30 protein-coding genes are annotated in these 41,174 nt (G+C 74.2%); 18 read left to right on the top strand and 12 right to left on the bottom strand.

The window, feature by feature from the left end:
- Positions 1–152: 152 nt before the first annotated feature.
- Together ABT034_RS32410 and ABT034_RS32405 are read right to left on the bottom strand one after the other, a co-directional pair.
- Positions 153–1,790: a hypothetical protein gene (locus ABT034_RS32410; RefSeq protein WP_351220661.1), complete on the bottom strand. Its 1,638-nt coding sequence runs from the start codon at positions 1,788–1,790 to the stop codon at positions 153–155.
- A gap of 37 nt (positions 1,791–1,827) precedes the next feature.
- A complete protein-coding gene (locus ABT034_RS32405; protein WP_015032212.1) occupies positions 1,828–2,022 on the bottom strand; it encodes a hypothetical protein in 195 nt (64 codons plus the stop codon).
- 309 nt (positions 2,023–2,331) lie between these two features.
- On the opposite strand from ABT034_RS32405, the gene ABT034_RS32400 reads away from it, so the two are divergent.
- From ABT034_RS32400 to ABT034_RS32375, 6 genes are all read left to right on the top strand, one after another.
- Positions 2,332–2,724, top strand: a complete 393-nt coding sequence (locus ABT034_RS32400) for an ankyrin repeat domain-containing protein (RefSeq protein ID WP_351220660.1) — start codon at positions 2,332–2,334, stop codon at positions 2,722–2,724.
- Between the two features lie 255 nt (positions 2,725–2,979).
- The gene (locus ABT034_RS32395; protein ID WP_351220659.1) at positions 2,980–4,395 is read left to right on the top strand and encodes a HEAT repeat domain-containing protein; all 1,416 of its coding nucleotides are present in this window, start codon (positions 2,980–2,982) and stop codon (positions 4,393–4,395) included.
- Positions 4,396–4,615: 220 nt separating this feature from the next.
- Positions 4,616–5,737, top strand: a complete 1,122-nt coding sequence (locus ABT034_RS32390; protein ID WP_351220658.1) for a glycosyltransferase family 4 protein — start codon at positions 4,616–4,618, stop codon at positions 5,735–5,737.
- Positions 5,734–6,942: a glycosyltransferase gene (locus ABT034_RS32385; protein WP_351220657.1), complete on the top strand. Its 1,209-nt coding sequence runs from the start codon at positions 5,734–5,736 to the stop codon at positions 6,940–6,942. The genes ABT034_RS32390 and ABT034_RS32385 overlap by 4 nt, the downstream gene beginning before the upstream one ends.
- Positions 6,943–7,109: 167 nt before the next feature.
- Positions 7,110–7,928 carry an SGNH/GDSL hydrolase family protein gene (locus ABT034_RS32380; protein ID WP_351220663.1) on the top strand — a complete coding sequence of 273 codons (819 nt, stop codon included), beginning with the start codon at positions 7,110–7,112 and terminating at the stop codon, positions 7,926–7,928.
- Complete coding sequence (locus ABT034_RS32375) at positions 7,925–11,668, top strand: hydantoinase B/oxoprolinase family protein (RefSeq protein WP_351220656.1); 3,744 nt, start codon at positions 7,925–7,927, stop codon at positions 11,666–11,668. Before ABT034_RS32380 ends, ABT034_RS32375 begins: the two co-directional genes overlap by 4 nt.
- Here the strand turns inward: ABT034_RS32375 and ABT034_RS32370 are convergent.
- From ABT034_RS32370 to ABT034_RS32360, 3 genes are read right to left on the bottom strand one after another with little or no spacing between them, the layout of a single operon-like run.
- Complete coding sequence (locus ABT034_RS32370; protein ID WP_351220655.1) at positions 11,652–12,515, bottom strand: 5-oxoprolinase subunit C family protein; 864 nt, start codon at positions 12,513–12,515, stop codon at positions 11,652–11,654. The two genes, ABT034_RS32375 and ABT034_RS32370, sit on opposite strands and share 17 nt — an antisense overlap.
- Positions 12,512–13,147 carry a 5-oxoprolinase subunit B family protein gene (locus ABT034_RS32365; protein ID WP_351220654.1) on the bottom strand — a complete coding sequence of 212 codons (636 nt, stop codon included), beginning with the start codon at positions 13,145–13,147 and terminating at the stop codon, positions 12,512–12,514. The genes ABT034_RS32370 and ABT034_RS32365 overlap by 4 nt, the downstream gene beginning before the upstream one ends.
- Positions 13,144–13,914: a LamB/YcsF family protein gene (locus tag ABT034_RS32360; RefSeq protein WP_351220653.1), complete on the bottom strand. Its 771-nt coding sequence runs from the start codon at positions 13,912–13,914 to the stop codon at positions 13,144–13,146. The genes ABT034_RS32365 and ABT034_RS32360 overlap by 4 nt, the downstream gene beginning before the upstream one ends.
- Positions 13,915–14,048: 134 nt before the next feature.
- Between ABT034_RS32360 and ABT034_RS32355 the strand changes: the two genes are divergently transcribed.
- From ABT034_RS32355 to ABT034_RS32340, 4 genes are all read left to right on the top strand, one after another.
- On the top strand, positions 14,049–14,807 hold the full coding sequence (locus tag ABT034_RS32355; RefSeq protein ID WP_351220652.1) for a GntR family transcriptional regulator: 759 nt from the start codon (positions 14,049–14,051) through the stop codon (positions 14,805–14,807).
- 158 nt (positions 14,808–14,965) lie between these two features.
- Positions 14,966–16,510 (top strand): hypothetical protein, encoded by a 1,545-nt coding sequence (locus ABT034_RS32350; RefSeq protein WP_351220651.1) that lies wholly within the window; start codon positions 14,966–14,968, stop codon positions 16,508–16,510.
- A gap of 691 nt (positions 16,511–17,201) precedes the next feature.
- Positions 17,202–18,113: a hypothetical protein gene (locus ABT034_RS32345; RefSeq protein WP_351220650.1), complete on the top strand. Its 912-nt coding sequence runs from the start codon at positions 17,202–17,204 to the stop codon at positions 18,111–18,113.
- Positions 18,114–18,187: 74 nt separating this feature from the next.
- Positions 18,188–22,906, top strand: a complete 4,719-nt coding sequence (locus ABT034_RS32340) for a hypothetical protein (protein WP_351220649.1) — start codon at positions 18,188–18,190, stop codon at positions 22,904–22,906.
- 63 nt (positions 22,907–22,969) lie between these two features.
- Here the strand turns inward: ABT034_RS32340 and ABT034_RS32335 are convergent, their stop codons facing one another.
- Positions 22,970–23,266: a hypothetical protein gene (locus tag ABT034_RS32335; protein ID WP_351220648.1), complete on the bottom strand. Its 297-nt coding sequence runs from the start codon at positions 23,264–23,266 to the stop codon at positions 22,970–22,972.
- 537 nt (positions 23,267–23,803) lie between these two features.
- Between ABT034_RS32335 and ABT034_RS32330 the strand changes: the two genes are divergently transcribed.
- The 4 genes from ABT034_RS32330 to ABT034_RS32315 are packed head-to-tail and all read left to right on the top strand — an operon-like array spanning position 23,804 to position 28,430.
- Positions 23,804–26,962: a sensor histidine kinase gene (locus ABT034_RS32330; RefSeq protein WP_351220662.1), complete on the top strand. Its 3,159-nt coding sequence runs from the start codon at positions 23,804–23,806 to the stop codon at positions 26,960–26,962.
- A complete protein-coding gene (locus ABT034_RS32325; RefSeq protein ID WP_351220647.1) occupies positions 26,959–27,414 on the top strand; it encodes a roadblock/LC7 domain-containing protein in 456 nt (151 codons plus the stop codon). The genes ABT034_RS32330 and ABT034_RS32325 overlap by 4 nt, the downstream gene beginning before the upstream one ends.
- Positions 27,415–27,424: 10 nt before the next feature.
- Positions 27,425–27,844, top strand: a complete 420-nt coding sequence (locus tag ABT034_RS32320; protein WP_351220646.1) for a DUF742 domain-containing protein — start codon at positions 27,425–27,427, stop codon at positions 27,842–27,844.
- A complete protein-coding gene (locus tag ABT034_RS32315) occupies positions 27,825–28,430 on the top strand; it encodes a GTP-binding protein (RefSeq protein WP_351220645.1) in 606 nt (201 codons plus the stop codon). Before ABT034_RS32320 ends, ABT034_RS32315 begins: the two co-directional genes overlap by 20 nt.
- 65 nt (positions 28,431–28,495) lie before the next feature.
- Here the strand turns inward: ABT034_RS32315 and ABT034_RS32310 are convergent, their stop codons facing one another.
- Positions 28,496–29,317: a M15 family metallopeptidase gene (locus ABT034_RS32310; protein ID WP_351220644.1), complete on the bottom strand. Its 822-nt coding sequence runs from the start codon at positions 29,315–29,317 to the stop codon at positions 28,496–28,498.
- Here ABT034_RS32310 and ABT034_RS32305 point away from each other — a divergent pair.
- Positions 29,316–29,876, top strand: a complete 561-nt coding sequence (locus tag ABT034_RS32305) for an NUDIX domain-containing protein (protein ID WP_351220643.1) — start codon at positions 29,316–29,318, stop codon at positions 29,874–29,876. The two genes, ABT034_RS32310 and ABT034_RS32305, sit on opposite strands and share 2 nt — an antisense overlap.
- Before the next feature lie 126 nt (positions 29,877–30,002).
- Here the strand turns inward: ABT034_RS32305 and ABT034_RS32300 are convergent, their stop codons facing one another.
- Positions 30,003–32,468, bottom strand: coding sequence for a glycoside hydrolase family 31 protein (locus ABT034_RS32300; protein ID WP_351220642.1), 2,466 nt, complete (start codon positions 32,466–32,468; stop codon positions 30,003–30,005).
- Positions 32,469–32,683: 215 nt separating this feature from the next.
- On the opposite strand from ABT034_RS32300, the gene ABT034_RS32295 reads away from it, so the two are divergent.
- A complete protein-coding gene (locus ABT034_RS32295) occupies positions 32,684–34,654 on the top strand; it encodes an acetoacetate--CoA ligase (protein ID WP_351220641.1) in 1,971 nt (656 codons plus the stop codon).
- 109 nt (positions 34,655–34,763) lie between these two features.
- On the opposite strand, the gene ABT034_RS32290 is transcribed toward ABT034_RS32295, so the two are convergent.
- The gene (locus ABT034_RS32290; RefSeq protein ID WP_351220640.1) at positions 34,764–36,083 is read right to left on the bottom strand and encodes a GntR family transcriptional regulator; all 1,320 of its coding nucleotides are present in this window, start codon (positions 36,081–36,083) and stop codon (positions 34,764–34,766) included.
- Positions 36,084–36,128: 45 nt separating this feature from the next.
- On the opposite strand from ABT034_RS32290, the gene ABT034_RS32285 reads away from it, so the two are divergent.
- Together ABT034_RS32285 and ABT034_RS32280 are read left to right on the top strand one after the other, a co-directional pair.
- Positions 36,129–37,427, top strand: a complete 1,299-nt coding sequence (locus tag ABT034_RS32285) for an MFS transporter (protein ID WP_351220639.1) — start codon at positions 36,129–36,131, stop codon at positions 37,425–37,427.
- 23 nt (positions 37,428–37,450) lie between these two features.
- A complete protein-coding gene (locus ABT034_RS32280) occupies positions 37,451–38,356 on the top strand; it encodes a DUF8829 domain-containing protein (protein WP_351220638.1) in 906 nt (301 codons plus the stop codon).
- 74 nt (positions 38,357–38,430) lie between these two features.
- On the opposite strand, the gene ptsP is transcribed toward ABT034_RS32280, so the two are convergent.
- The 3 genes from ptsP to ABT034_RS32265 form a co-directional block, all read right to left on the bottom strand.
- Entirely contained in the window at positions 38,431–40,101 is a 1,671-nt protein-coding gene (gene ptsP / locus ABT034_RS32275) for a phosphoenolpyruvate--protein phosphotransferase (RefSeq protein WP_351220637.1), read from the bottom strand.
- A gap of 80 nt (positions 40,102–40,181) precedes the next feature.
- Entirely contained in the window at positions 40,182–40,631 is a 450-nt protein-coding gene (locus ABT034_RS32270; protein ID WP_351220636.1) for a PTS sugar transporter subunit IIA, read from the bottom strand.
- A gap of 282 nt (positions 40,632–40,913) precedes the next feature.
- A partial coding sequence (locus ABT034_RS32265; RefSeq protein WP_351220635.1) for a hypothetical protein occupies positions 40,914–41,174 on the bottom strand: 261 nt, incomplete at its 5' end.

Below are 41,174 nucleotides of genomic sequence, written 5' to 3'. Positions count from 1 at the left end.
TTGCGGGGGCGTCGGCGCCCCCCGCCCGGCGCGCCCCCGCCGGGGGGGGGCGGGCCCCCCCCCCCCGCCCGCCCCCGGCCTCTCCGCGTGCGCGTTGCTCGGCTTCGTACCGGCCTCTACGCGTGCGCGTGCGTGACGCTCGGCTAATCCGTTCAGCCCTCGGCCGCCACGGGCGCGTGCAGGGGAACCGGGCCCGGATCCGGTTCGGCGGCGCGGGGTGCCGGGGCCGGTTCGGGGGCCGAGCCGATGACGGTCCCGACCGCCGCGGCCGTCGCGACCGCCGCCGGGCGGCGCTCGGGGAGGAGGTCGAGGACCGCCTTCCGGTGCGTCTCGCTCGTCGCGTCGTCGTACGGGTCGGGCGTCGCCGGCACCTGGAGGCGCAGGACCGGGCCGTTGCCCAGGCGCGCGTAGCCGCGGCCCGCCGGGACCTGGGGCGTCGGGGTGGTGTGCGGCCCGGCGCCGAGCACCGCGGCGATCTGCTCCGGCTCGGCGGGCCCGAGCACGATCCGGGCGCGGGTGTGGGTCCGTACCGCCTCGCTCAGCGTCTCCGCGCTGTCGAACTGCTCGGCGACCACCACCGTGACCTGGGCGGCCCGCCCGTGCCGCAGCGGTACCTGGAGCAGCTCCTGCGGGTCGGTGCGGCCGTCGGCGGCGGCGAGGTGGCCGAGGATGCTCGGCCGGTCGAGCAGGATCCACAGCGGCCGACGGGTGTCCTCGGGGGCCGGGTGGCCCGCCTGCCGGGCCCGGTTGGCGGCGATCAGACGCCGTTCCGTCTCGTGCGCCGCCCACTCGAGGCCGGCCAGGGAGCCGGAGAGCCCGCACTCGACGGCGAGGACTCCGTCACGGCCGGTCAGGCAGGCGTACTCGCCGGTGCCACCGCCCTCGATGATCATCACGTCGCCGTGGGGGAGGGCCTGGAGGGCGATGGAGCGCAGCAGGGAGGTGGTGCCGCTGCCCGGCTGACCGACGACGAGCAGATGCGGCTCGGTGGAGCGGGGTCCGGTGCGCCAGACCACGGCCGGCGCGTCCTCCGTACCGTCCCCTGCGACCACGGGGACGGTCCGCTGGACGGCGTCCGCGTCGGTGAAGCCCAGGACGGTCTCGCCCGGAACGGTGACGAAGCGCTGGGCGGCGATGGTGGTGGGCAGGGCGGGCAGCACGCTCATGACGAGCCGGTTGCCCTCCTCGTCCCAGTCGAAGCGGTACTCGCGGCCGCGTCCCGACTTGGCGTGCAGAAGGTGCTCGATACGCGCGCGTGCGTCGGGCTCGCCGTCGGTGAAGTAGGGGGGGTACGCGATTTTCAGCCGGGTCGGCCGCCCGTCCCCGTCGAACGCGTACTCGGCGAAGGCGCCGCTCCAGTCGCCACCGTGGGTGAAGAGCGGGGCGGGGTCCTCGGGGACCGAGAAGTAGGGCACGAGGGCCTCGTACAGGCCCTTGAGCCGGGCGATCTCCGCGTCGTCGGGCCCGGTCCTGACGACCCGGCGCTCGCGTCCCTTCCACGCGGCCGCGCCCATGAGCGTGACGAGCGCGAGGAGCGGCCCGTACGGCATGAGGACGACGACCAGGACGCAGGCCGCGACCAGGAACAGCGTGGGACCACGCCGCTCCTTGGGGGTCGCGGCCCACTTGGCGCGCGCGGTCGCGGCCAGCTTCCGCAGACCACGGGAGACCGTGATCAGCGGATGGAGCACGTCGGTGGCGCTGTCGGCGGCCGTGCGCGCGATCTCTCGACTGCGAGCGATCTGCGCGCTGCCGCTGCTCAGAATGCGGGGGAGTGGTCGCCGGGCCACGAAGAACTCCTGAGGTGGTGGAAGGGACGGAAGGGCGTCAGAACTTGATCCCGCCCAGGAGACCGGCGAGGCTCTGCCCGCCCGCCGTGATGCTCGGGGCGATGGCGGTGCCCGCGAGGTAGAAACCGAACAGAGCGCTGACGAGGGCGTGCGAGGCCTTCATCCCGTCCTTCTTGAAGAACAGGAAGCAGATGATGCCGAGCAGGACCACGCCTGAGATGGACAGGATCATTTGGTGTTCTCCTGGTTGAGGGGACAGTCACCATGAGTCCTTCCAAGTTCACAGCAAGTATCTATGTGACTAAAGGTTCATTCAGGTGAAAAACGGGTGATTTCACTTGACCGGCGGACATCGAACGGGCTGACGAGTGGCGAAATGTCGGGCGTGCGTTAGAGAGACGCCCGGGGGGCGGGCTGCCGTGATCTTTGCCTCGGTCGGGCGAGGTCATGTCACCGAACGGGCAGTACCCTGTCGATTCACTCGTACGGCCGCGCTTGCCGTGCGCAGGCCCACCACGCAGGAGAGAGGCGGTCCCACCCGATGAGCGAGACTCCGGACCCCGAGGTCATCGAGCTGGCGTCCAAGGTCTTCGACCTCGCCCGCACCGGGGACGCCGACACGCTGGCCGCCTACGTCGACGCGGGCGTCCCCGCGAACCTCACCAACGACAAGGGCGACTCGCTGGTCATGCTCGCCGCCTATCACGGCCACGCCGCCGCCGTTTCCGCGCTCCTCGCGCGCGGTGCCGACGCCGACCGCGCCAACGACCGCGGCCAGACCCCGCTCGCCGGCGCCGTCTTCAAGGGCGAGGAAGCCGTGATCCGCGCACTCCTCGACGGGGGCGCAGATCCGGAAGCCGGGACTCCGTCCGCCGTCGACACGGCCCGGATGTTCGGCAAGACCGAACTCGTCGAACTCTTCGGAACCCGGTGAACGGGCGCTGAACCCCAGGTGAGAGCGGCGTCGTAAATGTGGTCGCGGTGGCGAAATGGGTGGGTCATCATGACGTCGGGCCCGGCAAAACGGGCCACCGACGAGAGGCAGAGGAAGATGGTCACTGGCAAGCGCAGGACGACGGGCGGCCCGACATGTTGCCGCACGGCCTAGGCGTACAGCGATGTACCGCCTGACCCGGGTCATCCCGGTTTCCCCCGGTCGTGTCGACAGCTTGATGTGAGGCGTCTCCCCATGTTCGATCCAGTCATAGCGCCGAGCGGCACCCTGCTCGGCCTGCTGCAGCGGGGCCGCGGCGACGGCACCCTGCACGCGCTCGCCGCCCCACGCGCCGAGGCCCTCTCGGCGCTCAACCACTGCGTTCTCGAAGACCCCCGCCACGACTGGCAGGTCGAGAACCGCTCCCTCTACTACGCCCGTCTCTACCTGGACCTCCACGGCGGTCTCGACGAGATCGAGGCGCACCTCCTCTGCGCCGAGGACCACCTCGACACCGAGGACTCCAGGACCGGGCTCGCGCTCTCCGTCCTCGGGCACCTCGCGTCGTACGGCCGCCAGGACGCCCTGCTCCTGCTCCGCCGTTACGCGGCGACCGGCACGAACTGGGCCTGGGCCCTCGACGAGCTGGCGCTCCGCGACGACGACGCCGGCCTGCGCGCGCTCGCCGTCCCCGTCCTGGCCCGCTTCCCGGCCGACGCGGAGGGCGACGCCGAGCTGGCCCGCGTCGTGCGGGACGCCTTCGAGCCCCGCCCGTGGCGCCTGTGGGCGGAGGACCAGCGCGACGCCGTCGGCGCCCGGGTCAGGGCCGCCCAGGAACAGGGCTCCTTCGACCGCTGGCAGCGCCAGATGCGCCCCGCCGGGCCCCGCCCCGGCTGGAGCGTGCGGGCGGTCCTCGACTGGGCGCAGGAAGGGTACGAGCGCGGAGCCGTCCTGTACGGACCCGCCGCCCGCTGCCTGACCGCCGTCGCGGGACCCGAGGACCGGCCCGAACTCCTCGCCGCCGCCCGGCACGGCGCCGTGGGCGCCCGGGGTGCGGCCCTGCACCACCTCGCCGAGTCGCGGGACCCCGCCGTCCTCGACCTCGTCGAGGCCGCCGCCGACGGCGACTCCCGCGAGGTCGCCGAGGCAGCCGTCGCCGCCTACCGGCGCATGTGCGGAGAGGACGCGGTCGCCCGCGCCCGCGCGTGGGTCCGCAGGACCGACGCCCTCGGCGCCGCCGCCGCCGACGTGCTCGCCTGCCGCGGCACCGCCCAGGACTCCCCCTCCGTCCTCGGCGCGCTCCGCGACACCATCCGCTCCGAAGGCCCCGACTCGCCCGCCCTCGCCGGGCTCGTCGACGGCGCCGGACGCCTCGGCATCGCCTGCGCGGCCCCCGTGCTGCGCCACGTCTACCGCGAGACGGCCTCCTCCCAGCTACGCGGGCGCGTGGCCGTCGCCCTCGCCGCCACCGACCCCTCCTTCGCGACCGGCTTCGCCGTCGAATGCCTCTGGGACTGCGAGGAGACCACCCGCGAGGTCGCGGCCCAGCACGCCGAGACCGCGGACGTACGCGTCGCCGAACGACTCCGCCGCCTCGCCGCCGACCCGGCCGAGGAGGTCGAGGTCCAGACCGCGGTCCGCAACCGGATAGGCCCGGACCTCCAGGTCTGACCCCCGCCCCGGCTCCGGGGCGGCGCGGCCCCCGGCGGAGAACCCGCCGAGCGAGGCCCCGCCCCGGAGAGGTGGGGCGGCGGGGGCGGGCCGTCACGCCCCCCCCCGTGGCACCTTGGGCCCCCGGACACGCGTCCCCGCGCGAAACGCTCATGGGACGTTCCCTCCCCGTCCAGATCGACGTTGGCGGGGACACGCCGGGCGGGACGACAACACCCGTATGCGTGTCGTCATCGTCACCGAATCCTTCCCTCCCGACGTCAACGGTGTGGCGCACTGCGCCCTGCAGACCGCGCGCCATCTCGTCCGGCGGGGCCACACCCCGCTCGTCATCGCCCCCGCCGTCGCCGACCCGGCCGCGGACGCCGACGCGCCCTGCGCCGTCGTCCGGGTGCCCTCCCTTCCCCTCCCCGGCTATCCGCAGGTACGGGTCGCCCTGCCGAGCCGCCGCGTCGCCGCGGCCATCGCCGCCCACCGCGCCGACCTCGTCCACCTCGCCGGCCCCTTCGTCCTCGGGGTCCGGGGAATGACGGCGGCCGCCCGGCTCGGCATCCCCGCCGTCGCCGTCTACCAGACCGACCTCGCCGGCTACGCCCGTACCTACGTGGGGACCGGCGAGGGCGCCGCATGGCGCCGCCTCCGTGCCGTCCACGGAGCGGCGGACCGCACCCTCGCCCCCTCGACCGCCGCCGTCCGCGACCTGGAGGCCCACGGCATAGGCCGTATCCGGCTCTGGGGGCGCGGCGTGGACACCGTCCGCTTCCACCCCGCGCTGCGGGACGACGCCCTGCGCGGGGAACTCGCACCCGACGGAGAACTCCTCGTCGGTTACGTGGGCCGCCTCGCCCCCGAGAAGCGCGTGGATCTCCTCTCCGGCGTGGGAGAGCTCCCCGGTGTACGCGTCGTGGTCGTCGGGGACGGACCGAGCGGGCCCGCGCTGCGCACCGCGCTGCCGGGCGCCCGGTTCCTGGGCCGCCGCACCGGCGCCGACCTCGCCCGGATCTTCGCCTCGCTCGACGTGTTCGCCCACACCGGCCCGTTCGAGACCTTCTGCCAGACCGTCCAGGAGGCCATGGCGAGCGGCGTCCCGGTGATCGCCCCCGCCGCCGGCGGGCCCCTGGACCTGGTCGACCACGGGCGGGACGGGCTCCTCGTACCACCGGGGGACCCGGACGCGCTGCGCGACGCCGTCGCCACGCTCGCCGCCGCACCGGAGCTGCGCGCCGCGTACGGCCGGGCGGGGCGGGCCGCGGTCGAGGGCCGCACCTGGGAGGCCCTCGGGGACGAGCTCATCGGCCACTACCTGGAGGTCCTGCGCGAGCGGACGGCGGTGGCGGCGTGAGCGGCGACGGCATCCGGGGCGGCGGCATCCGCGGCGGTGGCGTGAGAGGCGGGCTCCGGATCGTGCGGCTCGCCAACTTCGTGACCCCCACATCGGGCGGCCTCCGCACGGCCCTCGACCAGCTCGGCCGCGGCTACCTCGCCGCCGGGCACGAACCGGTCCTCGTCGTCCCCGGTGACGTCGAGAGCGACCACGACACCCCGCAGGGGCGGGTCATCACCCTCCCCGGCCCCGTGCTGCCCGGCACCGGCGGCTACCGGGTCCTCGCCGACCGGCGCCGGGTGAGCGGTCTCCTCGACGCACTCGCCCCCGACCGGATCGAGGTGTCGGACCGTACGACCCTGCGGTGGACGGGGGAGTGGGCGCGGCGCGCCCGCGTGCCCTCGGTGATGGTCTCCCACGAGACCGCGGACGGCGTGCTGCGCACCTGGGGCATGCCGCCCGCGCTCGCGGCCCGCGCGGCGGACCGGCTCAACCGCCGCACCGCGTGGGCGTTCGCGCGGATCGTCTGCACCACGGAGTGGGCGGAGCGCGAGTTCCTGCGGATCGGCGCCCGCAATGTCGTACGGGCTCCGCTCGGCGTCGATCTCGACCGCTGCCGGCCCGGCCGCCGGAGCACCGTGCTGCGGGACCGGTACGCCGAGGGGGAGCGGGTGCTGCTCCTGCTCTGCTCGCGCCTCTCCGTCGAGAAGCGGCCCGGCACGGCCCTGGACGCCCTCGCGGAGCTGCGGGAGGCGGGCATCGACGCCGCCCTGGTGGTCGCCGGTGACGGGCCGCTGCGGGGCGCCCTGGAGCGGCGGGCGCGGGAGCGGCGGCTTCCGGTGCGGTTCGTCGGACACGTCGCCGATCGGGAGGCCCTGGCGGACCTCCAGGCGGCGGCCGACGTGTGCCTCGCGCCGGGGCCCGCGGAAACGTTCGGTCTCTCCGCCCTCGAAGCCCTGGCCTGCGGGACCCCCGTCGTCGTCAGCGCCTCCTCCGCCCTGCCCGAGGTCGTCGGCACCGCGGGGGCCGCCGCCGTGGACACGCCGGGAGCCTTCGCCTCCGCCGTCCGGGGCGTCCTCGCCGAACCGGAGACCGCCCGCCGCGGCGCCGCACGCGCGCGTGCGGAGAGTTTCACCTGGGACCGGTCCGTCACCGCCTTCCTCCGGGCCCACGACGCCCTCCTGGCACCGGAACCGAGCGTGCCCGAGGAGGCCCGCCGGTGACACAGGACCAGGCGACCGCCCCTGCCCCGGCCCCTGGCCCTGTCGCGGGGGCCGCCCCGGTCGCCGTCGCAGCCCCCGCCACGGTCGTCCCCGCCCCGGCCCCCGCCCTCGCCCGAGTCCCTCCGCCCCGCCCCGCTCCCGGCGCCGCCGGCCCCGTCCGGTTCGTCGTGCTCGGGGACTCGCTCAGTGAGGGTGTCGGGGACCGGGTGGGCGGGGCCTGGCGGGGCTGGGCGTCGCTGCTCGCCGACGGGCTCCCGGCCGACGGGCAGGGCACCGCCTTCCTGAACCTCGCCGTCAGCGGGGCCCTCAGCGGGGACGTCGCCGCCCGGCAGGCTCCCCGCGCCCTCGCCTTCCGACCGCACCTCGCCTCCGTCGTCGTCGGAGTCAACGACACCCTGCGCCGCACCTTCGACATCGGGCTCCTCGCCCGCCACCTGGACCGCGTCTGCGCCGACCTCGACGCCGCCGGAGCCGTACTCCTGACGGCCTGTCTGCCCGACCCCGGCCGGATGCTCGGCCTTCCACCCCCGCTGGCGCGCCCGCTCGCCCGCCGCCAGCGGTCCGTCAACGCCGTCGTGCACGCCCTCTCCGCCCGGTACGGGGCCGTCCATCTGCACCTCGCCGACGACACCTGGACCCAGGACCGCACCCTGTGGAGCGCGGACCGCCTCCACCCCGGCGAGCGCGGCCACCGGGCCGTCGCCGAGGGCTTCCACCGGCTGCTCGCCGCCCGGGGACTCGCCCACGGCGTGCCGCCCGCACGGGAGCCCGCCCAGCCACCCCCGACCCGCGCCGAGGCCGCGCTCTGGCTCGCCACCGCCGGCACCGGCTGGCTCCTCCGCCGCAGCCACGACCTGCTGCCGCAGCTCCTGCTCCTCGCAGGCGCCGAGCTGCGCCACTGGGCCGACGGCACGGGCCCCGCCCCCCTCGACGCGCGCGCGGACACCGCCCTCGCCGCCGCGCTCGCGGCGACAATGGGGAGATGAACGGGCGCTGGGAGTTCTGGATCGACCGGGGCGGCACCTTCACCGACATCGTGGGCAGGCGCCCCGACGGCGGTCTCGTCACCCGCAAGCTGCTCTCCCACGACCCCGCCCGGCAGCAGGACGCCGCCGTCGCCGGAATCCGCCTCCTGCTCGGCCTCCGGCCCGACGAGCCCGTCCCCGCCGACCGGATCGCCGTCGTCAAGATGGGCACCACCGTCGCCACCAACGCCCTCCTGGAGCGGCGCGGCGAGCCGACCGTCCTCCTCGTCACGGAGGGCTTCCGCGACGCGCTCCGCATCGCCTACCAGAACCGGCCCCGGCTCTTCGACCGCCACATCGTGCTTCCCGAAGCGGTCTACGCGCGCGTGATCGAGGTCCCCGAGCGGGTCGACGCCCACGGCCGCCTCGTCCGGCCCCTGGACGAACCCGCCGTCGCCGAAGCACTCGCCACCGCCCACCGCGACGGGTTCCGCTCCGCCGCCGTCGTCCTCCTGCACGGCTACCGCCACCCGGCCCACGAGGCCCGGATCGCGACGATCGCCGCCGCCGCCGGCTTCACCCAGATCAGCTGCTCGCACGAGGTCAGCCCGCTGATCAAGCTGATCCCCCGCGGCGACACCACCGTCGTCGACGCCTACCTCTCGCCGATCCTGCGCCGGTACGTCGACGAGGTCGCGCGCGAACTCGCCGGCATCCGCCTCATGTTCATGCAGTCCAACGGCGGGCTGCGCGAGGCGGCCCACTTCCGGGGCAAGGACGCCGTCCTGTCAGGACCGGCCGGCGGCGTCGTCGGCATGGCGCGCACCTCGGCGCAGGCGGGACACCACCGGGTCATCGGCTTCGACATGGGCGGCACCTCCACCGATGTGTCGCACTACGCCGGAGCATTCGAGCGTGAACTCGGTACACAGGTCGCCGGGGTACGGATGCGCGCACCGATGATGAGCATCCACACCGTCGCGGCGGGCGGCGGATCCGTCCTCCACTACGACGGGCGCCGCTACCGCGTGGGCCCGGACTCGGCGGGCGCCGTCCCCGGCCCCGCCTGCTACCGCCGCGGCGGGCCCCTCACCGTCACCGACGCCAACGTCATGCTGGGCCGCGTCCAGCCCGCCCATTTCCCCGCCGTCTTCGGCGAGTCCGGCGACCGGCCCCTGGACGCCGACGTCGTACGGGAACGGTTCACGGCCCTCGCCGAGGAGGTCGGCGGCGGCCGCACCCCCGAGGAGGTCGCCGCGGGCTTCCTGGAGATCGCCGTCCTCAACATGGCCAACGCCGTCAAGAAGATCTCCGTGCAACGCGGCCACGACGTCACCCGGTACGCCCTCACCAGCTTCGGCGGCGCCGGCGGCCAGCACGCCTGCGCCGTCGCCGACGCCCTGGGCGTCGACACCGTCCTCGTACCGCTGCTGGCCGGAGTGCTCTCCGCGTACGGCATCGGCCTCGCCGACGCCACCGCCATGCGCGAACGGTCCGTCGAGGCCGAACTCGACGCGCCCGGCACCCCCGCGCGCGTGACGTCCCTCTGCGCCGAACTCGCCGATGCGACCCGCGCGGAGCTGCGCGCCGACGGCCTGCCGGACGCGGCGATCACGACGTACGCGCGCGTACTCCTGCGGTACGCGGGCACGGACGCGAGCCTCCAGGTCGACCTCGCGTCCCCCGAGGAGCTGAAAGCGGCGTTCACGGCTGTCCACCGCGCACGGTACGCCTTCGTCCTCGAACGGCCCCTGGTCGTCGAGGCCGTCTCCGTTGAGGCCGTGGGCCGCGCCGGGCCGCACGGCCCCGTCCAGGCCGACCCGGCGGCTCCGGTGGACTCGGTGGCTCCGACGGACCCGGTGGCCCCGGACGGACGGCCCGGCCCCCTCACGCCGCACGCCACCGTCCGGATGCACAGCGCCGGCACGGCCCACGACACGCCCTTCCACCGCAGGGAGGACCTGCGGCCCGGAGACAGCGTGGACGGGCCCGCGCTCCTCGCCGAGGCCGACGCCACCACCGTCGTCGACAGCGGCTGGCGGGCCACCGCGACCGGCACAGGACACCTCGTCCTGTGCCGCGTCACCCCCCGCCCCGCCCGCGTGGCGGCCGGCACGGACGTCGACCCCGTCCTCCTGGAGGTCTTCAACAACCTCTTCATGGCCATCGCCGAGCAGATGGGCGTCCGCCTGGAGAACACCGCCCAGTCCGTCAACATCAAGGAACGCCTCGACTTCTCCTGCGCGCTCTTCGACGCCGAGGGCAACCTCATCGCCAACGCGCCCCACATCCCCGTCCACCTCGGTTCCATGGGCGAATCCATCAAGGAGGTCCTGCGGCGCCGCGAGGACGACCTGCGCCCCGGCGACGTCTACGCGATCAACGACCCGTACCACGGCGGCACCCACCTCCCCGATGTCACCGTCGTGACCCCGGTGTTCGGCGACGAGGGACATGAACTCCGCTTCCTCGTCGCCTCGCGCGGCCACCACGCCGAGATCGGCGGGATCACCCCCGGCTCCATGCCCGCCTTCAGCCGGACCGTCGACGAGGAGGGCGTCCTCTTCGACAACTGGCTTCTCGTACGGGACGGGCGGCTGCGCGAGGCCGAGACACGGGCCCTGCTCACCGGCGCCCGCCACCCCTCCCGCGACCCGGACACCAACCTCGCCGACCTGCGCGCCCAGATCGCGGCCAACGAGAAGGGCATCGAAGAACTGCGCAAGGCCGTCGACACGTTCGGACTCGACGTCGTCCAGGCCTACATGCGGCACGTCCGCGCCAACGCCGAGGAGTCCGTCCGCCGCATCGTCGCGCGCCTTGACGACGGCGCGTACCGCTACGAGACCGACGGCGGCGCGGTCATCCAGGTCGCGGTCCGCGTCGACCGCGAACGGCGCTCCGCCGTCCTCGACTTCACCGGCACCTCCCCCCAGCTCCCGGGGAACGCCAACGCGCCCACAGCGGTCGTCATGGCCGCCGTCCTGTACGTCTTCCGCACCCTCGTCGACGAGGACATCCCGCTCAACAGCGGCTGCCTGGAGCCCCTGGAGATCCGCGTCCCGCCCGGCTCCATGCTCGCGCCCACCCACCCGGCCGCCACCGTCGCCGGAAACGTCGAGACCTCCCAGGCCGTCACCGGCGCGCTCTACGCGGCCCTCGGGGTCCAGGCGGAGGGCTCCGGCACCATGAACAACGTCACCTTCGGCAACGCGCGCGTGCAGTACTACGAGACCGTCGCCAGCGGCTCGGGCGCGGGCGACGGGTTCGACGGCGCCGACGCCGTCCAGACCCACATGACCAACTCCCGGCTCACCGACCCCGAGATCCTGGAGTGGCGCCACCCGGTCAGGGTCGACGCCTTCGCGGTACGGGAGGACGACGGCGGGCGCGGCCGGTGGCACGGCGGCCACGGGGTCGAGCGCCGCATCCGCTTCCTCGAACCCATGACGGTGGCCCTCCTCACCGGACACCGCAGAGTCCCCCCGTACGGCATGGCGGGCGGCGAACCGGGCGCCCTCGGCGAGAACCTCGTGGAACGCGCCGACGGAACCGTCGAGCGTCTCGGCGGCGCTGCCACCACGGAGGTCGGCCCCGGCGACGTCCTGATCCTGCGCACCCCCGGCGGCGGAGGCTACGGCCCACCGCCCGACGGCCCACCACGCGGCGAGCCACCGCCCGACGGCCCACCGCCCGACGGCCCACCACGCGGCGAGCCACCGCCCGACCGGCCCCCCGAAGGCCTCAGCGCGTCGGCGTGAAGCGCACCGGCGTCCCCGGTACCGCCTGCGCCGCCGCGCCCAGGTCGGCCTCACGGACCACCCCGACCACCGGGTAGCCCCCCGTCGTCGGATGGTCCGCGAGGAAGACCACGGGCCGCCCGTCCGGCGGCACCTGGACCGCGCCGAGGACCATGCCCTCGCTCGCCAGTTCTCCCGGCAGCGCCCGCTCCAGGGCCGGGCCTTCGAGTCGCAGCCCGATGCGGTTGCTCGCCGGTGACACCCGGTACGCGCGCGTGGCGAGGGTGCGGAGCGCGGCGGCGGTGAACCAGTCGTCGCGAGGGCCGAGCCGGACCCGCAGGACGAGTTCGTCCGGCGGGCCCGGCCACGGGGGAGCGTCGACCGACCCTCGCACGCCCGTGTCCGGCCCGAGCGGCAGGACGGCCTCCTCCACCAGCGGTGCCGGACCGAGGCCGGACAGCAGGTCGGTGGAGCGGCTGCCGAGCACCGGTTCGACACCGATCCCGCCGCCGAACGCCACGTACGCGCGTACCCCGCGTACGGCCGCGCCGATGTCGAGGACGGACCCGGCCGCCACCCGGACCGCGGTTCCCCAGGCGGCCGGACGTCCGTCCACCCGGACCGGGCAGGGCGCGCCGCCCACCGCGACGGTCACCGAGCAGCGGGGACGCAGGGCGCAGCCGTTGACGGTGGTCTCCAGGACGGCCGCCGACTCTGGATTGCCGACGAGCCGGTTCACGAGCCCCACGGCCGCCGGATCGAGGGCGCCCGAGCGGGGCACACCGAGATGCGCGTAGCCGGTACGGCCCAGGTCCTGCACCGTGGTCAGCGCCCCGGCCCTGACGACGGCGAAGGCCCTGTCGGTCATCGCCCGCCCTCCGCCGTGAACCGCACGCGGGCGCCGGGGGCGAGCAGCGCGGCCGGCTCACGGCCGGTGTCCCAGAGCACCGCGTCCGTCGTGCCGACCAACTGCCAGCCGCCGGGGGAGGACCGCGGGTACACACCCGTGTACGGGCCCGCCAGGGCGACCGAACCGGCCGGGACGGCGGTCCGCGGAGTGGCCCGCCGCGGCACCCCGTACCGCTCGTCGAGCCCCGTCAGATAGGCGAAGCCCGGCGCGAACCCGCAGAACGCCACCCGGAACTCGGCCGACGTGTGGATCCGTACGGCCGCCTCGACGGACACCCCCCACAGCCCGGCGACCTCCGCGAGATCGGGCCCGTCGTAGCGGACGGGTATCTCGATCGCCTCGCCCACGCGCGCGGGGGACGGCCCTGCCTCCCAGCCGGTCAGCTCCGCCGCCAGCCGGTCCGGGTCGGCCACCCCGTCCAGCAGAATGGTCCGGGCCGCCGGCACGATCTCCCGTACGGCGGGCAGGGTGCCGGCCGCCCGCCGCCGCAGCAGCTCCGCGTGGAACGCCTCCGCCTCCGCGCCCCCGGCCAGCTCGACCAGGAGCGCCCGCTCACCCACGCGCAACGCGCGCGTGCCGAAGGCGGTCACGCGAAGGCCTCCACCCGCACTCCTGACGCCTCGAGGCGCTCCCGGACCCGCCGGGCGAGATCCACCGCGCCCGGGGTGTCGCCGTGCAGGCACAGCGACCGGGGCCGTACCGCGACGGAACTCCCGCAGTGCGCGGTGACCACCCCGAACCGGGCCATGGCCAGCGACCGCTCCACCACCGCGGCCGGGTCGCTGACGACCGCCCCCGCCTGCCCGCGCGGCACGAGGGAACCGTCCGCGAGGTAGGCCCGGTCACCGAAGGCCTCGGGGACGACCGGCAGCCCCGCCTTCGCGGCCGCCTCGTGGAGCCGCGATCCGGGCAGGCCGAGGACCGGCAGCGTGCGGTCCGCGAGCAGGACGCCGTCGACGACCGCCGCCGCCTGCTCCTCGTCCCGGACCACCCGGTTGTAGAGCGCCCCGTGCGGCTTCACGTACGCCACGCGCGCGCCTGCCGCCCGTGCGAAGACCTCGAGGGCGCCGATCTGGTACGCCACCTCGGCGGCCAGTTCCGCCGCGGGGACGTCCATCGAGCGCCGTCCGAATCCGGCCAGGTCGCGGTACGAGACCTGGGCGCCGATCCGGACCCCGCGCGCGGCCGCGAGCTCGCACACCCGCCGCATGGTGGCCGCGTCCCCGGCATGGAAGCCGCAGGCCACGTTGGCGCTGGTCACGACGGAGAGCAGCTGCTCGTCGTCGGTGAGCGTCCAGCGGCCGAAGCCCTCGCCGAGATCGGCGTTGAGATCGACCGGGGCCGGGGGCGTGCGCATCTGTACCTCGCAGGAGGGGGGACCGTACGGTGCCGTCAAGGTAGAGGATTGTTGAACGATCCGACAAGATGATGGTCGTCCGGACCTGGCCGTACGGTTGGCTCGGCCGTGTACGACGTACGAGAAGGAGCGGCGTGGCAGCGAGCGGCACCGGGGACCTGGCCGACGACCGGGCCCTGCTCGGGCGCACCAGCACGGCGGAACGGGTCGCGGACATCCTGCGCACCCGCGTCGCGGAGGGCTACTTCCCGCCCGGCACCCGTCTCTCCGAGGACGGCATCGGCGGCGCGCTCGGCGTCTCCCGGAACACCCTGCGCGAAGCCTTCCGGCTCCTCACCCGCGAGAGGCTGCTCGTCCACGAGCTCAACCGGGGTGTCTTCGTCCGTGTCCTGGCCGTCGACGACGTGGACGACATCTACCGCACCCGGCGGCTCGTCGAGTGCGCCGTCGTACGGGGCCTGGGGCGGCCGCCGTACGCCCTGGACGCTCTCGCCGCCGCCGTCGGGCACGGCGAGACCGCCGCACGCGCGGGCGACTGGCCGGGTGTCTCGACGGCCAACATCCACTTCCACCGCGAACTCGTCGCCCTCGCGGCCAGCGCACGCACCGACGAGCTGATGCGCGGCGTCCTCGCCGAACTCCGCCTCGCGTTGCACGTCGTCGACGACCCGCGCGCCCTGCACGAGCCCTACCTCGCCCGGAACCGGGAGATCCTGGACGCCCTGCGAGCCGGTGAGCGGACCACGGCCGAGGACCTCCTCGCCCGTTATCTCGACGACTCCCGCACCCGGGTCGCGGCCGCGTACGCGCAGGCCGTCGACACCCCGGCGGGACCGGCGGACCGGCCCCCGACGGGCATGGCGGCCCGACCCCCGGCGAGCCCGGCCGGCTGACCCCGGCGAGCCCGGCCGGCTGACCCCGGCGAGCCCGGCCGGCTGACGCACGCGAGCCCGGCCGGCCGACCCCGGCGGGGCCCGTGGACGACCCCCGGGGCCCGGTCGCATCTGGGCCGTTTCGACCGTTGTCAGTTCGAGGACCTAATCTGTCCACCGTGACTTCGCCTGCCTCGACGGACCTCGCTCCGCCCCAGCTCAGCGCGGGGCCGCGACCCGCGCAGGGTCCGGCCGCCGACGAAGGGCTCGCGCGGCGCCTCCGCGCGCTCGCGTGCACCGCCCCGCTGCACGACCTCGACGTGCGCAAGGCGAACCTGGCCGGCGAGTACACGGTCTACGCGATGGCCGAGGTGGCCCTGTCCGCGATCGACCTCATCACGCTGAACATGGACTTCGACACCGGCGCCGACCACGAGCAGATCGTCGCCCGCCTGCTGCCCCGCGTCGCCGCCCAGGCACCCCACCGCCCCGCCGCCGAACACGAGCGCGTGGCCCGCTGGGTCCTGGAGAACCTGATCAACGTCGGCAGCGTCGACCGCGGCTTCCGCGCCGTCTACGGCACCTTCGGGACCGACGGCGTCTACGTCCGCAGGGACTACGACTTCAAACTCATCGAGGAGGTCCCGGGCTTCGGCGGCGGCGTCTACCTCCGGACCACCGACGAAGCGGTCAACGTCCTCGTCGGAGCGCTCGACACCGACGTCACCAGCGCCCAGATCGCCGCCGAGGTGAAGCTGGAGGTCCTCATCAACCGGGGCCGCCTCGCCGACGCCCAGCTCGCCGCCGAGCAGGCGCGCTACCGGACCGTGCAGTACGCCGAGAGCCTCCGCAAGACCCTGGAGGCGACCCGGCGCAACGTGCGCGCGGTGGACTGGCTCAACGCCGTGCCGGACATGATCGCCGAGGCGCTCGACCACGTCGCCGACCGCTACCGCCACGAGAACGCGATCCTCACCAACATCCGCAAGGCCCGCGACGAGGCCGAGGCCGCCTCCGACGCCAAGACCGCCGAGCACAAGCGGCGCGCCGCCGAGCTCGTGGACATAGTGAAGGACTGCATCCGGCGCCACACCCAGCTCCAGTCCCGCCTCCTGGACGCCGGGCCCCTCTTCCGCGCCGAGCAGGACCGGCAGGCCTTCGCCGCCCCCACCACGTACACCGGGCTCGACCTGTACGGGCAGCTCGTCGCCCCGACCCTGCCGCTCCCCGTCGAACAGGCCGCCAGGGTCACCGACGCCTTCTTCGCCCGCGGCACCGGACTGCGCACCCCCGCCTCCGTGCGTCTCGGTGATCTCGTCGACCTGCTGCTGACCCCGCCCGTCGAGCGCGAGCACCTCGGCGCGGAGATGCCCGAGCCGGACCTCATCGCCACCCCCGACGACTCCCGCTTCAGCGAGGAACAGCTCGCGAGCGCCCTGCGCCTGCTCGACCTGGAGCACGACGCGCCGCGCCGCCTCTCCGGCCTGCTCGCCGAGGCCCGCGAGCTCGACGCCGACCTGCCGTACCTCGTCGCCCTCCTCGCCGTCCACGCGGCGAGCCCCCCGGTGGGCACGGCCTACCGGCAGGGCGAGGAGCGACTCCTCTTCGCCGTCGACGACGGCACCCCGCTCGACGACCCCGAGTTCGGGGGCGCCGACCTCATCGTCGGTACGGCCCTGCTCGACGCGGTGGGCATGGCCGCCGGCCGCACGGAGGCCACGTGACCCTCGTCCCGCCCGCAGCCGCCGTCGTCGCACCGCCCACCCGGCCGGCCGCGCTCACGCCGGATCCCACCGCCGCCCGTCCGGAGCCGGCGGACTCGGGTGTACGCGACGACAGCACGCCCATCCCGGCGGCGAAGCCGGAACGCGCGGCCCCGGAGCAAACCGAGCCGGCGCACATGGACCCGGCTCCCCCAGAGCCAGAGCCGCACCGTGAGGAACCGGCTCCCGTAGAGCCTGAGCGCGCCGAACCGCCCGGCCTCCCCACCGGCCCTCGCGTGCGGCCCGTCCACATCGACCCACCCGCCGCCGCACGCGTCGACGCCGAAGACCGGCCCTCGCCGACGCCCGGCACCCGGCCCCGGTTCGGGGTCGTCGCGGTGCCCGAGCCGACCCGGACGGCGTCCGTCCGGGGCCGGGGCGTCCCGACCGTGCGCGCCGTGCGCCTCACGGACGAGCCGCCCGCCCCCGCCGACCGCCCCACCACCACCCCGGCGGCCGTCACCCCCGTCCCGCTGCCGGTACCTCGCCCGGTCACCACCGCCGCACCGGCACCGACTCCGGCACCGACTCCGGCACCAAGCCCGACTCCGGCACCGACCCCAGTCCCGACTCCGGCCCCAACCCCAGTCCCGACCCCGGCCCCAACCCCAGCCCCGCCCCCGACCAAGAGCCCGACCGAGGAGCCCCAGCCGTGAGCGAAACCCACGCCGAGTACGCCGACGCGTGGGGCGAGCAGGAGCCCCCGCAGCCCCCGGCCGCCGCCGTGACCGTCGCCGCGTCGACCGTCACCCCCGCCGACGCGTCCGACGCCGCCCGCCTCGTCTCCTTCGGGCTCCAGCCCAAGCTGCTCCCGGCCCGCGACGCCGAGTACGGGGAACTCCTCCGGCGCTACCGCGAGAACCCCGCCTTCGCGCGGCTCGCCGACGCTGTCGCCACCGGCCTGGGCCTCATCGTCCTCGAGGTCTCCCCACGCGCGGGCATGGCCGTCACCGCGGGCGAGGACTCCGTCTTCGCCGTCCGCATGGGCGACTACGCCCGCCGCGCCTCCACGGACTCCGCCGACCGGTTCCTGCACGGTCTCGCTCATCTCGCCGTCGCCGCGATGGCCTTCCCCCGCCCCGAGGACCTCGCGGACGACGCGTACATCGGACGCCTCACGGTCAACGGCGTGGACGCGTTCGTACGCCAGGCATGCCTGCGTCTCGAACAGCGCGCGGAGGAGCAGGGCGAGAACACCGACCCGGCCTCGGACGCCCCCGGCCTCGAGGCGGCCTGGCGGATCTACGCCCGCCGCAGCGCCACCGGCGCCACCAAGGACGCCCGCCGCCTCGCCGGGTCCACCACCGGCATCGTCGGCAAGGCGGCCGCCTTCCTCACCGACTCCGGCTTCCTCCAGCGCACCGGCGACGAGGGCGGCGGCTCCTACCGCACCACCGCCCGCTACCAGCTCCAGGTCCGCGACATGGCGGGTTCCGCGGCCATGGCCGAGCTCCTCGAACTGGGCGTCGTCCCCGTCAGCGACGGCTCCCCGACCCTCCTTCCCCCTCCCGAGGGCGACGACCTGGAGCTCGCGGCCGACGCGGGCCTGCCCTTCCACGCGTAACCGAACCGGCGTCACCGCCCCGCACCACCGACCTGCCAGAGCACGAGAGCACGAGAGCACGAGAGTTCCTCGCCATGTACGAGCTGTCCCGGGTCCGCCTGTACTCCATCGGTCCCGCCGGTGCGCGCTACGCCGACACCGTCCTGGACCTGCGGGGAGTCGGCGCGCCCGTGCCCCACCCCGCCCCCACACAGGCGGAGTTCTTCGCGGAGGAACCGGTCGGTCCGCCGCGCCGCCCCGCCCCCGCGGGCGTGCTCTTCCTGGAGAACGGCGGCGGCAAGTCCGTCCTCCTCAAGCTGATCTTCTCGGTCATGCTCCCCGGCCACCGCAACACCCTGGGCGGCGCCAGCTCCGGCGTCCTGCGCAAGTTCCTCCTCGCCGACGACTGCGGACACGTCGCACTGGAGTGGCAGCACACCCTCACCGGCGAACTGGTCGTCGTCGGCAAGGCCAGCGAGTGGCGGGGCCGTCAGGTCTCCTCCGACCCGCGGAAGTTCGCGGAGGCCTGGTACTCCTTCCGCCCCGGCCCCGGGCTCAGCCTGGACAACCTCCCCGTCGCCGAGGCGACCTCCGTCCGCCCGCCCGTCGAGGGCTCCTCTGGCGCGACCGGCCGCCGCCGCACCATGAAGGGCTTCCGCGACGCCATCACGGAGGCAGGCAAGGCCTACCCGCATCTGGAGGTCTACTGGGAGGAGATCCACGACCGCTGGAACGAGCACCTCGGCGAACTCGGCCTCGACCCGGAACTCTTCCGCTACCAGCGCGAGATGAACGCCGACGAGGGCGAGGCCGCCGGTCTCTTCGCGGTCAAGAAGGACTCCGACTTCACCGACCTGCTGCTGCGCGCCGTCACCGACACCCGGGACACCGACGGACTCGCGGACCTCGTCGGCGGCTTCGGCAACAAGCTCGGCCGCCGCGCCGAACTGAACGCCGAGCGCGAGTTCACGGCCGGCTCGGTCGACCTCCTCGGCCGGATCGTCGAGGCAGCCGAAACCCGGTCCCACGCGCGCGAAGTCCACACGGCCGCCGAGCGCCGCACCCGCACCCTGGCCCGCCGGCTCTCCGCCCGCGCCGCCGAGGAACGCGGCAGGGGCGCCGAACTCGCCCAGCAGGTCACCTCCGCGGCCCACGCCGTAGCCGAGGCCGAGACCGGCCGGGGCCGCAGCTCCCTCATCGCCGCCGAACTCGCCTACCGGCACGCCTCCCTGGCCCTGACCGCCGCCGAGAAGGGCGCCTCCTCCCAGCGGCGCGAACTCACCGACGCCCGCACCATGCACTCCGCCTGGCAGGCGGCCGAGGTCGTCCTCCGCCACCGCGCCGCGAGCGACCGCTCCGCGCGCGTGGCGGCCGCCATCCGGGAGGCCGAGCGGGACGCCGCCCCGGCCCTCGCGGCCCGCGCCGAAGCTGCGGCCGACCTCGTACGGGCGCTCGCCGCCGCCGCCGAGGAGGGCGAGCGCCACGCGGCGGAGGAGGAGGAACGCTCCACCGCCCTCCAGGAGGCCGGTGAGACCGCCCACCGCGACGCCACGGCCGCCGCCACCGAAGCCCAGCGCGCCCGCAGCGAGGCGGGCCACCTCCGCCAGCGGCTCGCCGAGGTCGAGCAGGAGACCGCGGAGGCGGTACGGGCCGGCTGGCTCGACGACTCCGCGCCCGACGCCGACCCCGCCCGCGCGGCCCTCGCCGCGAGCGACGCCGAGAAGACGACGGTCGCCGCCTGGGACACGGCCCGCGAGGCCGCCCGCACCGCGGCGGACCGCGCGCGTGAGGCGGCGGGCGCCGAGTCCCGAGCCGAACTCGCCGCCGCCCGCGCCTCCGACGCGGCCGAGGCCGCCGGGAACGCCTACGACGCGGAGCGCCGCGCCGCCGAGCTCCTCGCCGGCGAGGAACGCCTCGCCGAACTCCTGAGCCTCCCCGCCACCGGCGCCCCCCACCCCGCCGCCGGCTCCCCGCTCCCGGGCCAGCGCGCGGCCACCGCGGCCACCGCGCCCGCCGGCGACGGCGAGGACCGGAACCCCGCCGACGGCGCCGTCACCTCGGGGGAGCCCGCGCGCCAAGGGCCGCTCACCGTCACCGAGTTCGACCGGTACGCCGACGACCTGCGCGGCATGCTCGACCAGGCCGTCACCTCCGCCGAGCGCCAGCTCTTCGACCTGCGCACCGCCGCCGCCGACGACTCCCGCATCCTCGGCGCCCTCGGCGACGGCGGCCTGCTGCCGCCGGGACCCGACGTCCTCGCCACCGTCGAGTACCTCGGCGAGCACGGCATCCCCGCCCTCCCCGGCTGGCGCTACCTCGCCCAGTCCGTGGACCCCGCCGACCACGCGCGCGTACTCGCCGCCCGCCCGGAGCTCGTCGACGGTGTCGTGATCACCGACCCCGTCTCGTACGGACGCGCCCGCGAGGTCCTCGGCTCGGCCGCCCTGCTGCCCCGCTCCGCCGTGGCCGTCGGCACCGCCGCCGCCCTGCTCGCCCCGGTGCCGGGGCAGGACCCGACGGACGATGCGGGGGTCTTCCTCGTACCGCCGAACCCGGCCATGCACGACGAGCACGCGGCCGACGAGGAGCGCCACGCCCTGCGCGCCCGCGCGGCCGCCCGCGACGAGGAGATCCGTACCCTCGCCGCCCGCCTCGCGGGTGACCGCTCCCTCGCGGCCCGGATCGGGTCCTGGCGCGCCGACTGCCCGCCCGGGATGCTCGCCGAACTCGCGGCCGTCGCCACGACCGCCCGCGAGACCGCCGAGGCCGCCGCCGCGACTCTCGACGAGGCCAGGACCGCGCGCGCGGAGGCCGAGGAAACGGCCGCCGAGGCGGCCCAGGTCAGGGACGAGCGCCAGGAGGCCGCCCAGCGCGCCCGCCGCGTCGCCGACGCCCTCGCGGGCCTGGCGTTCCGGCTGCGCGAGCGGTCCGCCTGGCAGGCCAAGCTGCGGGAACTCGCCGACGACGCCGCCGAGGCCGAGGCCCGCGCCCAGACCTGCCTGGAACGCGCCCGTGCCGCCGACGAGGACCGCCGCGCGACCCAGCGCTCCGCCGACGACGCGCACCGCACCGCCCGTGCCCTGCGGGCCGAGCGCGCCGAGATCGCCGGCGCCCCCGACACCCTCCCCGAGGGCGACGCGCCCGCGTCCCGGGCCGCCCTCCCCACCCTGCGCGAGGCCTACCGGGCCGCGTCCCAGCTGTACGAGAAGGTCGGCGTCGGCGCCGACTTGCGCGCCGAGCAGGCCCGCGCCGAGAGCGACGAGTCCGCCGCCGTCGCCGAACTCGACCGCCTCACCAACAAGGTCAGGAGCCGCGCCGAGCAGCTCCTCGAGTCCACCGACGGCGCCGACGGCCCGTCCCGGCAGGCCGCCGCGGCCCGCGCCGAGGCCCTCGTACAGATGCTGGAGACCCGCGCGTCGGAGGCGAGCGAGAAGCTCGGCCGTCTGCGCGGCGAGGCCGAGCGGCTCGCCCCCGAGGACGGCGAGGCGCACACCGAGCTGCCCGAGGAGCTGGTGCCCGCCGACGCCGAGCGGGCCCAGACCCTGCTCCGTACCGCCACCGCCGAACTCGCCTCCCGTACCGACGCCCTGGAGGCGGCGCGCGCCGCCCACGCCGGCCTGCTCCGCGACCACCGGGCCGCCGAGGACGCCGCAGGCGGCTTCGAGGAGACCGCGGCCCTGCTGCGGGACCTGCTGCGCGACCACGCGGACGAGGAGCGGGACGAGGCCGAGGCGTACCCCGGCAGCCTTGAGGAGGCCCGTACGACGGCCGCCGAGGCGCGCCGCTCGCTGCGCGGCTGCACCGCCGAGCTGTCCGCGGCCGACGCGGCCGTCCGCGAGGCGAGCGACATCCTCGTACGGCACGCCAACTCCACCCGGTACGAGCAGGTCCGCACCCCGGCCCGCCAGCAGATCCGCGAACTGCCGGCGTCCGCGCTGCCCGAGCACGCCGCCAAGTGGGCCGAGGCCTTCGCGCCCCGGCTGCGGGTCCTCACCGACGAGCTGGAACAGCTGGAGCGCAACCGCGACTCGATCGTCGACCGGCTGCGCGGCCTCGTGGAGTCGTCGCTCGCGACGCTCCGTTCGGCGCAGCGGCTCTCCCGGCTCCCCGAGGGCCTCGGCGAGTGGTCGGGGCAGGAGTTCCTGCGGATCCGCTTCGAGGAGCCCGACCAGGCCACCCTCGCGGAGCGGCTCGGCGAGGTCGTCGACGAGGCGACCCGCGCCGCCGTCAAGAAGAACTCCGACCTGCGCCGCGACGGTATGTCCCTGCTGCTGCGGGGTGTGCAGGCGGCCCTCGAACCCAAGGGCGTCTCCGTCGAGATCCTCAAGCCGGACGCGGTGCTCCGCGCCGAGCGGGTGCCCGTCGGGCAGATGGGCGACGTCTTCTCCGGCGGGCAGCTGCTCACCGCGGCCATCGCCCTGTACTGCACGATGGCGGCGCTCCGCTCCAACGACCGGGGCCGCGACAAGCACCGCCACGCGGGCACGCTGTTCCTGGACAACCCGATCGGCCGCGCCAACGCCACGTACCTGCTGGAGCTCCAGCGGGCCGTGTCGGACGCGCTCGGCGTCCAGCTGCTGTACACGACGGGCCTGTTCGACACGACCGCCCTCGCCGAGTTCCCGCTGGTGATCCGGCTGCGCAACGACGCCGACCTGCGGGCCGGGCTCAAGTACATCAGCGTGGAGGAGCACCTGCGACCGGGGCTGCCGCAGACCGCCGGGGAGGCCGAGACGATCCACGGCGAGATCACGGCGACCCGGATGTTCCGCCGCCACGCGACCGACGACCCGACGCCGCTACCCGCGCCGTAGCGGGACGAAGAGCGGCCTGGCCCCCAGGGGGCCAGGCCGCTCCGTCTCCGTACCGTCCGCGCCTCAGGCCGCCTCGGACAGCGGCGACGCCGCCTCCGCCCGGCTCCCTCCGTGCTTCTCACGGAGCGGCGGGCGTGCCGTGCTGCTCGGCTCCGACACCACGCCGTTGCGCTGGCGCCACACCTGACGGGTGATCCAGACGTCGAGGACACTCCAGGTGGCCACGACGGTGAAGACCACGGCGCTGACGGTCACGGGGAACGCCAGCCAGGAGCCCGCCACGGAGCAGAAGAAGGCCACCACCGCCTGGATGATCGTCACGGAGGTGATGATCACGGCCCGTACGGCTGCGGTACGCACCGGATCGGGCATCCGTTGTCGGCCATGCTCCTCGTCCACCCACAACTGCCGCGCCGACCGCGCCTCGTGTTCCATTGTCCTGTCACTCCCCACCACTGAACGACTTCAGGGTCGGCTGCCCGGCTTGAGCGCCTTTACACGGACAGAACCCTCCCCGTACCTATTGACGCACGCGAGAGGGAAAAGGTTTCGCCCGCCCCGGGGTGAACCTGGTGCGGGCAGGCCCGGAAGGAACAGTTCCAGCCATCTCCGCAGGCCGGAGAAATGGCGAGTCATCAGGTGTCCTGCACCACAGTGGCCGACCTCAACTCGCCGAATATCAGGACATCTCATGATCAACACTCACTCGACAGGCTGAAAACAGCCCGGACATGCCTTCGGAATGGCCCTGATGCAGTAGTAGGCTCGCGCCGCCGTTTGTTGAAACTCAAGCGTTGAAACTCGACTGTGGAAACTCAAGGTTGACGCCGCGTGTTGACGCCGGACGTCACGGACGTGAAGGACCCCCGGCCCACGGGGGTCGAGCTGGGGGAGGCCATGCGCTTTCGCGGGAAGTCCATCCGCCGGAAGATCGTGGCGTTGCTCCTCGTACCGCTCGTCTCCCTCACCGGTCTGTGGGTTTTCGCCACGGCCCTCACCGGCCGCGAGGCCGACCAGCTCCTCGACGTCGGCTACATCGTCGACAAGGTCGGCTACCCCCTGGAGGACACCGCCCGGGTCATCCAGCTCGAACGCCGCCAGTCCCTCATCTACCTCGCCGACCCCCGGGGCTCCGACGCCCTCGGCTCCCTGCGCGAGACCCGCCGGGCCACCGACCGCCAGATCGCCCGCATCCGCGCCAACGCCGCCGACCCCGGCGTGCGCGAGGAGATGCGGCCCGTCACCGCCCAACGCCTCACCTCCCTCCTCGAAGCGCTCGACGGCCTCGCCTCGCTGCGCCGTTCCGTGGAGAAACGTGACATCGGCCGCATGCAGGCCCTCGACTTCTACAACCGGCTCGTCGACCCCTGCTACAGCTTCCTCACCACCCTCCACGCCCTCGAGAACGTGGAGATGGACAAGCAGGGCCGCGCCCTCGTCGGCATCACGCGTGCGCGTGAACTGCTCTCCCGCGAGGACGCCCTCGTCCTCTCCGCGCTCGTCGCGGACCGCGTCACCACCCAGGAGATCCGCGCGATCTCCGACCTCATCGCCAACCGCGAGCAGTTCTACGAGGTCAACCTCGAACTCCTGCCCACCGCCGAGCGCGAGCGCTTCGAGAGGTACTGGCGCAGTCCCGACACCCGGCCGCTGCGCACCGCAGAGAACGCGATCATCGAGCAGGGCCCCACCGACAGCCCGCGCGCCCTCACCGCCGCCTACTGGCAGGACCACGCGGGCCCCGTCCTCGACGACCTCGCCCGCGAGAACACCGCAGCGGGCGACCGCTACCAGGACCGGGTCCAGCCCGCCGCGTACAGCGTCCTCCTCAAGGCCGGGGTCGCCGGCGTCCTCGGTTTCCTCGCCCTGCTGGCCTCCGTCGTCATCTCCGTCCGGATCGGCCGCGTGCTCGTCCGCGACCTGCGCCGCCTCCAGAAGGAGGCCCAGGAGGTCTCCGGCGTACGCCTCCCCAGCGTCATGCGGAGGCTCGCCGCCGGCGAACAGGTCGACGTCGGCACCGAGGTACCCCACCTGGCCTACGGGGAGGACGAGGTCGGCCAGGTCGGCCAGGCACTCAACACCCTTCAGCGCGCCGCCGTCGAGGCCGCGGTCAAGCAGGCGGAGCTGCGGCGCGGCGTGTCCGAGGTGTTCGTCAACCTCGCCCGCCGCAACCAGGTCCTGCTCCACCGTCAGCTCACCCTCCTCGACACCATGGAACGGCGCACCGAGGACACCGACGAGCTGGCCGACCTCTTCCGGCTCGACCACCTCACCACCCGTATGCGACGCCACGCCGAGGGCCTCGTCATCCTCTCCGGCGCCGCGCCCTCCCGGCAGTGGCGCAAGCCCGTCCAGCTCATGGACGTGGTCCGCGCCGCCGTCGCCGAGGTCGAGGACTACGAGCGGATCGAGGTACGCCGACTGCCCCGGCTCGGCGTGGGCGGCCCCGCCGTCGCGGACCTCACCCACCTCATCGCCGAACTCCTGGAGAACGCGACGGTGTTCTCGCCGCCGCACACCGCCGTCCAGGTGCGCGGCGAGCGCGTCGCCAACGGCTTCACGCTGGAGATCCACGACCGCGGCCTCGGCATGAACCCGGACGCCCTGCTCGACGCCAACCTGCGGCTCGCCGAGACCCCCGAGTTCGAACTCTCGGACACCGACCGCCTCGGTCTCTTCGTGGTCAGCCGGCTCGCCCAGCGCCAGAACGTCCGCGTCTCGCTGCAGACCTCCCCGTACGGCGGGACCACCGCGGTCGTCTTCATCCCGGCCGCGCTGCTCACCGACGCGCCCGAGACCCAGGGCGCGGGCTTCCGGCTGGACCGCAAGACGCTGGAGCGCACCGCCCCGGCCGACGACGGGACAGCCGACGGCGGCACGCCGCCCGCCCGGCGCCCGGCTCTCGCCAGGGTCCCGGACGTCACCGAGGGCCCCGCCCCGCTCGACGGCCCCGTCGAACTCGAAGGTCCCGTCGACAGCGACGACTTCGACGTACTCCTCGACCGGTCGGCGGACCTCCTCGACACCGAGAGCGAGCGCGGCGGCCTGTTCCTGCCCCGAGGCAGGCGGCGCGGCCCGCTCGCACCCGCGGGCGAGCAGCACCAGCAGGCCAGTGACCGGGCGCACGGCCACGGCGAGGGCGAGGCGCAGGCCGACGGGGGAGCCCTCGGCCCCGTACCGCTTCCGCGCCGCCGCGTCACCCCGACGCTCGTCGTGGACCACGGTCGCCGCGTGGACGACCAGGACCGCACCCACGCACTCCCGGCCCGCGCCGACAACCCGACCCGCGGACAGGCTCTCCCGGGCCGCGCCGACGACCCGACCCGCGCGCATGCCCTCCCGACCCGCGCCGACGCGACTCCCGACGGCGCATCCGGCAGGGCTCACGCGCTTCCCGACCACGGCCACGGGGGCCCCGAGCGCGCGCAGACCTTCCCCGCCCGGGCGCACCCCGCTCCCGGCCGCGCGACGGGGCACCCCGGCGCCTCGGGCCACCTCGCGCACGGCGCCGGACAGGACGACCCGCCGGCGCCCCGGCCCGGGGGACGGCCGACCGGCCCCACCCTCGTCCCCGTACCGGCGGAGGGCCCGGTGCCGCCGCGGCGCCCCGCAGCGACGGACCGCCCCGTACCGCCGCGCCCCGTCCCGCCGGCGAGCCAAGCCCCGCCGCAGCGCCCCCTGCCGTCGCAGAGCGAGAGCGCGAGCCAGAGCCAGCGCGATAGCCAGCGCCAGAGCCCCGCCCCGTCGCAGAGCCAGGGCCAGACCCAGAGCCCGGAGCCGTTCGGCGGACTGCCCCGCCGCGTCCGCCAGGCGAGCCTCGCACCGCAACTGCGCGCGACCGACGGCCCGGCCGACCGCGGTACGGGCGCGCGTGCGGACGCCCGTACGAGCGGCGGCGCGAAGCCCGCGGACCCCGACTCCTTCGAACGCGACGCCGAGGAGGTACGCGCACGCATGGCCGCCATGCAGCGCGGCTGGCAGCGCGGACGGCGGCACAACGCCGACCCGGACGACCCGACAGCACAAGGAACGACACCCGAGGGGGACGGTCGATGACCGCACCGAACGCCGCAGCACCCAGCACCACCTCCGGCCACGCCCACGGAAACGGAAACGGCGAGCTGAACTGGCTCCTCGACGAGCTCGTCCAGCGCGTCAGGTCCATCCGGAAGGCCCTGGTGCTCTCCAGCGACGGCCTCCCCACCGGTGCCTCCCAGGACCTCACCCGGGAGGACGGCGAGCACCTGGCCGCCGTCGCCTCCGGTTTCCACAGCCTCGCCAAGGGCGTCGGCCGCCATTTCGAGGCGGGCCAGGTCCGCCAGACGGTCGTCGAACTGGAGGACGCCTTCCTGTTCGTCACGGCCGCCGGTGACGGCAGCTGCCTGGCGGTGCTCGCCGACGCCGACTCCGACGTCGGCCAGGTCGCCTACGAGATGACGCTGATGGTGAAGCGGGTCGGGGCCCACCTCGCCACGGCCCCCCGGACCGGTCTGCCCGCGGGAGGGTGAGTGGGACGGCATGAGTGAAGCAGCCGAGCGCAGCCAGCTGAACGAGAGCCCGGCCCCGCACCACTGGTTCGACGACGAGGCCGGGCCCGTGGTCCGTCCGTACGCGATGACCCGCGGCCGGACCAGCGCCGCCACCCGTCACCGGCTCGACCTGATCGCGCTGGTCGTCCCCGAGCCCGCCGCCGACGATCCCGGCCGGGACCAGACGCTCTCCCCCGAACACGTGGAGATCGTCGAACGCTGCTCCGAGCAACCCCAGTCGATCGCCGAGCTCGCCGCCGGACTCGACCTCCCCGTCGGGGTGGTCCGGGTTCTCGTCGGTGACCTCGTCGAGGACGAACTCGTCCACGTGACCCGCCCCGTTCCGCCGGCCGAGCTGCCGGACGTGAGCATTCTCCGCGAGGTGATCAATGGCCTTCGGGCGCTCTAGCCGCAAAAAGCCCTTCGTCGAGCCGATGACCCTGAAGATCCTGGTCGCCGGCGGATTCGGGGTCGGCAAGACGACCCTGGTGGGCGCGGTCAGCGAGATCCGGCCCCTGCGGACGGAGGAGATCCTCAGCGAGGCGGGGCGGCCCGTCGACGACCTGCACGGCGTGGAGACCAAGACGACCACCACGGTCGCCATGGACTTCGGCCGGATCACCCTCCGCGAGGACCTCGTCCTGTACTTGTTCGGCACTCCGGGCCAGGACCGTTTCTGGTTCCTGTGGGACGAGCTGGCGCAGGGCGCGCTCGGCGCGGTCGTCCTCGCGGACACCCGCCGCCTGGAGGACAGCTTCGCGGCCATCGACTACTTCGAGCGGCGCGGCATCCCCTTCACGGTGGCCGTCAACTGCTTCGAGGGCGCGCAGCGCTTCCCCGCAGAGAGCGTGCGCGGGGCGCTCGACCTGGATCCCGAGGTCGAGCTCGTGATGTGCGACGCCCGCGACCGCGAGTCCGTGAAGAACGTCCTCGTGGCCGTCGTCCAACACGCCCTGGTCCTCGCGGACCGGACCCACGCGGGCGCGACGACCTGACGGTTGAGGCCCCCGCACGCGGGGGCCTCAACACACCGCCACCCGCGCAGCCGGGGCTCCCGCACTCAGTGACCGGCCACCGACCTCCGAGCCACCGGGAAGTCGAAGAACGTGCTCGGGAACGGCTCAGGCTTGAACGTGAAGTGCCACCACTCCTCCGGCAGGTTCACGAACCCCTGCTCGACGAGCGCCGATTTCAACAGCTGACGGTTGGCCCGCTGCACGCCCTGGATCCGCGGGTCGTCGGTGTGCGAGAGCGTGTCGAAGCAGTCGTACCCCGTCCCCATGTCCACGGAGTTGTCGGGGAACCGCTCCGACCGCGGCGCGAAGCACTCCACCAGCTGCTCGCCCGGCACGTACGCGCGCGTGGGCGACGCCGGCAGCCGCACGATCGTCAGATCCACCGTCGAACCGCGGCTGTGTCCCGACTTCTCCGCGATGTAACCGTCCGCGAACAGCCTCGACTTGTCGACGAGCGGATAGAACTCCTCCTTCATCCGCTCGTCCCCCAGGTCCTTCGCCCACCGCACGAAGTGGTCGACGGCCCGCTGCGGCCGGTAGCAGTCGTACACCTTCAGCGTGTAGCCCCGCGCGAGGAGACGCACCTGCGCCCGGTGCAGTGCCTCGGCGGCCGGCCGGGTCAGGATGCACAGCGGCTGCCGGTAGCCGTCCACCGGCTCACCCACGAAGTTGTGCGGAGTCGTGTAGCGCATCTCCTGAAGGATCGTCCGGTCCACCGAGTTCAGGGCCACGAACTCCGGTGGGGCCTTGGGCTCCGGCGTGGCCGAGGCCGGGGGAGCGGGGGCGGCGACGGCGCCCGTGACGGCGAGCAGCCCGGCCGCGGCCGTGACGGCGAGGGTACGGAAAACGGAAGCAAGTCCTGTCATGCACACCGTCTATCAGTTCCGGCAGCGCCAAGAAAGGGTGATCGCATACGGTCGGGCCGTGAAGGACTCCCACTGCTCCTGCTGCGGCGCCGCCCACCCGGCCGACGCCGGCTGGCCCCGCACCTGCCCGGCCTGCGCGCACACCGCCTACCGCAACCCCCTCCCCGTGGCCGTCGCCCTGCTCCCCGTCACGGACGGAGAGGGAACGGGCCTCGTCGTCATCACCCGCACCATCGAGCCCGCCCGGGGCGAGGTCGCCCTGCCCGGCGGCTTCATCGACCACGGTGAGGACTGGCGCGCCGCCGTCGCCCGCGAACTGCGCGAGGAGACCGGCATCGAGGCCTCCGCCGAGGACGTCCGCCTCGCCGACGCGATGAGCTCCCCGGCCGGCCACCTCCTCCTCTTCGGCCTCCTCCCGCCCCGCCGGGCCGCCGAACTCCCGCCCTCGGCCCCGACGGACGAGACGAGCGGCCACCACGCGCTCCACGCGCCCGTGGAACTGGCCTTCCCCCTCCACACGGAGGCGGTACGGAAGTGGTTCGCGGGGGCGTACGACTGACGGGGCTGCGGGGCCGGGGACGGGGCCGGGGCCGGGCCGCGGTCGAGGCCCGAGCCATGCTACGAACACCCGGTTACGGGTCGGCCTGTACGCGGACGAGGGCCGAGCCCTGCCACGAACACCCGGTTACGGGTTCCGCACCCGCACCGGCAGCCCCGGCGCCTCCGCCCCGTCGTCCGTCATCCGCTCCACCACCACCACCCGCCCGTCCACCAGCCGCGACTGGTACCGCTCGATCTCGGCCGGCTCCCAGCCGTCCCCCGTGTCCCGTACGACGAGCCCCCCGCCCGTCCGCCCGGCGGCGGGCGCCCACACCTCCAGGGCCAGGTCGCCGCCCTCACCCCGCACCGGGAGCACCGCCCCCGCCCGCACCAGGACCGGGATCCGGGAGAGCGGCGCGTCGAGCAGCACCTGCCCGGGCCCCTCGTACGCCTGCCCCGTCGCCGTGTCGTACCAGCGTCCGCGCGGCAGCCGCACCGCCCGCCGGTCGGCGCCCCGCGTCAGGACCGGCGCCACGAGGAGCGCGTCGCCGAGCAGGAACGCGTCCTCGCAGTCGCGCAGCACCCGGTCCTCGGGCGTCCCCCACCACAGCGGGCGTGCGTACGGGGCACCCGTCATCCGCGCGAGCCGGGCCAGGGTCATGAAGTACGGCCGCAGCCGCTCCCGCTCGGCCAGCGCCACGCGCGCGTGCTCCAGGACCTCCGGGCCGAACTCCCACGGTTCGCGCCGCCCCGCGCCGATCGCCGCGTGCGTACGGAACAGCGGCAGCCACGCCCCCAGCTGGTACCAGCGCAGGAACAGCTCCGGTGTCGGGCTGCCGTCGAAACCGCCCACGTCGGGCCCGGAGTACGGCACCCCGCACAGCCCGAGCCCCAGGACCAGGGAGAGCGAGGCCCGCAGCCCCGGCCACCCCGTCGACACGTCACCTGACCAGGTGCCCCCGTACCGCTGCATGCCCGCCCAGCCCGACCGCGAGAAGAGGAAGGGCCGCTCGTCGGGCCGCAGCCGGCACAGCCCCTCGTACCCGGCCCGCGCCATCGCGAGGCCGTACACGTTGTGCGCCTCGCGGTGGTCGCCGCCCCGGCCGTCGAGGGCGTGCCGCGCGGAACGCGGCAGCGTCATGTCACCGAAGGGGGCGAAGGACACCGGCTCGTTCATGTCGTGCCAGACCCCGGCGAAGCCCTGCCGGAGCCGCTCCTCGTAGAGGCCGCCCCACCACTCCCGTACCGCGGGATCGGTGAAGTCCGGGTAGGCGCACTCGCCCGGCCACACCACTCCGCGGACCTCCCCGCCCCGCGCGTCCCGGACGAAGGCTCCCGCCGCCCGCCCGCTGTCGTAGACCGCGTTCCCCGGTTCGGCCTTCACCGCCGGGTCCACGATCGACACGAGCCGCACGCCCTGCTCCCGCAGCTCCGCCGCGAGCCCCGGCAGATCGGGGAACCGCTCCCGATCGACCGTGAACACCTGATGCTCGTCGTAGTGGTCGATGTCCAGGTGTACGGCGGACAGCGGCAGCCCGCGCTCCCGGTACCCGGCGACGACCCTGCGCACCTCCCGCGCGCTGCCGAACCCCCAGCGCGCGTGCTGCGGTCCGAGCGCCCAGTCGGGCGGCAGCGCGGGAGCACCCGTGAGCGCGGCCCAGCCGTGGAGTACGCGCGCGGGGGTGCCGACCACGACCCAGCAGCGCAGCGGCCCGCCGCCCATCCGGACCTCGCTGGTCCCCGGCCGGTCGTGTCCCGAACCCGCACCCTCCTCGCCCTCGGCCAGGGTGACGCGGCCGTCCCAGGAGTTGTCGTGGAACGCCAGGTGGGTACCGGCGTCCGAGACGACGAACTGCACGGGCATGGTGAGGTAGAGCGGATCGTCCCCGGGGCCGAAACTCCCCTTGGGGTCGGTGTTCCACAGCCGGTACGAGCCGTCCCGCAGCCGCGGCCCCGCCGCCCGCCCGCCGAGCCCGAAGAACCGCGCGTCCGCCGGCACCTCGCTCCGCTGCACCCAACGCGCACGCCCGACCGCGACCGCCCCGTCCCGCGCACCGCCCGCGCCCCCCGCGACCGACCCGTCCCGCTCGCTCCCGACGGTCTCCGTCACGGCCATGGCACCCGGTCCCGTGGCCGCCTCCCCGCTCCCCACCGGCTCCCACCAGCGCGGCGGCAGGTCCCGGCGCAGCATCACCCCGCCGGGCGTCCGGATCTCCACGGCCCCGTGCCGGGAGACCGCGACCGTCACCCGCTCCGACACGATCCGCCAGCCGCCGTCGGTGTCCGGCTCGAGGCAGGCCCGCGGATCCGGGTCGGGCGCCTCGCCGGCCAAGGCGTACGAGGGAAGCGGACCGGCCCCGTCCCACCCCCAGAACACGGTGCCGCCCGGCGACACGCAGATCCGCAACGATGACCGGGCGAAACGGATGATCCCGCCCCCAGGAGCGGCCTCCGCCCCCGTCGCGAGACCCGGCACCCGAGCCCGTTCCGGCCCCCTCGGCGGCAGCCCCCACGCGTCCGTACGGCGCTGCCGCCACGCCGCCCGCACCGCCCGCAACCCCCGCACCGAACCGAACACCTTGATCGAACGCACCAGTCCACGACCGTCCATGGTGATCACCCTGCCACCCACCAGCGGCGATACGAGGTCCGTTCAACTTCCGTTCACCCGTGGTGGGAGCACATATTCAACTACCCGACCATGGGCGGGCAGCCCTGGTGCGAAAGACGATCACATGGCATCGTCCTGTCAGCCGCGTCGCGCGCACACCCCAGCACGTGCGCGGGACACACGCCGACCCCGCGTACAGCCAGGGAGCCGCCCCAATGACATCAGCGCAGACCGAGCCGCTCTGGCAGCCGGACGAGGAACGCATCGCCACAGCCGCCGTCACCCGCTTCCAGACCTGGGCGGCCGAACACCACGGCGCCCCCGCCGAGGGCGGGTACCCGGCGCTCCACCGCTGGTCGGTCGACGAGCTCGAAGCCTTCTGGAAGGCGGTCGCCGAGTGGTTCGACATCCGCTTCTCCACCCCGTACGAGCGCGTCCTCGGCGACCGGTCGATGCCCGGCGCCGACTGGTTCCCCGGCGCCACCCTCAACTACGCCGAGCACGCCCTGCGCGCCGCCGACGAGCGCCCCCACGACACGGCTCTGCTCCATGTGGACGAGACACATGAGCCCCAGCCGACCACCTGGGCCGAGCTCCGCCGCCAGGTGGCCTCCCTCGCCGCCGAACTCCGCGCCCTCGGCGTACGGCCCGGCGACCGGGTCAGCGGCTACCTGCCCAACGTCCCGCAGTCCGTCGTGGCCCTCCTCGCCACCGCGGCGGTCGGCGGCGTATGGACCTCCTGCGCCCCGGACTTCGGCGCCCGCAGCGTCCTCGACCGCTTCCAGCAGGTCGAACCGGTCGTCCTCTTCACCGTCGACGGCTACCGCTACGGCGGCAAGGAGCACGACCGCCGCGACACCGTCGCCGAGCTCCGCGCCGAGCTGCCCACCCTCCGCGCCGTCGTCCACATCCCGCTCCTCGGCACCCCGGCCCCCGAGGGCACGCTCGCCTGGTCCGACCTCGTCGCCGCCGACACCGAGCCGGTCTACGAACAGGTCCCCTTCTCGCACCCGCTGTGGGTCCTGTACTCCTCCGGCACGACCGGCCTCCCGAAGGCCATCGTCCAGTCCCAGGGCGGCATCCTCGTCGAGCACGTCAAGCAGCTGGGCCTGCACTGCGACCTCGGGCCCGAGGACGTGTTCTTCTGGTACACCTCCACCGGCTGGATGATGTGGAACTTCCTCGTCTCCGGCCTCCTCACCGGCACGACCGTCGTCCTGTACGACGGAAGCCCCGGCTACCCGGACACGGCCGCCCAGTGGCGCGTCGCCGAACGGACCCGCGCCACCCTGTACGGCACCTCCGCCGCGTACGTCATGGCCTGCGCCAAGGCGGACGTCCACCCCGGCCGCGACTTCGACCTCTCCGCCGTGAAGTGCGTCGCCACCACCGGCTCCCCGCTGCCGCCCGACGGCTTCCGCTGGCTCCACGACGAGGTCCGCGAAAACCTGTGGATCGCCTCCGTCAGCGGCGGCACCGACGTGTGCTCCTGCTTCGCCGGCGCCGTCCCGACCCTCCCGGTCCACATCGGCGAGCTCCAGGCGGCGGGCCTCGGCACCGACCTCCAGGCCTGGGACCCCTCCGGCAAGCCCGTCATCGGCGAGGTCGGCGAACTCGTCGTCACCAACCCCATGCCGTCCATGCCGATCCACTTCTGGAACGACCCCGACGGCAGCCGCTACCGCGACAGCTACTTCGAGATGTTCCCGGGCGCCTGGCGCCACGGCGACTGGATCACGATCACCGACCACGGCTCGGTCGTCATCCACGGCCGCTCCGACTCCACCCTGAACCGCCAGGGCGTACGGATGGGGAGCGCCGATATCTACGAGGCCGTGGAACGCCTCCCGGAGATCCGCGAATCCCTCGTGATCGGCCTGGAGGAGCCGGACGGCGGCTACTGGATGCCGCTCTTCGTCCACCTCGTGGAGGGCGCCACCCTGGACGAGGAACTGATCGCCCGCATCAAGAGGACGATCCGCAGCGAACTCTCCCCGCGCCACGTCCCCGACGAGATCATCGAGGTCCCGGGCGTCCCGCACACCCTCACCGGCAAGCGCATCGAGGTCCCCGTCAAGCGCCTCCTCCAGGGCACGCCCCTGGCCAAGGCCGTCAACGCGGGCTCGGTCGACGACCTGGGCCTCCTCCACTTCTACGAAACGCTGGCGGCCTCCCGACGGGGCTGACCGGACCGCCACCCCTGCGGGGCCCCCGGCAGCGCGCCGGGGGCCCGCAGGGAACGCCGACGTCGAACGGTCGAAGACCCACCCCCGGAGCGTTCCGCCGCCTCCCGCGTCATCCGCCGTACGTCGCCTGCGCGTCGCCGAGCACCTCCGCGAAGTCCGCCGCGAGGCGCGTCGCGTCGCCGGGCGCGAGCGTCGCCGTCGTGATCCGTACCGCGGGCGGCGCCGCGATCCGGAACCGCGCCCCCGCGGCGACCCACCACCCCTGCGTGCGCAGCCCGTTCACGACCGCCGACTCGTCCCGTACCGGCACCCACACGTTCAACCCGCTCGCCCCGACGGCCCGGATCCCGTACGTCCCGAGCGCACCGATCAGAGCCGCGCGCCGCTCCCCGTACGCCGTCTCGCCCGCCGCCACGAGCGCGCGTACCGCACGGTCGCCGAAGAGACCGGCCACGGTGTCCTGAAGTACGTGGCTGACCCAGCCGGAGGTCATCAGCATCCGCCCGTCGTGCCGGGCCAGCGTCACCGCGTCGCCCGCGAGTCCGGCCCAGCGTAGATCGATCCCGAGGTGTTTCGACACCGTCCGCACCTGTGCCCACCGGTCGAGCCCCGCCGCCGCGAGCGTGTACGCCGCCGCCCCGCCAACCTCCGCGTTGTGGTCGTCCTCGACGACGAGGACCTCAGGGAACCCCCTCAGTACCGCGACGAGTTCGTCCCGGCGCGACCGGGTGAAGAACGCCCCGGTCGGACACTGCCCCCGCGGGCTGCACACCACCGCGCGCGCCCCGCTCCGAAGCGCCGTTCGCAGCGACTCCGGTACGAGCCCCTCACCATCCACGTCCACCGGGACGATCCGCAGCCCCAACGCCGGTACGAGGTCCAGCAGATGGTGGAAACCGGGATCCTCCACGGCCACCGCGTCACCGGGACGCAGCTCCGTCGAAAGGAGGCGTGCGATGCAGTCGAGCGCTCCGTGCGCGAAGGTCACGTGCCGGGCGGGCACCCCGTCCCGCTCGAACCACGCCCGGGTCGCCTCTTCGAGCGCCGCGAGCCGAGGCGCGGCGCGGTGGGACCCGTACACCGGGGTGACCGTCGACGGCGGACGCAGCACGGGGAGGAAGGCCGGGTCCGGATGGCCGCCCGCCAGGTCCACCAAGCCGTCCGGTACGCGCGGCGGACGCCGGGAGGCGACCGAGGGAACCTCCGCCACCACGGTCCCGCCCCGGCCCCGCGTGACGATCAGCCCCCGCTGCCGCAGCTCCTTGTAGGCCGTCGCGACGGTCCCCGGACTCACCCCCAGCGTGTCCGCGAGCCTCCGCACGGGCGGCAGCGCGTCGCCCGGAGCGAGCCTGCCCTCGGTCACGCCCTGCTCGACGGACGCGGCGATCCCCTTGGCCGTCGTCCCCTCGATCGCATATTGTGCTGTCACGTAATCAAGTATGTATCAATACAAAGCAGTTGGCAAGGGGGACCCATGAGCCGCTCCACCCGTTCCACCCGCCTAGGCCGACCAGCCCTCAAGGACCGCATCCCCGGAGGCCCCGACGGTCGCCGCATGCTCCTCATCGGCTTCATCGACAAGTGCGGCACCGGACTCTGGTCCACGGCCATGGCCCTCTACTTCACCTACGTCACCGGCCTCGGCCTCGGCCAGGTCGGCCTCCTCATCGCCGTCGCGGGCGCGGCCGGCATCGCGGGCGCCCCCCTCGGCGGACTCCTCGCCGACCGCTTCCCCCTCGTCCGCGTCATCATCTGCACCCAACTCCTGCGCGCCACGGCCCTCCTCGCCCTCCTCACCACCGACGACTACGTGCTGCTCGTCCTCTACTCGGCGGCCGGTGCCCTGCCCGACCGCGCCACCAACGTCCTCACCAAGCTCTACGCCGCCCGCGTCGCAGGCCCCGACCGCGTCCGCTACCAGGCGATCAACCGCACCACCTCCAACATCGGCTGGACCGTCGGAGGGCTCGGCGCGGCGGCCGCCCTCGCCGTCGGCACCACCACCGCCTTCCACCTCCTGCTCGTCGGAGACGTCCTCTCCTACCTCGTGATGGCGGCCCTCACCCTCCGCTGCGCCGAACCCCCGGCCCCCGCCGCCTCCCGCATCGCCGCCGCGTCCACCGACGCGAGGCCCGCCACCGCCAAGCCCAGCAACCCATGGCGCGACCGGGGCTTCCTCGCCTTCACCGCGGGCGAGTCGGTCTTCTTCCTCCACGACTCGATCCTCCAGGTCGCCCTGCCGCTCTGGATCGTCCACGCCACCGACGCCCCCGTCGGCCTCGCCCCGCTCCTGATGGTCGCCAACAGCGCCCTCGTCGTGACCTTCCAGGTCCCGCTCTCCCGCTACGGCTCCACCACGGAAGCCGCCCGACGCCTCCTCGCCCCCGTCGCGGGCCTCTTCGCCGTCGGAACGCTTGCCCTCACCGTCTCGGCCCTCGGCGGCCGGACCCTCTCCATCGCGGCCCTGATCACCGCGGCCGTGGCCCTCACCTTCGCCGAGATGATCCACACCATCGCGTCCTGGGAACTCTCGGTCGCCCTGGCCCCCGACGACGCCCAGGGCGCCTACCTCGGAGTCCACGGCCTCGCCCAGTCCACCCAGCGCTGCGCCGGCCCCCTCCTCATGACGGCCCTCGTCTCCGCCGGCCCCCTGGCCTGGCCGGTACTCGGCGCAGCCCTCGTCGCCACCAGCGCCGCCCAGAGCCGACTCGTCCGCCGACGCCTCCCCGAACCGTCACTGTCAGTGGCGGAGGTTACGTTGAGTGAGCACTGATCGGACCGTCACCAGGGGGAGACATGACACGGACCGGCACCACCCAGGCACACCTCAGGCGCGCCCTGCGCCACGAAGTCCCCAGCACCGTCGGCCTCCTCGCCGACGAGCACGACTTCACGGCCATGCGCCGGTACCGAACCTTCGTGTTCGACGACCACACCACCTACCTCCGACAGGTCGAGGCGCTCCTCAAGACCCTCGCCACCCAGGGCGGCCACACCACCGTCGCCCTCTTCGACCCCGAGGAGTACGCGGCCTACTGCGCCGAGACCACCATCGACCCCGACCACCCCGTCAGCCGCAGCCGCTTCACCGCCCACCTCGCCGCCACCGGAGCCCACGTCACCTACACCGGGCAGCCCCTCAGCACCCTCCTGCCCGAGCTCATCGACACCGCCGTCCGCCACGCCACCTGGGAGTACGCCACCACCGTCCTCGCCACCGCGGGCGACTGCGCCACCTGCGGCAAGGACATCGGCAAAGCCGCCTTCGAGCGGGCCGCCCGACTCCTCGCGCGACTCCTCGACGCCGCGGGGCCCGGCACCCACCACCTCGTGTGCAGCGTCCCGGCGGCCGACGACCAACTCATCGCCGTCCTCCACGCCCACGGCACCCCGCAACCCACCACCACCGTCGACGACGCCGCAGCCGCCGAGTTCACCGCGGTCCTCGCCGCCGGCATCACCCTCGGCACACCGGGCGGACTCGTCCTGCGCACCAGCAACCCCGGAGACCGCGACCGACTCCACGGCTGGCGCCTCACCGGCGGCGCCCTCACCCCGCTCACCGAGGCCGAGGTGTTCGCCGCCTACTGCACCGACGCCCGCACCGGAGAACCGCTCTCACCCGAACCGGGCGTCGACCACCGCGCCGGCTTCCCCCTCGCCCCCGACCCCGACCCCGACGACTGGACCACCCACCACTGACCCCGCACACGCCGAAGGGGCTCCCCGCCACCCAGTGACGGAAAGCCCCTTCGTACGTCGGCGAAGGCCCGGGATCACTCCCCGGACAGCACCGCCTGAGCGGCCACACGCGCCTCGTGCGCCGTGTCCGCCGCACGCGCCGCGGCCGCGGCCCGCTCACACTGCGCCAGCGTGTACTTGGCCAGCGTCGCCCGCACATACGGAATCGACGCCGCACCCATGGAAAGGGAGGTGACCCCCAGACCCGTCAGCACACAGGCGAGCAGCGGGTCCGCGGCAGCCTCGCCACAGACACCGCAGCTCTTGCCCTCGGCCTTGGCCGCCTCGGCGGACAGCGCCACCAGGTCGAGCAGCGCCGGCTGCCACGGATCCTGAAGCCGGGACACCGCACCGACCTGACGGTCGGCCGCGAAGGTGTACTGCGCCAGGTCGTTGGTGCCCAGCGACAGGAACTCGACCTCCTGAAGGATCGAACGCGCCCGCAGCGCGGCCGACGGAATCTCGACCATCGCACCGAACTTCGCCCGCAGCCCCGCCTCACGGCACGCGTCGGCGAACGCCTTCGCGTCCGTACGGTCGGCCACCATCGGAGCCATGACCTCGAGGTACACCGGCAGCCCCTCGGCCGCCTTCGCCAGCGCGGTCAGCTGCGTCCGCAGCACGTCCGGGTGCTCGAGCAGCGACCGCAGACCCCGCACACCGAGCGCCGGGTTCGGCTCGTCCACCGGCGTCAGGAAGTCCAGCGGCTTGTCGGCACCCGCGTCGAGCACCCGCACGACCACACGACCCTCGGGGAACGCCTCCAGCACCTTGCGGTAGGCCTCGACCTGCTTCTCCTCGGACGGAGCCTTCTCGCTGTCGTCCAGGAAGAGGAACTCCGTGCGGAAGAGCCCGACGCCCTCGGCCCCGGCTTCCACCGCGGCCGGCACGTCCGCCGGACCACCGACGTTGGCCAGCAGCGGCACCTTGTGCCCGTCCGAGGTCGCACCAGGACCACTGGACGTGGCGAGCGCCGCCTTGCGCTCGGCGGCGGCCTTCGTCAGCGCCGCCTTCTTCTCCTCGCTCGGATCCACGAAGAGCTCACCGGTCGAACCGTCGACCGCGATGAGCGTGCCCTCGGCCAGCTCACCCGCACCCGGCAGCGCGACGATGGCCGGCACACCGAGCGCCCGCGCCAGAATCGCGCTGTGGCTCGTCGGCCCGCCCTCCTCCGTCACGAACCCGAGCACGAGCGTCGGGTCGAGCAGCGCCGTGTCGGCGGGCGCCAGGTCCCGCGCGATCAGCACGTACGGCTCGTCGCTGTCCGGCACGCCGGGCATCGGCACACCCAGCAGCCGCGCGACGATCCGGTTCCGCACGTCGTCGAGGTCGGCGACCCGCCCGGCCATGTACTCACCGGCACCGGCGAGCAGCTCGCGGTAGTGCGAGAAGGCGTCGTAGATACCGCGCTCGGCCGTGCTGCCCACGACGATCCGGCGGTCGACGTCGGCGATGAGCTCCGGGTCCTGGGCGATCATCGCCTGGGCCTCCAGCACGTGCTGCGCCTCACCGCCGGCCAGATTGCCGCGCGCGATCAGATCGGCGGCGACAGCTTCGACGGCCTGACGGGCGCGCCCCTGTTCGCGCTCCGCCTCGTCCGCCGGAATCTGCTTGGCCGGCGGCTCGAGAACCGCCGTGCCCATGTGCCGGACCTCGCCGATCGCCACACCGTGGCTGACGCCGACGCCTCGCAGCGTTGTCTCCATCTCACCCGTCTCCGATAGAGCGGCGGCACCCGCCGCCGCGTTGAATGTCGAACTCGCGGTCGTCACGAGGACGAACTGGCTCAGCGCCAGCCGAAGAGCTCGTCGCCGGCCTTCACGTCACCGTCTTCGACGACGTCGGAGAGCGAGTCCGCGGTGGCCTCGAGAGCCACGACGGGACAGATGGGGGACTTGCCAGCGGCCTCGACGTCCGCGGGGTTCCAGCGCACGACGGCCTGTCCGCGCGTCACGGTGTCACCCTTGCTGACGAGCAGCTCGAAGCCCTGCCCGTTGAGCTGAACGGTGTCGATGCCGAGGTGGGTCAGAACGCCGTGGCCCTCGCTGTCGACGACGACGAAGGCGTGGGGGTGCATGGAGACGATGACCCCGTCGATGGGGGAGACGGCCTCCGAGGGCTCACGTACGGGATCGATGGCGGTACCGGGACCGACCATCGCACCGGAGAAGACCGGGTCGGGAACTGCGGCGAGACCGATGGCGCGTCCAGCAAGCGGCGACGTCACGGTTGTCATGGGAAGCCTCCCAGGGGCGGAGATCGTGTGGCGCCGTCACTACCTGTCCTGGACGGCGTACTGTTCTGAAGCGTATGTCATAGGAAGTCCCGGTTCCGCACGAGACGTACCAGTTGGGCGGAGCTAGGGACTACCGGAAACGATTTGCCTCAACTGACGGTGGGATGTACTGTCGTACTCCTGCCTGACCCCAACGCGGCCTTGAGTCGCGGGTCGGCAGCACCTATCAAGCCAGATCCTAACCCCAGTGGTCTACACCTCTGCATGCTCGCAGGGACGTGGTCAGGGGGCCCGGAAAAGCCTGGTAGTGTTTGACCCCGCCGGGAACGGAAAAGCGAAAGCGAATTCCAATCCCAGCAGCCCGCTCCAGCGGGTGGCAGAAACGGAAATCGGATCTGCTAAGCTGGAAACACGAAATACCGAAGGGAAGCCCGGAGGAAAGCCCGATAGGGTGAGTACAAAGGAAGCGTCCGTTCCTTGAGAACTCAACAGCGTGCCAAAAATCAACGCCAGATTAGTTGATACCCCGTCCATCTTCGGATG

It is taken from the genome of Streptomyces sp. NPDC002773 (assembly GCF_040295605.1).
GTDB lineage: Bacteria > Actinomycetota > Actinomycetes > Streptomycetales > Streptomycetaceae > Streptomyces.
The sequence above is the reverse complement of the archived record's forward strand: the minus strand, read 5'-3'. Positions and strand labels throughout refer to the sequence as shown.

Coding starts and splice junctions, on each gene's coding strand:
- ABT034_RS32285 (WP_351220639.1), top strand. CDS start 36,129: ATGAGCCGCTCCACCCGTTCCACCCGCCTAGGCCGACCAGCCCTCAAG.
- ABT034_RS32315 (WP_351220645.1), top strand. CDS start 27,825: ATGGCCTTCGGGCGCTCTAGCCGCAAAAAGCCCTTCGTCGAGCCGATG.
- ABT034_RS32295 (WP_351220641.1), top strand. CDS start 32,684: ATGACATCAGCGCAGACCGAGCCGCTCTGGCAGCCGGACGAGGAACGC.
- ABT034_RS32320 (WP_351220646.1), top strand. CDS start 27,425: ATGAGTGAAGCAGCCGAGCGCAGCCAGCTGAACGAGAGCCCGGCCCCG.
- ABT034_RS32270 (WP_351220636.1), bottom strand. CDS start 40,631: ATGACAACCGTGACGTCGCCGCTTGCTGGACGCGCCATCGGTCTCGCC.
- ptsP (WP_351220637.1), bottom strand. CDS start 40,101: ATGGAGACAACGCTGCGAGGCGTCGGCGTCAGCCACGGTGTGGCGATC.
- ABT034_RS32400 (WP_351220660.1), top strand. CDS start 2,332: ATGAGCGAGACTCCGGACCCCGAGGTCATCGAGCTGGCGTCCAAGGTC.
- ABT034_RS32310 (WP_351220644.1), bottom strand. CDS start 29,317: ATGACAGGACTTGCTTCCGTTTTCCGTACCCTCGCCGTCACGGCCGCG.
- ABT034_RS32330 (WP_351220662.1), top strand. CDS start 23,804: ATGCGCTTTCGCGGGAAGTCCATCCGCCGGAAGATCGTGGCGTTGCTC.
- ABT034_RS32395 (WP_351220659.1), top strand. CDS start 2,980: ATGTTCGATCCAGTCATAGCGCCGAGCGGCACCCTGCTCGGCCTGCTG.
- ABT034_RS32360 (WP_351220653.1), bottom strand. CDS start 13,914: ATGCGCACGCCCCCGGCCCCGGTCGATCTCAACGCCGATCTCGGCGAG.
- ABT034_RS32300 (WP_351220642.1), bottom strand. CDS start 32,468: ATGGACGGTCGTGGACTGGTGCGTTCGATCAAGGTGTTCGGTTCGGTG.
- ABT034_RS32375 (WP_351220656.1), top strand. CDS start 7,925: ATGAACGGGCGCTGGGAGTTCTGGATCGACCGGGGCGGCACCTTCACC.
- ABT034_RS32405 (WP_015032212.1), bottom strand. CDS start 2,022: ATGATCCTGTCCATCTCAGGCGTGGTCCTGCTCGGCATCATCTGCTTC.
- ABT034_RS32390 (WP_351220658.1), top strand. CDS start 4,616: ATGCGTGTCGTCATCGTCACCGAATCCTTCCCTCCCGACGTCAACGGT.
- ABT034_RS32280 (WP_351220638.1), top strand. CDS start 37,451: ATGACACGGACCGGCACCACCCAGGCACACCTCAGGCGCGCCCTGCGC.
- ABT034_RS32305 (WP_351220643.1), top strand. CDS start 29,316: ATGCACACCGTCTATCAGTTCCGGCAGCGCCAAGAAAGGGTGATCGCA.
- ABT034_RS32340 (WP_351220649.1), top strand. CDS start 18,188: ATGTACGAGCTGTCCCGGGTCCGCCTGTACTCCATCGGTCCCGCCGGT.
- ABT034_RS32325 (WP_351220647.1), top strand. CDS start 26,959: ATGACCGCACCGAACGCCGCAGCACCCAGCACCACCTCCGGCCACGCC.
- ABT034_RS32370 (WP_351220655.1), bottom strand. CDS start 12,515: ATGACCGACAGGGCCTTCGCCGTCGTCAGGGCCGGGGCGCTGACCACG.